Origin of the sequence: Hymenobacter actinosclerus, from assembly GCF_900111515.1 — a bacterium.
Classification (GTDB): Bacteria; Bacteroidota; Bacteroidia; order Cytophagales; family Hymenobacteraceae; genus Hymenobacter; species Hymenobacter actinosclerus.
Window position 1 is genome coordinate 1,165,651 of sequence record NZ_FOHS01000001.1, and the last position, 55,914, is coordinate 1,221,564.

A 55,914-nucleotide genomic window follows, 5' to 3' on the forward strand; every position below is an offset into this window, starting at 1 on the left:
GCGCTTCAACAGCCTGCTCGACCGGCTCGAAACGGCTTTTGTGGGCCAGCGCACTTTCGTGCGCGATGCCTCGCACGAACTGCGTACGCCGCTGGCCGCCATTATCGGGCAGCTCGAAGTGGCCCTGTTGCAGCAGGAGCGCACGCCCGCCGAGTACCGGCAGGTGCTGCGCGGCACGCTCGACGCGGCCCGGCTGCTCAAGGACCTCACCAACGGCCTGCTCCAGATTGCCCGCGCCTCCGACGACCCCAGCCAGGTGCCGCGCACCCGCCTGCGCCTCGACGAGCTGCTGCTCCAGGCCCACGAAGAGCTGCACCGCCGCCACCCCACCCGCCGCATCGACCTGGACTTCCGTGAAGCGCCCGGCCTCCCGGCCGTTGCCGCGCCGTTTGCCGTGCTCGGCAACGAGGCGCTGGTGCTGGTGGCCTTCCTCAACATCCTCGAAAACGCCTGCAAGTTCACGGCCGCCAACCCCGCCGCGCCCATTGTCGCTACGCTCACCGCTACCCGCGGCCAGGTGCAGCTGGCCGTCGTCGACCAGGGGCCGGGCATCAGCGAGGCCGACCGGCAGCAGGTGTTCGTGCCCTTTTTCCGGGCCGAAGCCGTGCGAACCGTGCCCGGCCACGGCATCGGCCTGCCGCTCACGGCCAAAATAATGGAGCTGCACGGGGGGCGCGTGGAGGTGGCCAGCACCCTGGGCCAGGGCACCCAGGTGCTGCTCGATTTCCCCGCCGCCAGCTGAAGCCGCCGCCGACGGTAGCACCGGGCCGCAAAACCCACTGGCCCACGCCTCCGCAACCGTTGGGTACGGGCCGGATGAGCCGGGCAACGCGGGCCGGGCTATAAAAATAATAGCGGTGGCTACCCAGTTTAATGAGCTGCACAATAAGCCTTTAGCTAGCTTTAATTGGGTTTTAACTTGCTTTTAACCAGAGGTTAACGGGCCCGCCGTACTGTTGTATGGTTCGGCGGGCAGCTCCTGGTTTGGGAGTGCGATGCCGGCTTTCTCTGGCTTGCTTCCCGCTTATATGTTGAAAACTGCTCCGGTCCCGCCGGCGTCGCCCCCGGCGGCGATGCCCGACCACTCTCCGTCGCCGCTTAGCTCGCTGAGCCAGGATTTGCCGGCCGGGCTGGTGGTGTTTCTGGTGGCGCTGCCGCTGTGTTTAGGTATTTCGCTGGCCTCGGGCGCGCCGCTGCTGTCGGGCGTTATTGCCGGTATTGTGGGGGGCGTGGTGGTGGCCTGGCTCAGCGGCTCGGCCCTGAGCGTGAGCGGTCCGGCCGCCGGCCTCACGGCCATTGTGGTGGCCGCCATGGCCACGCTGGGCTCGTTCGAGGCCGTGCTGGCCGCCACGGTGCTGGCGGGCCTGCTGCAAATTGGGCTGGGCCTGGCCCGGGCAGGCATAATCGGGCTATACTTTCCCACCTCCGTTATCCGCGGCATGCTGGCCGCCATTGGCCTGATTCTGATTCTCAAGCAGATTCCCCACTTTCTGGGGGTGGATGCCGACTATTTCGAAGACCTTAGCTTCAGCCAGGCCGATGGCCGCAACACGTTCAGCGAAATCGGCAATGCTTTCCAAAACCTGCGGCCCGGTCCGGCCCTGGTGGGCGTGGTGGGCCTGGGCCTGCTGCTGCTCTGGGATAAAGTGCTGAGCAAGCGCCTGAAGCTGGCCCGGCTGGTGCCCGGGGCGCTGGTAGTGGTGGTGGCGGCCATTGCCCTCAACGAAACTTTTCGGGCGCTGGCCCCGGCCCTGGCCATCGGCCCCGACCACCTGGTGCGCCTGCCGCCCATCAGCTCCTGGCGCGATGCGGCCGGCCTGATTACTACGCCCGACTGGACCGCATTCAGTCGGCCGGCCACCTACACCGTGGCCTTCACCATTGCCATTGTGGCCTCGCTCGAAACCCTGCTCAGCGTGGAGGCCGTCGATAAGCTCGACCCGCATAAGCGCACCACGCCCACCAACCGCGAAATGCTGGCCCAGGGGGCGGGCAACATGCTCAGCGGCCTGCTGGGCGGCCTGCCCATGACGGCCGTTATCGTGCGCAGCTCGGCCAACATCAACGCCGGCGGCCAGACGCGCATGGCCGCCTTTTTCCACGGCCTGCTGCTGCTCGTGAGTTTGCTGTTTCTGGGGCCGCTGCTCAACCGGATTCCGCTTTCGGCGCTGGCCGCCATTCTGCTCGTCATCGGCTACAAGCTCACCAGCCCGGCCCTTTACCGCAGCCAGTGGCAGCTGGGCTGGCAGCAGTTTCTGCCCTTCATCGTTACCATTGGCGCCATTCTGCTCACTGATTTGCTTAAGGGCGTGGTGCTGGGCCTGGTAGTGGGCGTGTTCTACATTCTGAAAGCCAACTATGACGCGGCCTATTTCCGGAGTGAGCCCCGGCGCGCTACCGATGGCCCAATTATTCTGCGGCTGGCCGAGCAGGTGTCGTTTCTCAATAAGGCCAGCATCATCCGGGCCCTGGCCGAGGTGCCGCGCGACGCCTCGGTTGTAATCGACGGTTCCGACTCGCTGTTTGTCGATTACGACGTGCTCGAAGCCATTGAGAACTTCCGGCAGGCGGCCCCCGAGCGCGGCATTAGCCTGGAAGTAAAATGGCGCGAAGGGCAGCTGGTGAGCTAGCGCGCGGCGTACTTTTAGCCCCGTATCTTCTTGCTCCCGTGCCCCCGGCGCCCGGCCGCTGTCAACCCTCTGTTTCACCATCTCACCCTTGCCCCTTTGCAACGAATCCTGGAAAATAACCGCCGCTGGGTGGCCGAACAGCGGGCCGCCGACCCCGACTTCTTCAATCGGCTGGCGCAGGGCCAGAAGCCCAAGTACCTGTTTATTGGCTGCTCCGACTCGCGGGTGCCGGCCTCGACGATTACCGGCACCGGCGCGGGCGAAATGTTCGTGCACCGCAACATTGCCAACCTGGTAGTGCCCACCGATTTCAACCTGCTCTCGGTGTTGCAGTATGCCGTGGAGGTGCTCGAAGTGCAGGTCATCATTGTGTGCGGGCACTACGGCTGCGGCGGGGTGGCGGCGGCGGCCAGCAACAAGCAATACGGCCTGCTCGACGGCTGGCTGACCAGCATCCGCGACGTTATCCGGGTGCACGAAACCGAGTTCCTACGCATCAGCGACGAGGAAGCGCGCCTGCGCCGCCTCGTGGAGCTGAACGTGATTGAGCAGGTGCGCAACCTCACCAAAACCAGCATCATCCAGAACGCCCTGCGCCGGCCCAACCCGCCCCAGCTGCACGGCCTCGTGTACGATATCCGGGAGGGTTTGCTGATTGATTTGAAGGTGGAAAACGACGGCCTGTCCGACCTCGACCACATTTACGCCACCATGGCCGCCGAGCCCCAGCCGGCCCCGAAAGCCCCGCCCACCGCCGCTGCTGCCCCCGCGCCAGCTGCCATCGATCCGCTGCAACCCGCCCGCCCGGCTATGCAGAAGGCCAGCTAACCGGCCGGCCTGTTGCCACCTTCGGAGGCGTAGGCTGAGGGGCCTGCTCTTCCGATAGCCGAAACCGCCGCATCCATTGGATGCGGCGGTTTTTTTGTGTTGGCCGGATGGGCGGCGCCGAAACTTTTGGCAACACCCGGCGGGCGGGCAGCCGTAAGGGGTAGAGCCGAAAGGCGTAAGACGGCGCGCCGGGTATTCACCCGCTCCGCGCCTGCTGCTTGTTCAACTCACCTTTTTTCTGTCGATTCCCATGAACGCCATTTACTTCAACGAATACGGTCCGGCCGATGTGCTGCGCTACGGCGAGCAGCCCACGCCCACGCCCAAGCCCACCCAGATTCTGGTGCGGGTGCGGGCCAGCAGCATCAACCCCATCGACTGGAAAGTGCGCCGGGGCGACATCAAGCTGCTGACCGGCTTCGATTTTCCGATGATTCCGGGGCGCGACGTGGCCGGCGAGGTGGCCGCCGTGGGCAGCCAAGTGGTGCGCTTTGCGGTGGGCGACCGGGTGTACGGCATGGCCGACGGCGGCACCGGCGGGGCAAACGCCGAGTATGCGCTGCTGGCCGAGCCGGCCGCGGCTTTTATTCCCGAAAAGCTGAGTTTTGAAGAGGCCGGCGCCGTCCCGCTGGCGGCCCTCACGGCCCTCCAGGCCCTGCGCGACCAGGGCCAGCTGCTCTCGGGCGACCGGGTGCTCATCAACGGGGCCTCGGGCGGGGTAGGCGCGTTTGCCGTGCAGCTGGCTAAGGCCCTGGGCGCGGGCGAGGTAACCGGCACGGCCGGCGCCGACAACCTGGAGCTGGTGCGCAGCCTCGGCGCCGACCGGGCCCTCGATTACAAGGCCCACGATTTCACGAAGGACCTGAGCCGTTACGACCTGATTTTTGACGCGGCCGGCAAGTCGAGCTTCGTGGCCAGCCAGGGGGCTTTGCGCCGCAACGGCCGCTACGTGAGCACCGACCCGCAACCGCTGACGGTGGTAACCGACAAGCTGGCGGCGCTGCTGACCACCAAATCGGCCCACGTGCTGCTGGCCGACCCCAGCGGCCCCGACCTGGCCCTGATTTCGGCCTGGCTCCAGGCCGGTACGTTGCGCGTGATGGTGGATAAAACCTTTCCGCTGGCCGAAACTGCCGCCGCCCACCGCTACAGCGAGCAGGGCGAATCAAGCGGAAAAATTGTGCTGACGGTAGGGGAGTAGGGACTGAAGAACTAAGGGCTTAGAAGAACGTCATTCAGAGCGCAGCGAAGCATCTCGCGTGCTGACGTTGCCATACTAATTCAACGTCAGCACGCGAGATTCTTCGCTGCGCTCTGAATGACGTTCTTCTAAGTTCGATTACTCTTTCCCCGCCGAAAAGGCAATGAGCACGGCCCCGCCGGCCATGAGCACGGCGCCGGCCACGAGCTGCCAGGTTACTTTCTCCTTGAGGAAAAACACGGCCAGCAGAATGGAAAAAACGAGCGAGATTTTATCGAACGACGAGGTGCGGGAGGCCAGGCCGAGCTTGAGGGCCTGAAACGAGAACAGCGACGAAACGCACGTAATCACGCCGGCCGCAATCAGAAACAGCCAGGTGCGCCGGTCGATTTGCTGCACCTGCCCCAGGTGGCCCTGCCAGGCCACCACGCCCCAGGCCACGCTCACAATCAGCACCGATTGAATGGCGAAGGCCAGGCTGGACTCAATATTCTTGACGCCGACCTTGGAGAGGGTGACGACGATGGCGGCCGACAGGGCGGCCAGCAGCGAAAAGACAATCCACATAAGCGCGGGACTGAAAAGGGTGCGACGGATGTACGGCCGCCTGGGCCCGTGGGGCTGGCGGCGGAGCTAAAAAAAGAACTCAACGGCAATTGTTTAGCAGCTAACCTTTTGGAAGTCAGTGCTTCATTGGTTGTTCATGTAACCAAAGCCTTTTAAAGGCAGTCTAGCCCTTAGCTCCGGTCCTGTTTTTTTTCCTGCTTTTCAACTTCTTCGCCATGCCCGTAACCCCTTCGGCCAACCGACTCCAGAACCAGATTGCCCTGATTACGGGCGGCAGCTCCGGCATTGGGGCGGGCGTGGCCAAGTCCATGGCCGCCGAGGGCGCCTCGGTTATCGTCAACTACGCCCACAGCGCCGATGAGGCGGCGGCCGTGGTAAAGGAGATTACCGGGGCCGGCGGCCAGGCCGTGCCGTTTCAGGCCGATGTAAGCCAGGAGGAGGACGTGCGGCGCATGTTCGATTTCATCCGCGAGCAGTTCGGCACCCTACACATTCTGGTCAACAACTCGGGCATTCAGGTGGACGCCAAGTTCGTGGACATGACGCTGGCGCAGTGGCAGAAGGTGATTGACGTGAACCTGACGGGCCAGTTTCTGTGCGCCCGCGAGGCGGCCCGCGAGTTTCTGCGCCGTGGCCCGCAGCCGGATGTTTCGGTGGCCCTGGGCAAGATCATCTGCATGAGTTCGGTACACGAGGTGATTCCGTGGGCCGGCCACGTGAACTACGCCGCCAGCAAGGGCGGCATTATGCTGCTGATGAAAAGCATGGCCCAGGAGTTGGCGCCGCACAAAATCCGCATCAACAGCATCGCGCCCGGCGCCATTGCCACGCCCATCAACCTGAGCGCCCGCGACACGCCCGAGGAGGAAAAGTCGCTGCTCACGCTCATTCCCTACGGCCGCATCGGCGAGCCCGCCGACATCGGCAAGGTAGCTGTCTGGCTGGCCTCCGACGAGTCGGACTACGTGACCGGGACCAGCATTTTCGCCGACGGCGGCATGACGCTTTATCCCGGCTTCGCCGATAATGGGTGAGGCGGCAGTATCCAGTGTCGAGTTGCCAGTATCCAGTGTCCAGCTGCCAGTGTCCGGTTGCAGAACGAACTCGCAACTGGCAACTCGACACTGGCAACTGATTAAATATCTACTAAATGAACCAGGAGCAGCAACGGCAGCAGGAACTACGCGACGGCAAGGTTGATTGGCACCGCTTCGGGCCCTATGTATCGGACCGGCAGTGGGGCACCGTGCGCGAAGACTACTCGGCCGACGGCCAGCCCTGGACCTACACCACCCACGACATGGCCCGCTCGTACGCCTACCGCTGGGGCGAGGAGGCCATCGGCGGCATCAGCGACGAAAAGCAGTTTCTGTGCCTGGCACCCGCTTTCTGGAACGGGCAGGATGCCATTCTCAAGGAGCGGCTGTTTGGCCTGGCCGGCCCCGAGGGCAACCACGGCGAGGACGTGAAGGAGCTGTATTACTACCTCGACAACACGCCCACCCACTCCTACATGCGGATGCTGTATAAGTATCCGCAGCACGCTTTTCCGTACGACTGGCTGGTGACGGAAAACGCCCGCCGCGGCCGCGACAAGCCCGAGTTCGACCTGATTGATACGCTGGTTTTCAGGCAGAACCGCTACTTCGATATCTTCCTCGAATATGCCAAAGCCGGCCCCGACGACCTGCTGTTGCAGATTACCGTGCACAACCGCGGCGACCAGCCCGCCCAGCTGCACGTGCTGCCCCAGCTGTGGCTGCGCAACACCTGGGCCTGGGGCTACGAGCAATACAAGCCCGAGCTGCGGGCCCCCGAGCCGGGTTCCATTGCCATCGACCATGCCAGCCTGCCCGCGCTGGAGCTTTACTACGAGCAGGCCGATGGGCAGCCGGCCGAGCTGCTGTTCTGCGACAACGAAACCAACACGGCGCGCCTCTTCGACACCAAAAACCCCACAACCTACTGCAAGGACGGCATCAACGACTACCTGCTGCATGGCCAAACGAAAGCGGTAAACCCGGCCCACCGCGGCACCAAGGCCGCCGTGCACTATCAGTTGCAGGTGCCCGCCGGCGAGAGCCGCACCGTGCGGCTGCGGCTGGCGGCCTGCGGGCTGGCGCAGCCCTTCGCCGACTTTGCCCAGCTAATCGAGCAGCGCCAGCAGGAAGCCGATGCCTACTACCACGACCTGCAAAAGGGCGTGGAAAGCGCCGACGCCCGCAACGTGCAGCGCCAGGCCCTGGCCGGCATGCTCTGGAGCAAGCAGTTCTACTATTACGACGTTACGGAGTGGCTGTGCGGCGACCCGGCCCAGCCTACGCCGCCCGCCAGTCGCCTGCACGGCCGCAACCACAACTGGAAGCACCTCAACAACGCCGACATCATCTCGATGCCCGACAAGTGGGAGTATCCGTGGTACGCGGCCTGGGACCTGGCTTTCCACTGCCTGCCGCTGGCCATGGTGGATGCCGACTTCGCCAAAAACCAGCTCCGGCTGCTGTGCCGCGACTGGTACATGGCCCCCAACGGCCAGCTGCCGGCCTACGAGTGGAAGTTTGACGACGTGAACCCGCCGGTGCACGCCTACGCCACCTGGCGGGTGTACAAAATCGACCAGAAGCAGCGCGGCGGCCACGGCGACACGGCGTTTCTGGAAAGCGTGTTCCACCGGCTGCTGCTCAACTTTACCTGGTGGGTGAACCGCAAAGACCGCGACAACCGCAACGTGTTCGAGGGCGGCTTCCTGGGCCTCGACAACATCGGCGTCTTCGACCGCTCGGCCCCGCTGCCCACCGGCGGCTTTATCGAGCAGGCCGACGGCACGGCCTGGATGGCCATGTTCGCGCTCAATATGATGCGCATTGCCCTGGAGCTGGCCCGCACCAACCCCGTGTACCAGGATCTGGCCAGCAAGTTCTTCGAGCACTTCCTCTACATCGCCTACGCCATGGCCAACGTGGGCGAGCAGCAGATCGACATGTGGGACGATGAGGACGGCTTTTACTACGACGTGCTCAATACGCCCGAACACGGCCGGTTCCCGCTGCGGGTGCGCTCCATGGTGGGCCTGATTCCGCTGTTTGCCGTTGAGGTACTCGACCTCGGGACTTTGCATGATGTGCCCCGGTTCGTAAGCCGGCTCAACTGGTTTCTCGACCACCGCCCCGAGCTGGCCGCCCTGGTAAGCCGCTGGCAGGAGCCGGGCAGCAGCCAGCGCCACCTGCTGAGCCTATTGCGCGGCCACCGCATGAAGCTGCTGCTGCGCCGCATGCTCGACGAGGCCGAATTTCTCTCCGAGCACGGCGTGCGCAGCCTCTCGCGCTACCACCTGCTGCACCCGTTCGTGTTCGAGCACGAGGGCGGCGTGAATGCCGAGGTGAATTACGAGCCGGCCGAGTCCACTACCTCGCTGTTCGGGGGCAACAGCAACTGGCGCGGCCCCGTCTGGATGCCCACCAACTTCATGATTGTGGAGTCGTTGCAGCGGTTTTACTACTACTACGGCCCCGAGTTCAAGGTGGAATACCCAACGGGCTCGGGCAAGTACTGCACGATTCTCGAAATTTCGGAGGCCCTGTCGGCCCGGCTCATCAAGCTGTTTCTGCGCGATGAGAACGGCCAGCGCGCCTGCTTCGGCACCAACCAGCAAATGCAGACCGACCCGCATTTCCGCGACCATCTGCTGTTCCACGAGTACTTCAACGGCGACACCGGCATGGGCCTGGGCGCCACCCACCAAACCGGCTGGACGGGCCTGATTGCCAAGCTTATCCAACCCCGCACCAATGAAGTTCCCGGTATCTGATAGCGGGTTTTCCGGATGAGGTTTTCCCGCTAACAATCAACTGCTAAACACCAGAAATATGGATTGGCTTGACTTTACTACCACCATTACCGACGGCATGGCCTACTGGCCCGACAACGCGCCGGTGCACATCAAGCGCACCCTCAGCATGGCCGATGGGGCAGCGGCCAACGTGTCGGAAATCAGCATGAGCGTGCACACGGGCACCCACGTAGATGCCCCGCTGCACTTTTTGGCCGACGGTACCGACGCCGCCCAGCTGGATTTAAGCAAGCTGATGGGCCCGGCGCTGCTGGTAGCCGTGAATTCGGAAAAGTTCATCAGCCGGGCCGATGTGGAGCACTTGCAGCTGAAACCTGGCAGCCGGGTGCTGTTCAAAACCCGCAACTCCGCCCGCGAGTGGTCGACCGAGCCCTTCAACCCCGATTTTGTGCGCGTGGGGGCCGATGCCGCCGCCTGGCTACAGGAGCAGGGCGTGGTGTGCGTGGGCGTCGATTATCTCTCCGTGGGTGATGCCCAGGCCCACAACATTCTGCTCGGCGCGGGCATCAGCGTGATTGAGGGCCTGGCCCTGCAACACGCCGAGCCCGGCGAGTACGAGTTGCTGTGTTTGCCCCTGAAAATCAAGGGTGTCGATGGGGCGCCGGCCCGGGTGCTGGCCCGGCGGCGGTAAGCGGCCGGCCGCTTTTATCTTTTCTCCAATCACCATTTCCCTATTCTCTAATTTATTTAAGCTGAACGCATGAAAAAGACACAGATAGGCGTGATTGGCCTGGGTAAGATGGGCGCGGGCTTGGCCCAGCAGGCCGCCGAGAAGGGCTACCCCGTTGTGGGTATGGATATCCGGCCCCGGCCCGACCTCGAAACCGACAACCTGCGGGTGGTGACCACCGTGGCCGAACTGGCCCAGCAGCTGGAGCGCCCGCGCAAAGTGTTTCTCTACATCCCGGCCGGCGCCGCCGTCGATGGCCTGATTGACCAGCTGGAGCCCCATTTCGAGGAGGGCGACATCATTGTAGATGGCGGCAATTCCTACTGGGGCGACTCCATCCGGCGCGCCGACCGGCTCCAGCGCAAGGGCATCTACTTCATCGACTGCGGCACCAGCGGCGGCCCCACCGGCGCCCGCAACGGCGCCTGCTACATGGTGGGCGGCGAGGAGGCGGCCGTCAGCCAGCTCAAGGATTTCTTTGTAGAAACGTCGGTGCCCGAGGGCTTCCTGCACACCGGTCCGGCCGGCACGGGCCACTACGTGAAGCTGGTACACAACGGCATCGAGTTCGGCATGCTTCAGGCCATTGGCGAGGGCATGGGCATGCTCACCCACTTCCGCGACAAGCTCGACATCAGCGCCATTCTGGGCCTGTGGAACAACGGCTCGGTGGTGCGCTCGTGGCTGGTGCAGCTCATGAAACAGATGTACGACCAGCAGGGCCAGAGCTTCGACGTGCCCAGCTACATCGAAGACACCGGCGAGGTAAACTGGCTCGTAGCCGACGCCCTGCGCATGGAAGTGCCCATTCCGGTTATCTCCCAGTCGATTATGCAGCTTTTCACCTCCCGCGACCAGGACCCCACCTGGGCCAAGGCCATTGCCATGATGCGCCACGGCTTCGGCGGCCACCCCTACGGCGAAGACGAAGGCCTCAAGCACGAGCGGCGCTTCGGCCGCGTAGGCGAGTACGAAATGCCGAAAGTGGTGAAAGGGAAGGGGAAGAAGGGGTGATGGGGTGAGGAGGTTGTCATTCTGAGCGGAGCGAAGAATCTCGCCTGCAATGGTAATTCCTGACGACAGGATTACTGTGGCACGCGAGATTCTTCGCTCCGCTCAGAATGACGTTCTTTCTTACCCCATCACCTCCTCACCCCATTACCTCATCACTCTATCACCCCAAAACCAACTATCCTTCCGATTACGCTGTTCTCCTTCCGTGACTGACCCAACCGCTACTCCTTCGCCCACCCGCCCCGACCTGCTGCGCATCCCCTACGATGATTACCGCGCCCTGCCGGCCATTGCTAACTCCGACCTCTCGCGCCTGCGCGACGCCCTTAATGGCCGTCCGCCGCGGCCCCACTCCAGCGTGGGCGGCGCGCTGGGCCTGGGCACGGCCTTCCACACGGCCCTGCTCGAACCCGACCTGTACGAAGCCGGCCAGCCCGGCATCAACGACACCCTTATCTGGTGGATGGTGGAGGGCGTGCAGCTCGACCCCGAAGTGAAGGCGCTGCTCGAGGTGGGCACGCCCGAGCCCAGTTGCATTTTCACCGAGCCCACCACCGGTACCCTCTGCAAGCTGCGCGCCGATCTGGTCGTCGACCACCCCGGCCACCCCTACACCGTCGTGGATTTCAAAACCACCATGGCCCGCGACTACAACCACTTTGTGGAGCAGTGCACCTACTACGACTACGACCGCCAGGCCGCCTTTTATGCCGATGCGCTCCAGGCCGAGCGGTTTTTGCTGGTGGGCGTGCAGAAAACCGAGCCGTTCAAAGTGTTCGTGTACGCCGTGCCGCCGCTGATGCGCTCGGAGGGCCGGGCCAAGTACCTGCGCCTGCTGCACCTGCTGCACCCCGAGGCGCCCGTGCCGTTGTCGGTGCTGCCGGCGGTGCGCGAAGTGCGCCACGCCCTGAACGGCGGCCCCGACGATGCTCAATAGCCGCAGAGGCACTATTTCAAGGTTGAATAAAAATAAATGAATAAATAGTTGCGAATATTCCGGGAGCTGACTATACTTGTGAGCTCCTGAAAAACAACGGAGTCTTCCGATGCGCCAGTTTTGCAATAACCGCCAGAATAATAACTCGAATAATAATCTTATTCGGGACTGGAAGGCTATTGCTCCCTGGGAAAAATAAAAATCAAAACTTGATTTTTTTCTCAAGCCTTCCGCTCCGGAAGGCTTTTTTTATGCCTTCGCCGCCAGTAGAGCCCGTTAGCGGGTAATTGATGGGCCGGGACCGCGCTTGAATTTCCTGAAATAAAAAGCAGAAAAAATGCTCCAGTTGGAGCAGGGGAACCTGTGTGCCCTTTCGAAAATAAAAATCCACTGAAACCATTTAAAAAACCACACTATGACCACCGCCGAAATGACCACCACCGACCTGCTTGAAACCGAAGAGGCCATTAGCCTGGTGAAAAGCGTATTTGCCCGCGAACTAGCCCGCCGCCTGCGCCTGAGCTGTGTTTCGGCCCCCATTGTCGTGCTCGACGGCACCGGCATCAACGACGACCTGAACGGGGTGGAGCGGCCGGTGGCTTTCCCGGTGAAGGCGCTGGCCGAGCGCCGGGCCGTGGTGGTGCATTCGCTGGCCAAGTGGAAGCGGCTGCGGCTGCGCGAGCTGGGCATTGCCGCCGGCCGCGGCCTGCTCACCGACATGCGCGCCCTGCGCCCCGACGAGGACTACTCGCCCATCCATTCCATCTACGTCGACCAGTGGGACTGGGAGCAGCACATAGCGGCCGAGCAGCGCACGCCGGAGTTTCTGCGCGCCACCGTTGAGCAGATTTATGAGGCGCTGCTGGCCACCGAGGCCGAAGTAGCGGCTCGCTACCCCGATATTCTGCCCGTGCTGCCCGGCCGCATCACCTTTCTGCACGCCGAAGACCTGCTGCGCCAGTACCCCGACCTCACGCCCAAGCAGCGCGAGCACGAAGCCGCCCGCCAGTACGGCGCCGTGTTTCTGATGGGCATCGGCGGCGCGCTCAGCCACGGCGAGGCCCACGACGGCCGCGCCCCCGACTACGACGACTGGAGCACCGAAACCGCCCCCGGCTACCAGGGTCTCAACGGCGACCTGCTGGTGTGGCACCCGGTGTTGCAAACCGCCCTGGAGCTGTCGTCGATGGGGATTCGGGTAGACAAGCTGGCGCTGCGGCGGCAGCTGGTGCTGCGCGGCTGCGAGCAGCGCCAGGAGCTGGATTTCCATGGCCGGCTGCTGCGCGATGAGCTGCCCGAGAGCATTGGCGGCGGCATCGGGCAGAGCCGGGTGTGCATGTTTATGCTGCGCAAGGGCCACATCGGGGAAGTGCAGGTGAGCATCTGGCCCGAAGAGGTGCGCCGCGAGCTGGCCGACACGGGCATAACGCTGCTGTAAGCGGCCGTTGCGCAGCGGCCATCCGAAGCTGAGCCATAACGGCGGCTCCTGGATTTGCGTTGAGGAAACCCGGCCGTTTCTGCGGCCGGGTTCTTCATTTTTTACCCCCTTACCCTTCGCAACTATGGCCGCCAAAGACCACAAATCCGACGACGATATCTACACCGAGTTCAAAAAAGAGGTAAACATGACGGCTTCCGAGCTGGAAAAGTGGCTGAAAACCGACGAGTCGAAGTCGGTGGGCCAGGACAGCGGCGACGGCAGCAGCATTGGCCACCACTCGGGCGAGAAAATCGTGCAGATTCTGCACAAGAAAAAGGCCGACCTCACCGAAGCCGACTATGCCCACATGCACAAGGTGCACAGCTACATCAGCCGCCACTCGGCCCAGGGCGGCCCCGACGACAAAAGCGAAACCAAAACTTCGCCCTGGCGCTACTCCTTGATGAACTGGGGCCACGACCCGCTGAAAAAGTAGCCGCTAAAAGCCCTGTCAGTCAGCCAACGGCGTACTCTGTTAATCTCTAATCACCAACCCCTAAAAAGCTGTCTGAGTTGACCCGGCACGCTGTAGAGACGCATAGTTGCGTCTCGTCGTTGAACGGCGACGCCAGACGGACAACATCAGCAACGACGAGACGCAACTATGCGTCTCTACATCGTGCCGTCGCCCTTTAAAGTCACTTCACAGCTTCTAATCCCTACACGTGCACTGTGAGGACGGGTGGGGCGGCGTGCAGGGCCACGGCCTCGGAGATGCTGCCCTGCAACAGGTGGCTGAGGGCGGAGCGGCCGTGGGTGAGCATGACTACCAGGTCGGCGTGGGCCTGCTCGGCGAAGCGCGGGATGCCGGTGCTGGCCCGGGGCGCATCGAACACGTCGGGCTCGTAGTGGCTGAACTGGTGGCGCGCGGCAAAGGCGCAAATGGCCTCCAGGGCCTGGGCGTGGTTGCCGGCGGCGGGTACTACATCGAGCAGGTGCAGCGTGGCGGCCGGGAACAGGGCCAATAGCTGGTGCAGGGTGGGAACGGCCTGGTCGGCCTCAGCCGAAAAGTCGGAGGCAAACACGAGGTGGCGCACATCGAAATGATTGACCGGGTGCTTAACGGTGAGCACCGGGCAGGGGGCCTCGCGCATAAGCTGCTCGGTGTGTGAGCTGAGGAAAAAGCGGGTCCAGGAGGTGTTTTCGTGCGTTCCCAGTACCACCAGGTCGATATCCCGCTCCCGGATTGTCTCGGTAATGGCCGTGTCAGGCTCGGCGGTAAGCACCAGCTCGTGCACCGGTACTTCGGGCGCCAGCTCGTGGGCCTGGGCCATCAGCTCGTGCATGCGGCGCTTAACTGCCTGCAAACTTTTGAGCACATACACATCGTTGAGCCCGTGGCCGCCCACCAGTCCGCCGGTGGTGGAAATGTGCGAGTCGGTAGGGGGCACGAAGCAGTGCAGCAGCAGCAGCTGCCCGCCGCCGCGCTGCGCCAGCTGTAGCGCCGCATCGAAGGCGTACCGGGATTCGGGGGAGAAATCGGTGGGGACCAGAATGTTTTTCATGGCGCGGCGGGAAAAGTTGAGCGGATACCGCGGCTAAACGGCAGCGGGCGAGTGGTTTAATATATAGATAAAAGAATCTATTTGCAAGCGCCAACGCCCCGGCAAACCGGGCAGTGCTGGCCTATGATGCGCCTGAACCAGCAAATCGGCCCGGCTGCCCGTTACTTTGCGGGCCGTAGTCTGTTAAGGAGCCTACTATGACGAATTCTTCTTTGGTGATAATACTGGGGGCCGGCCTTTCGGGCCTGGTGGCGGCGCGCCGGCTGGTAGCGGCCGGCCGGCCGGTGCGGGTGCTGGAGGCCCGCGACCGGGTAGGCGGCCGCACCCACGCCGTACCCGCGCACCCCGCGGCCGGCGCCGGGGCCCTCGCCGACCTGGGGGCTACCTGGGGCTGGCAGCACCATCCGCAGCTGCTGGCCCTGGCGCGGGAGCTGGGCTTGGCGCCGTTCGAGCAGTTCAGCGCCGGCGCCACGGCCTACGAAACCGCCGGCACCGTGCACCGGCTGCCCCACCCATCGGGCTCGAAGGGCTACTTACGGTTTGCGGGCGGCGCGGCGGCGCTGGCCCAGGCCGTGGCGGCCGCGCTGCCGGCCGGCACCGTGCAGCTCAGCACCCGCGCCACCGGGCTGCGGCAGCTGGCCGATGGGGTAGAGGTGACGACCGAGGAAAATGGCCAGCCGCGCACTTACCACGCGGCCGCCGTGGTCGTGGCCTTGCCGCCGCGCCTGGCCGCCCACGGCCTGCAATTCGCGCCCGCGCTGCCCGCCGCCGTGCAGGCTGCCCAGCACCAGTCGCCCACCTGGATGAGCCACGCCATGAAAAGCCTGATTACCTACGAAACGCCCTTCTGGCGGGGCCTGGGCTGGTCGGGTTTCGCCGTGAGCCAGGACGGGCCGCTGACGGAAATCCACGATGCCAGTCCGCCCGAGGGCGCGCCGGGCGTGCTGTTCGGGTTTTTCGCCGCGGCGCATCCGTTGCGCCACGCCCCACTTGCGGCCCGCGAGGCGGCCGTAGTGGCCCAGCTGGGGCGGCTGTTCGGACCCGCCGCCCGACCGCTGGCCTACCAGGAACTCGACTGGACCCGCGAGCCTTATACCAGCACCCCCGCCGACGAGGACCCGCCGCTATCCGTGCCTTTGCAGGGCCCGCCCGAGTTGCGCGCCCCGCTCTGGCAGGGCCGCCTGGTTTGGGCCGGGGCCGAAACCGCTACCGGTGAGTGGGGACGCCTCGACGGAGCCGTGGAAGCCGGCACCCGGGCCGCCGGGCAGGTGCTGGCCGGGCAGGCCCGGGTGTTCCAGATGCCCCAGGGCTAAAGCCCTGGGCTACGCAGCGTTTCAGCAAGGATTTCGTTTCAAGCACTAAGCACTAAGCACTAAGCACTAAGCACTAAGCACTAACCCATGCCTCAACGTCTCGAAAACGCTACGTTTACCAATTCCTTTGTCGATGAACTGGCGGGCGACCCCTCGCGCGAGAACGTGCCGCGGCAGGTACCGGGCTACCACTACTCGCCGGTGGTGCCCACGCCGGTAGCCCAGCCGCGGCTGCTGGTATGGTCGGATGAAATGGGGGCGGAGCTGGGACTGGCGCGGCCGTCGGATCAGGGCGCGGCCGTAGAGTTGCTGGCTGGCAACCGGGTGGCCGACTCGATGCGGCCCTACGCCGCCCGCTATGGTGGCCATCAGTTCGGCAACTGGGCCGGCCAGCTCGGCGACGGCCGTGCTATTTCGCTGGGCGAGCTGCCGGGCCAGCAGGGGCGGCGCTGGGAAATCCAGCTGAAGGGCGCCGGCCCTACGCCCTACTCGCGCCGCGCCGACGGCCGGGCCGTGCTGCGCTCCTCGGTGCGCGAGTTTCTGTGCTCCGAAGCCATGCACCACCTGGGTGTGCCCACCACGCGGGCGCTAAGCCTGGTAAGCACCGGCGACCAGGTGCTGCGCGACATGTTCTACGACGGCAACGCCCAGCACGAGCCCGGGGCCGTGGTGGCCCGGGTGGCGCCCTCGTTCGTGCGCTTCGGCAACTTCCAGATTCTGGCCGCCCACGAAGAAACCGACAACCTGCGCGCCCTGGCCGATTACGTCATCCGCCACCATTTCCCCGAGCTGGGCGCCCCCGAAAGCCCCGAAGTGTACGTGGCCTGGCTGACGGAAATAGCCCGCCGCACGGCCGAAATGGTGGCGCACTGGCAAACTGTAGGCTTCGTGCACGGCGTGCTCAATACCGACAACATGAGCATCCTGGGCCTGACCATCGACTACGGCCCCTACGGCTGGCTGGAACCCTACGAACCCGGCTGGACGCCCAACACCACCGACTTCACCAACTACCGCTACGCCTTCGGCCAGCAGCCCCAGGTCTGCCTCTGGAACCTCACGCAGCTGGCCCAGGCCCTCACGCCCCTGGTGCCCGACCCCGAGCTGCTGCGCCCCGCCCTCAACCAGTACGTGGCCACCTTCAACCGCAGCCACCACGTGCGCCTGCTGGCCAAGCTCGGCCTCACGGCTTCTGCTGAGGAAGAGGCCGACAAGCAGCTCGTGGGCTCCCTGCTGCCGGCTATGCAGGCCGCCCAAGTAGACATGACGCTCTTCTACCGCCACCTGTCGCACCTCACGGTGCGGCTGCTGGCCGATGAACCAGTAAAGGAGCTGGCCACGGAGCTGTTGAGCGCCGTTTCGTACGCCGCCCCAGCGGCCGAAGCTGCCGCGCCGCTACGCGCCTGGCTGATGCAATACGCCGCCCGGCTGCGGCAGGAGCCAGCCACACCCGAGGCCATCCGGGCCGGTATGCTGGCCGTGAACCCTAAATATGTACTGCGCAACTACCTGGCCCAGCAGGCCATCGAGGCCGCCGAAACTGGCGACCTGGCCCCGCTTCACACCCTGCACGAGGTGCTGAAACGCCCCTTCGACGAGCAGCCCGAACATGAAGCCCTGGCCGCCCGCCGCCCCAGCTGGGCCGCCACCAAGCCCGGCAGCGCCACCCTCTCGTGCAGCTCGTAGCGGGTGAGATATGAGTACGGAGAGGTGAGAGGTGAGCAAGGTATGGGAATCGCAGGTAAATAGAACGTCATTCTGAGCGAAGCGGAGCGAAGTCGAAGAATCTTTACCGCGTCGTTGCAGTCAGCAGGGATTACCACTGCACGCGAGATTCTTCGACTTCGCCTCCGGCTTCGCTCAGAATGACGTTCTTTCTTACCTGCGATTCCCGTACCTCATTCACTATTCACTATTCACTATTCACTATTCACTATTCACTATTCACTGCCGGACGAGCCAGGTATAGGCTGAGGCTACGTCGTCGAAGAGCAGGACAGTGGGCGCGGTTACGAAGTGCATGGCCGCCTCCATGCTTCTGCGCGCCGACCAGCTCGTGGGGCAAACCCAGGCCACGTAGCGCATTTGCAGTTCGGCCAGGCGCTGGTAGTACTCGCCTCCAACCCAGCGGGCGGCCTGCTCCCATTCGCTGGTTACCTGGGTGTTGTCGTTGAGCATTTTGTGGCAGGGCTGCCGCCGCAGGCAGGCCAGCACCTGCTCGCCGCCACTGCGGGCGCTGGCAGCCGTGTGGTTGCCGCGCCATTCCACGTAAAGGCACTGCTGAACAGGGTCGTAAGAAACAGTCAGCGGCGGCGAATCATAGAGCACTTCCATGACTGGGACGATTCGGAGGGTATTTTCAGGGGTAAATATAAGGTAATGGAAGAGCTTGACCCGCCGTTGCTGCGCTGGCGCGACGTGCTTACGTACGCCCGCTACGGCAACCCCGAGCCCCCGCGCCGGCTGGAATTGCCGGAAGCTGAGTGGGCCGCCCGGCTCACGCCGCGGCAGTTTCAGGTGCTGCGCAAGGCCGAAACCGAGCCGGCCTACCGCAACGAATTCTGCCGCTCCTACGCGCCGGGCCGCTACGGCTGCGCCGGCTGCGGGCAGCCCCTATTCGATTCGGCCACGAAGTACCACGCCATTTCCGGCTGGCCCAGCTTCACCCAGCCCGCCGCCCGCGCCGCCCTGCGGTTTCAGTTCGACGACAGCCACCACATGCAGCGCGTGGAGGTGCGCTGCAACGTGTGCGCCGGCCACCTGGGCCACGTATCGGCCGATGGGCCGGCGCCGGCCGGGCTGCGGTTCTGCATCAACTCGGCGAGTTTAGTGCTGGAGGCTGGCTAACGGTGCGGCCGGCTTTCCCGCAGAGGTTCGCGGAGGCATGCGCAGAGGAAAAGCAGAGCCGTTCTGAGGTAAAGCCGCGCTGGCTCGGCGGAAAGGGTAACTCCTGCGTACTACAGGGTTCTACTTTACGCTGAATGCATGTCGGAATCGAAAGCTGAGCAGTCAACCACGGGCTTCGTGCAAGTGCGCGGGGCCCGCGAGCATAACCTGAAAAACATCGACGTGGACGTGCCGCGCGACGCGCTGGTGGTCTTTACCGGCGTGTCGGGCTCGGGCAAGAGCAGCCTGGCCTTTGGTACCTTGTACGCCGAGGCCCAGCGCCGCTACCTCGAGTCGGTGTCGCCGTACGCGCGGCGGCTGTTTCATCAGATGGCCGTGCCCGAAGTCGACTCCATTGAGGGGCTGCCGCCGGCCGTGGCCTTGCAGCAGCAGCGCGGCACGCCCACCACCCGCTCGTCGGTGGGCTCGGTTACCACGCTGTCAAACCTGGTGCGCATGCTGTACTCGCGGGCCGGCGACTACCCCAAGGGGCAAGGCATTATCTACGCCGAAGCGTTTTCGGCCAATACGCCCGAGGGCGCCTGCCCCACCTGCCACGGGCTGGGCCGCGTGTATGAAGTCACCGAGGCCAGCATGGTGCCCGACCCCACGCTCACCATCCGGGAGCGGGCCATTGCCGCCTGGCCCCAGGCCTGGGGCGGCCAGAATCAGCGCGATATTCTGGTAACGCTGGGCTACGACGTGGACACCCCCTGGCTGGATTTGCCGCAAAAAGACCGGGACTGGATTCTGTTCACCGACGAGCAGCCGGTGGTGCCCGTGTACCCCGGCCTCTCGCCCGAGCAAACCCGGCGGGCCGTGCAACGCAAGCAGGAACCCAACTACATGGGCACCTTCAGCAGCGCCCGGCGGCACGTGCTCTACACCTTCGGCAACACCCAGAGCGCGAGCATGAAAAAGCGGGTGCAGCAGTACATGCTCAGCACCGTGTGCCCCACCTGCCACGGCAAGCGCCTGCGCCAGGCCTCGCTGAGCGTGACGTTTGCGGGCCTTGATATTGCGGATTTCTCGGCCCTGCCGCTCAAGCAGGTGGCCGCGTTGCTCCAGCCCTACGAGGCCGGCACCGAAACCGGCCACGCCCGCCACACCGCCCACGACCCGGCCCAGGTGGAGGCCGCCCGCCGCATTGCCGAAGACCTGCGGGCCCGGCTGGCGGTGCTGCTCGATCTGGGCCTGGGCTATTTATCCCTAGAAAGAAGTACGCCCAGCCTCTCGCCGGGTGAATTGCAGCGGCTGCGGCTGGCCACTCAGCTTTACTCCAACCTGTTCGGAGTCGTGTACGTGCTTGATGAGCCCTCGGCGGGCCTGCACCCGGCCGATACCGAGGCCCTGCTCACGGCCCTGGCCAGCCTGCGCAGCGCGGGCAACTCGCTGTTCGTGGTCGAGCACAACCTCGACGTAGTGCGCCGCGCCGACTGGCTCGTGGATGTGGGCCCGCAGGCCGGCGAGCAGGGCGGCCAAATCCTGTACAGCGGCCCGCCCGAAGGCCTGCGGGAAGTGCAAGCGTCTCAGACGCGGCGCTTTCTGTTCCCCGGCGAAGAAGACCAGTCCGCCGCCAAAGCCGAACCCCGTGTGCCGGCCGGCTGGCTGGAGCTGTCGGGCATCACCCGCCACAACCTGCACGACCTTACGGTGCGCTTCCCGCTGGCCGTGCTCACGACCATCACGGGCGTGTCGGGCTCGGGCAAATCGAGTCTGGTAAGCCAGCTGCTGAAGCTGGAAGTCAGAAGCGCCCGCGAAAAGGCGCCAACAGAAGACGAGCCGGAAACGGCCGACGAGCTGCTGGCGGCCGAAAACGACGACCACGACGAGGGCGGCGGAGCCTTGAGCTTCAGCTTCTCGCCCGACGCTGTCCCGCTCACCCGGCTGGTGCAGGTCGACCAGAAGCCCATTGGCCGCACGCCGCGCTCCAACATGGCCACCTATACCGGCCTGTTCGACCACGTGCGGCGGCTATTCGCGGCCACGCCCGAGGCCCGCCGACGCCGTTACGATGCCGGCCAGTTCTCCTTCAACGTGAAAAAGGGGCGCTGCCCGAACTGCCAGGGCGAGGGCTTCGTGATGGTGGAACTGCTGTTTCTGCCCAGCGTGTACGCGCCCTGCCCGGTCTGCCACGGCACCCGCTACAACGACAAAACCCTCGAAATAGAGTACCACGGCCAGAACATTGCCCAGGTGCTGAACATGACGGTGGATGCGGCCAGCGAATTTTTCGCCGACGAGCCGCCCGTGCACCGGGCCCTGACGGTGCTGCGCGAAGTGGGCCTGGGCTACCTGCGCCTGGGCCAGCCGGCCACCGAGCTGAGCGGGGGCGAGGCCCAGCGCATCAAGCTGGCCACCGAGTTGCAGCGCCCCGCCCGCGGCCACACCCTCTACGTGCTCGACGAGCCCACCACCGGCCTGCACCCCGCCGACGTGGAGCGCCTGCTGGTGCAGCTCCAGGCCCTGGTTGCGGCCGGCAACACGGTAGTGGTGGTAGAGCACGATATGCGCGTAGTAGCCGCCTCCGACTGGGTAATCGACATGGGCCCCGGCGCCGGCGACGAAGGCGGCCAAGTGGTCGCCGAAGGTTCGCCGGAAACAGTCGCCAAGTCGAAGGCCAGCAAAACGGCCCCGTACCTGCGGCGGTTTATGGAGAGGTAGCCGGGAGCTTATGAAGAGGCAATTCCGCGCATTTTACCGTATCACCTGCAGCCAACCCTTGTACGCGAGGCCGCTGGCCGCCTGCCGGAGGGTGTAGAAATACGTGCCCGGCGCGGCGGCCGGACCCCACTCGTGTCGGTAAGATTTGGTGGCGTACACCTGGCTTCCCCAGCGCGAATAAATCGTCAGCTCCCAGTCGTTGCCGCTCAGCCCCGGGATGACGAAGTACTGGTTTTGCCGGTCGCCGTTGGGGGTGATGATGTTGGGGATGGTCAGGCAGGGGGCTACGCTTACGCGGCGGCGGGCACTTACCGAGGTGCAGGCGATGCTTATCTGCACCGAATAGTCGCCGGGCTGCTGCACGAGCAGGGTGGGGCCGGTAGAGCCGTCGGACCAGCGGTAGGAGGCCGCGCCGGCCACGGGCGGGGCCTGCAGCCGCAGGGTCTGGCCCTGGCAGATGGTGGTGTCGGGACCCAGCACGAGGGGCGGCAGCGGCGGTACCGCGCGCACGGTTTGGGTGGCCGTGGCAGTGCAGCCGCCCGCGTACGTGGCCGTAACCGAATACGTACCCGGCTGGCTGACGGCCAGCGTGCTGGTAGTGGCTCCCGTGCTCCAGCGGTAGGTGAGGGCCGCCGCGTCGTGGGCCTGCAGGCTCAGGGGGGCGCTGCCGCACAGCACCGAGTCGCCGCTGATGCGCAGGGCGGAGGCGAAGGGCAGCACCTGCCGCTGGGCCGTGGCGCTGAGCCCGCCCGGGAAAGTGACCGTGACGGTATAGGTGCCGGGCTGGGTTACCGGCAGTGTGGGCGTGGCGGCGCCGGTGTTCCAGCGGTAGCTTAGCGGAGCCGTGATGGAGTTGAGGCGCGGAACCAGCGTGACCTGCCGGCCCGCACACACGGCCTCCACGGCCGGCAGGCTGACTTCGGGCGGCGCCACCCCGAGCTTGAGCAGCCAGATGTTGGGCGTGTTCATGGTGCCGATGTTGGGCTGGGTTTTGTCGCCCGAAACTCCCGAGAACGACATGCCGCCCAGGGCGTAGCCGCCGTCTTTGGTCGGGAAGGCGTCGGTGAGAACTTCTATGTCGGCGCCACCGAAGCGCTGGTCCCAGCGCAGTGTGCCCTTGTCGTCAATCTGCACCAGCCAGTAATCGGCACGCCCTAGCGAGGGCTGGGTCTGCTCGCCCGAAAGGCCCGACTCGGAGGTGCCGCCGAGCAGGTAGCCGCCATTGGCAGTAGGGGCAATAGACGTCAGCTCGTCCTTGCCGTCGCCGCCGTACGTGCGCTCCCACTGCAACACGCCTGTGGCACTAAGCTTCACCACCCAGTAGTCGCCCCCGCCGCGGTGGCCTTGCAACTTGTCGCCCGAAGCACCGGAGTAGGAGATGCCCCCGAGCAGATAGCCACCATCCGGCGTTGCGCACATAGTCTGGAGCGACTCCGACTCGGACCCGCCCACCGACCGCTCCCACTCGGGCTGGCCGGCGGCGTTCAGCTTGATGGCCCAGAAATTGGCGGCGCCGGGTCCGCCGGGGCCCGGTACGGAGATGTTGCCGCTGAGCAGGTAGCCGCCATCCGGCGTGAGCAGCAGCGCCTGCAACGAGCCCACTTTAGCGCCGGGCAGGGTAAGGTCCCATTGCGTGCGGCCGGCGGCGTCGAGCTTAACCAGCCAGGGGGCGCTGCCTGGGCCGGCGGTGGGGGCTGTTTTATCGCCCGAAACCGGAGACGAGGAGTTGCCGCCGAGCAGGTAGCCCCCGTCGGGCGTCTGGTGCAGGGTCGTGAGCTCGTCGTGGCCGCTGCCGCCCAGCGTCCGTTCCCACCGCGTGCGGCCCTGGGCATCGAGCTTGACCACCCAATAATCCGATCCGCCCTGGCTGGGCTCGGTTTTGTCGCCCGAGGCGCCGGAGCGCGACCACCCACCCACGATGTAGCCGCCGTCGGTGGTTTGCGCAATTTCGACCGGGTACTCGTCGTCGCTGCCGCCCAGCACCCGGTCCCACTGCTTGTCGCCCCGGGGGCCGAGCTTGACCACCCAGAAATCGATAACGCCGTGGTGCGGCTGGCTGATTTCGGGGCCGGGGCTGGGGTCGAGGTGGGCCCCCAGAATGTAGCCCCCATCGGCAGTGGGCCGCAGCCGGTCCAGCGCGTTGATGCCGGTGTTGCCCAGGGTGCGGTTCCACTGCCGCGGCAGCGTTTGGGCGGCGGCCGGGCGTGGGCCCGGCAGAAACAAAAGCAGCACAAGGCCCAGCAGCGGCCCAATCAGGGGTAAGGATAGACGCATAAAAAATAAAGGGGCGGCTGGCGGCCGGAGTGTAAGCGGGGTGGTCCCGCGGATTGCCGGTTCAAACTTTGCCGCAAGTAAGCGAAAGGCCCCCAATACTGCCCCCCCGGCGGCTTTGCCGAAACCCGGTAGTCATGGCGGCAAAGCTCTTGCAGCCGGCGGCCCGTACCCGGCGCTCGGCGTACTGCTGAGGCCCGTTAGAAGCAGAGCCGGCCGAAGTTGGCTGGAAAATGCCGACCTTCCGGGACTTTGGTGAACCGGGCGCAGCTGTGTAGGCTCCCCGCGCACTGCGGTAGTGGCTTAGCGCCCGGCCGTCTGGCCCCGCGTCCCGTTTCTGGGTTCTCTCTCCATGGATTCTTTTTATCAGCCCCCGGCCGAATTGCTGGCCCGGTTTGGCTTTCGCAGCAACGCCTCCCCGGCCGGGCAGGTGCGCTATAGCCGTCCCAGCGAGGTAGGCCAGGAAACGCTGGTGCTCTACACCGATGGCGAAATGACGCTGCTCGAAGCCGTAAATGGCCAGCTGCTCTACTGCTTTCAGGGCCGCGTGGCCTCCGAGGCCGAGTTGCGGGTGCTGCTGCGCCAGGTAAACTGGCCCGCCGAGGTGGCGGGCTGAAACATGCGCCCCCGCCTGTCATCCTGAGCATTCCGCGCATCAAGCGGCGACGAAGGATCTTCCTACGGTAGCACATCTGTCCCAATAGTTTATGCTGGCGGAAGCAGGTCCTTCGTCGCCGCTTGATGCGCGGAATACTCAGGATGACAGGCGGCTTCGTAGCTCCCTAATCCCTAATCCCTAATCCCTAATCCCTAATCCCTCATAAAATGACCGATTCCTACCTCCGCAGCCTGGGCTTTGCCAGCACCGACGAAACCCACGGCAGCCATCCGCCCTTCGAGCAGAACTGGCGCTACCAGCACGAAAACCAGGCCGCCGACGGCACCCGGCTCTACGCCGAACACCCCTTGGGTGTGGCCGCCTGCCGGCTGAGCGCGCTGGCGGCCCCGCTGGCCGCCGCCGACGTGTGGGCCAGCGTGGATCTGCACGACCGGCCCGCACTCGAAGCGGCCGTGGCCTCGTTTTACGCGGCGCACGGCGGCAAAGGTACTGTGGTGCCGGCGCTGGTGCCGCACGTGTTCCGGCCCTACCGCCGGCTGGAGTAGCCCGGCCGCTTTTTCTTTTATCCCTCAACCCTCGCATCCTTAATGGACCAGGACCTGCAACTCAGCTTAGCCAACAACGCCAAGGAATGGCTGGCGCTTTCGCTCTCCATCTCGTCGGCCGAAAAGCTGGCCTTCGACAAAATTCACGACGGTTTTTTTACCATGTACGGGGCCGATTTCATGACCCATGTGTACCGCATGACCTTCGAGCGGGCCCTCCAGCAGCTGCCGGAAGTGGAGCGCGACAAGCTGCTGCTGTCGTTTAAGGCCGCTATGGATAAGGCCATTGATGAGCACTATTCGCGCATGTAAACTGGCGGCAGCCGCCCGCGTAAACCAGCCGCTTCGCTCTTGAAGCAGCGTTAAATAGAAGCCGAAAAGCCCGCGTCCCTCCCTGTTCAAGGAGGGGCGCGGGCTTTTCGGTAGTTACTGTCGGTTGTTGCCGACGGCTGGGCGGGTCTTATTCGAACACGATGGTTTTGTTGCGGTGCACGCACACCTGCTCGCGGCAGACCAGCGTGAGGGCGCGGGCCAGGGTAAGCTTCTCCACGTCGCGGCCGGCCTGGGCCATGTCGCGGGCGCTCTGGGTGTGGTCGGTCGGGATGACGCTCTGGGCGATGATGGGGCCCTGGTCGAGCTGGTCGGTGACGAAGTGAGCGGTGGCCCCGATGCTTTTCACGCCCCGCTCGTAGGCCTGGGCGTAGGGGCTGGCCCCGATGAAGGCCGGCAGGAAGCTGTGGTGGATGTTAATGAGGTGGCCGCTGAAGTGGGCCACGAACTCGGGCGACAGAATGCGCATGTAGCGGGCCAGCACCACGTATTCGGGCTCGTAATGCTGAATCTGGGCCAGCACGGCGGCCTCGTGGGCCTCCCGGCTCAGGCCCTCGGCGCTGAGGTGGTGGTACGGTACATCGAGGCGCTCGGTGATGGGGCGCAGGTTGTCGTGGTTGCTGATGACGCCCAGAATTTCGGCGTGCAGCTGCCCGAAAAAGTGGCGTACCAGCAGCTCAGAGAGGCAATGATGCTCGCGGGTAGCCAGCACCACGATGCGGCGCGGCTGGTCGTTGCGCAGCCGGATAGTGGTGCCGGGCGGCAGCACGGCCTGTAAGTCGCGGGTGAGGGCGGCCGGGTCGCAGGGGCCGGTAAACTCGGTGCGCATGAAGAAGTGGGCGTCGTGGGGCTCCACGAATTCGCCGTTGCGCAGGATGTTGAGGCCGTGGCGGAACAGCACTTCGGAGGTGCGGAAAACGAGGCCGGGCTCGTCGGGACAGTCAATCAGCAGGTAGTGGGTCATGAATAAGGCAGAAGTGCGGGGCCGCAAGATTAGGCATTGCCGGGCAGATTCTGCCGGCTGCCGGAGGGGCCGGAAATCTGCCGGGCCATTCGGGGGAGAGCTGCGGCCGGCGAAACCGCCGGGCCCGGGCCGCTGAACCCGGCCCGCCGGGGGCCGTTAGCCAGGTATGGAAACTCCGTTAATCGACCCCCAATATCCCATCGGCAAGGCCGAGTTGCCCGCCCGCCCCCTCACGGCTGCCGAGCGGGCCGGCTATATTGAGCAGCTGGCGGCGCTGCCGGCCGAGCTGACGGCGGCGGCCCGGCAGGCCGGGGGCGTACGCCTGGAGCAGCCCTACCGCCCCGGCGGCTGGAGCGGCCGGCAGGTAATTCATCACGTGGCCGACGTGCACCTCAACTTCTACCTGCGCTACCGCCTGGCCCTCACCGAAGACCACCCCACCATCCGCCCCTTCGAACTGAATGCCTGGGCCACCCTGCCCGACAACGACGCCGTGCCCGTAACCGTGTCGTTGGCGCTGCTGGAGGCGCTGCACTCGCGCTGGGTAACGCTGCTCTGGCACCTGACCGACGCGCAGTGGCAGCGCACCTTCTACCACCCGCTCCAGGACCGCAGCTACTCGCTCGACCAGGCGCTGGTGCTCTACAGCTGGCACGGCCGGCACCACACGGCCCACGTGGCCCTGCTGGCCGAACCAGGGGCGCCCTGACGAAACAACCAGCCGAGTGCCCCGGCTCGCGGCAATGCCGCAGCATTAAACGCAAGCAATGAGTGGTCAGCAACGATGCGCGGAGCCAGGCGCTTCGCTATGCTGCGGGGTACGCAGCAGCCACTGTGCGTAAATCCTGTTGTTGAGGTATGCAACCATGATATGGAAAACGGTATCCAATCGAAACACAGCCTATTTGTAAATTCACTTTTACTTTCATCGCAACTATGAAAATCTCGCAGGCATTACTCGGCGCCATGTTGGTTGGCTTGGCCGCCCCAACTACCAGCTGCACCAAGAAAGGCGACCCTACGCCTAAGCAGGAAGAGGGCAAGCAGAAAAAAGGTGAGAGCACCAAGACGCCGGACTCTTGCCCGGCCTGCGGTATGGGCTAGCGCTCAATAGTTGTCAAACCACTTTCGTTGCAGCCATGAAAATCCCACAAGCAGTACTCGGCGCCCTGCTGGTTGGGCTGGCAGCGCAAACCACCGGTTGCATCCAGAAGAACGAACCCGTGGTGAAGCAGGAGCAAGCCAAACCGAAAGCCCCGGCCCCCGAGCCCTATTCGGACCCCTGCCCCGCCTGCGGGATGGGCTAAGCCACAACTTTTTCCTTACGCAACGGCCCTGGCCTCGCGGGTGCTACCCAACTGGTAGTCCGGGCCGTTGCTGCCGCTTGTTCAACCAGTGAGTCGTGGCTTCTACTCCTTCATCTGCAACCACCCCCGCAAGCCCGGTACTAGCGGCGCTGGCCTGCAACCTCGACGCCGACCTGCTGACGGCTGCTTTTCCGCTGCTGGAGCAGGGGCGGGTAGCGGCGCTGGAGTGGTCGTTTGATGCGCTGTTTGCCGTGGAGCAGGTGCCCGAGTGGTTCCAGGAGCTGCTGCGCGCCTATAGCGCCCAGGGCCGGCTGCTGGGCCACGGGGTGTACTGCTCGCTGCTCTCGGGCCGCTGGACCCACGCGCAGCAGCAGTGGCTGACGCAGCTGCGCACCCTGGCCCGGCAGCTGCCCTTCGACCACGTGACGGAGCATTTCGGCTTTTTTACCGGCGCCAACTTTCACGCCGGGGCCCCGCTGCCCATTCCGTACACCAGCGCCACGCTGCGCCTGGGCCAGGACCGCCTGCAACGCGTGCAGGCCGCCTGCGAGTGTCCGGTAGGCCTCGAAAACCTGGCCTTCGCCTACTCGCTCGATGAGGTGCGACGGCACGGCGAGTTTCTGGAAAAGCTGGTGGAGCCGGTGAATGGCTTTCTGATTCTGGACCTGCACAACGTGTACTGCCAGCTGCATAACTTCCGGCTGCCGGCCGACGAGCTGCTCGCGCTCTACCCCCTGCACCGGGTGCGGGAAATCCACCTGTCGGGCGGCAGCTGGGCGGAGTCGGGGCAGGAGCCGGGCCGCCAAATCCGGCGCGACACCCACGACGACGCCGTGCCGGCCGAAGTGTTCCAGCTGCTGAAGTGGGCCCTGCCGCGGTGCCCCAACCTGAAGTACGTGGTGCTGGAGCAGGTGGGCGGGGCCCTACGCACGGCCCGCAGCCAGGCGCAGTTCCGGGTCGATTTTGGCCGCATGGAAGCGCTGGTGCAAGAGTACCAGAAGGGTTCGGCCCGGCAGCCCGGCAACGCCTTCCGGCCCCGGCTGCCTCTGGCGCCGCCGGGTCCAGTAATCGAGGACGAGCTGCTGCACACTCAGCAGCGGCAGCTGGGGCATATTCTGGAAACGGCCGCTTCCTTCGAGCAGGCCCGGCAGCGGCTGCAAGCTTCCTCGTTGGCCCACACCGCCTGGCAAATCGAGCACTGGGAGCCGGCCATGCTGGAAACGGCCATCAGCATCGCCCAGAAGTGGCAGTAGGGTGGGGGTATTGCCAGTGACTATGAATTAGATGAACTGACAGGTTAAGTTGGTACATAGAACGTCATTCAGAGCGGAGCGAAGAATCTCGCTCGAACAGCCGTTGGACGACTTCAGGCAAGATTCTTCGCTCCGCTCTGAATGACGTTCTGCATACCAATTTAGCTTGTCAGTTCATCTAGCTTCTAATTCACCCCAAATACCCCAACCACCACGCCCCGCACCATCCCTAAGCCCGGCCGTAGCAACGCTAGGCCCAGGTTTTTGCGTAAGTGGTTGACTGTTCTTTCAACCTCATACGCACCATGACTGACAACGAAACCAACCTCAGCCGCCGCCGGGCCGTGAGCGGCCTGGGCGCCGCCGGCCTGGCCGTGGCCGCCGGGCCGCTGCTGGCCGCCGACGCCGCTACGGGCGGCAGCGGAGCCGCCGCTACGCCCGCCGCCGAGCCGCTGCAAAACCCGCTCACCAAGTACCCGCGCCCACCCTTCAAAAAGCAGGAAACGCCCTGGCCGGGGCTGGCCTCCAAAATGGACCCGCTGCCCGACCACGGCGAGCAGAGCTACAAAGGCTCGGGCCGCCTGAAAGGCCGCCGCGCCCTGATTACGGGCGGCGACTCGGGCATGGGCCGCGCCGCCGCCATTGCCTACGCCCGCGAAGGCGCCGACGTGGCCATCAACTACCTGCCCGCCGAGGAGGAAGATGCCCGCCAGGTTATCGACCTGATTAAAAAAGCCGGCCAGAAAGCAGTAGCCATTCCGGGCGACATCCGGGAGGAGGCGTTCTGCCAAAAGCTGGTGGCCGAAGCCGTGCGCCAGCTCGGCGGCCTCGACATCGTGGTGAGTAACGCCGGCCGGCAGCAGCAGCGCCAGTCGATTCTGGACCTGACGACCGAGGATTTCGACGCCACGATGAAAACCAACATCTACGCGCCGTTCTGGATTATCAAGGCTGCGCTGCCCCACCTGCAACCGGGCTCCTGCATCATCGGCACCACCTCCGAGCAGGCCAACGACCCGTCGCCCAACCTTTATGACTACGCCCAGACCAAGGCGGCCACCACCAACTACGTGCGCAGCCTGGCCAAGCAGCTGGCCCCGAAAGGCATCCGCGTGAATGGCGTGGCGCCCGGCCCCATCTGGACGCCGCTGCAAACCAGCGGCGGCGCGACCCAGGAGGACCTGGTGAAGTTCGGGGCCAAAACCCCCATGGGCCGCCCCGGCCAGCCGGTGGAGCTGGCCTCCATCTACGTGCAGCTCGCCGACCCCCAGGCCAGCTACGCCACCGGCCAAGTGTACGGGGCCATGGGCGGCAACGGCACGCCGTAGCACCTCACCCCCCGGCCCCCTCTCCCCAGGGAGAGGGGGAGCCTGATGATTGAACTTGATATGCGAAGCGCCCCGGCAACTGCCGGGGCGTTTTTGGTTGGTGTTGGCGGGGTTGACGACCTGGTTGGAATACCTGGATGGCCGGCAGGCGGCCGTATGGATTGTAAAGATGGGGGGGTACAGGAAGTAGTATGGGAGGCAACACCATGAAGTTGTATTCGTACTTTGTCGGACACTAACTTTTTCATCCTATGAATACTAAGTGCTTCTTGGTAATGCTGCTGGCCTTGGCCGGCACTGGTAGCGCCTGCTCTCCGGCCGATTCTAAACAGGAGGTGTCCTACTCGGACGTGGGAGCGGTTCAGTCGGCTGATGAAGCAGCTTCGGCCAGTACAGTTGAAGCAGGCAACTCAGGTGGCTCGATGGTTAACATACAGGATGCGGAAGACATTATCATCACCGGCAATGGGTCTACGCAAACCCGCACGGCGACGGGGCAGGACATCCAAGTGCTGGGCAACGACAACAAGACAACGTTTAAAGGGCAATGCCAAGAGTTCTACGTAGTAGGCAACGGCAACGTGATAGAGTTGGAAAACGTGGCCAGCATTCAGGTAACGGGCGACAATAACCGGGTAAAATGGTATGGCAAAGAGCCCACCGTCAACAACCTGGGTAAGGGAAACGTACTGGAATCGGCAGGCAAGTAACTAGGTGAAATCTGGCGCTACGCCCGGCAGAGCGGCTACGGTGCTGACCAAACACGAAGACTTTTTGCGGCTGGTGTTGGCCGAGGGCTTCCCGCCCCTTGTGGTAGCCGTGCAAAACGCCCAAGTACCCGTTGCCCAACTTGCGGAGTTCCTGTTGGCCCGGTTGCCGCAGCTACGCGAGTTTCTGGGGGAGCAGCGGGAGTTTGGATTTATATTTTTACGGGTTGAGTAGAACAGCCACAGCCAATTTCCAGGTGAGCAGCGGTGCCACCCAGAAGGACTTAGTGAAGTTCGGGGCCAATACCCAGCCGGTGGAGCTGGCCTCCATCTACGTGCAGTTGGCCGACTCGCAAGCCAGCTACGCCACAGGCCAGGTGTACGGGGCCATGGGCGGCAATGGCACGCCGTAGCACCTCACCCCCAGTTCCCTGTTCTCGGGGAGAGGGGGAGCGTGACGATTTTCGGTAATAAGAAAGGCCCCGGCGCGGTTGCGGCGGGGCCTTGTTTGTGGTAGGCCTTGTCTCTACTTATTCTACAATGCAATATACTCGTTAGAAATTATAAGAACTATTATTATTTGTTAGCTGCGTTAGCAGCCAATTGAGAGTCGAACTAGCACTGCTAATTACATCATTAAATGTTAATATCTTTATTTTTTCTCCAGGATCATATAATGAATCTATCTTCGATTTTCCTCCTAATACAATTATGTCAATAGCAGATCCTGTTAAAAACGGTGTTATTTCTTGTCTGTAATCTGCTGCTTGAGCAATATCTGTTCTGCTGAGACTATGAGATGGTCTTTTAAATTCAATTAATAAGTAGTGGCCAAGAACATTCTGAGTCAAAAGTAGATCTGGTCTGTTGTTAGCATATTGCCCCTCATAGTGGTTTTTTCCAGTTATTCTTTTGACCACAGTTCTCAGTGTCACATTTGATGACATTATTGAGTATTCTGGTCCAAGTATCCAAAGGTTTGTTTCAATGGCTTTGTGTATCTCCTTTTCCTCAGTTTTTGGGTCGTCTACTAGTTGTTGAAGTTTAGATAAAAAATTTAAGCGAGATGCCGTTTGTTTAGACATCATTGCTAATTCAACTAAGCCAAATAGATTTAGTGCGTCGGCAAAGCTAGAGACGTCAGAATGTTGCGCTTTATCGAGTGCTTTTATTACCTCCCAATATTCATCTTTTTCTATTGTGTCCAAAACTACACTTATAAGTGCTCTGATTTTTTGCTCTGGTAAAGAGTAAAAATTGTTTATTACTTTGTCTAGAGCCTTTTTAGCATAGTCTCTTTTGTATTCGGGTAATCTTTGTAATTCAATATGAATCTGCTTTTGCATTCTAGCTTTTGCTAGAGATATTTCATTTTTGTACGCATCTCTAATTGCGTTTTCAATCTTGTTACTTGCAAAACTGTGAAGTGCTGAGTAGGCGCGGCTATTCTCAATTACTGCTCCCCAATCTGCGGTTACATAATCTAATAATTCGTCAGCTTCAACTTCTCCATATAACTTCTTTAAGAGTTTAGAAGGTATATCAGGGTTATTCTTGTCAATATCAAAGAATGTGGGCTTACCCACTGTCTTGCCACCTACACGTATAGATATACCTGGTTGACGCAGCTTGTGGCTAGTTTCGCTAAGTACAAATCGTAAATGGATATTGCCTAGGTCGCTAATAATTTCTTCGTAATCGAATGATTTGCCTTTAACATCTGTGACATCAAGCTTTTCGTTGTTAACATATATGTTGAAATTGTCTTGACGTCCATATTCCATAATTAGTATCAATTTCAACTTGTCTGGATTTGGATATAATAAATTTTGATTTATATTATAGATTATTATAGTTGTGCCATCATCTTCATTGCAATCATATACTTCGATTGGAAAATCTATGTCTTCAATATCCTTCCTTGCCTTGGATAACTCGTCTTTTTCGATAGTTAAAACTGTTTTCTTCCCTCTGGCTATGGTTTCTAGCCGCATTGTAGACCCAACAAATAAGCCCGCAAATTTTCCTATTCCCTTTCGGCCTTTTACTAAACGTCCTATAGATGTATTGTCGCCCTTTCGCTCGCGTCTATTTCGAGCAATGGTCATGTATTCACTGCGGACTTCTTCTGTCGTCATTCCCGTCCCATCGTCCATGAAAACGACCTTAAAGTCGTCTGCATTAGGACTTGGTAGTAGCGGTAGAGATATCCAAACATTCTTAGAATCAGCATCCCAAGCATTGTCTACCAGTTCACGCAGCGCATGTTCAGATGAACGATAATTCTCGCCTAACAAACCAGCTATTTTAGCGTCAACTTTAAATCGATTTGTAGACATATTGAGACTTTTATGATCTTAGAGAGTTCAGGCTAAGCTAAACATTATTTCCCGGCCCCCGCAACGCCTCCTTAATCCCGCTCAGCCCGCCCGTAATGCCTTCCAGCTTTTCCAGTAGCTGCAGGAGCTGGCCAGCGCCGGAGTTGCGCAGGTTGGCGCGGTAGGTGGTTTTGATGTCCTCCCAGCGCTGGGCATCGGCGGGCGTGAGCCAGCCCAGCAGCTCGCGGAGCTTGAGCAGGTTGGCCTCGGTGGCGCTGGTCAGGGTTTGGGCCTCGCTGGCGTAGTGAGCGGCCAGCAGGTCGGTTATTTCCTGGTCGTTCATCACGGGGCGCACCTTTTCGGCCAGCTTGTTCATGTTGCGGTACGAGCCCTGGAGCTTGAAGGGCGGCTCGGTGCGGTAGGCGTCGGCCTGGGCGGCGCTGGCGATGTAGGCGGCGTTTACCCGGGCCACTACGTCGCGCAGGCGCAGCAGCTGGCGCAGCACGGCCACGTACTCGTTCAGTTCCTCGGGCGAGTGGTTGCCCTCGAAGCTGAGGCCCTCGGCCGAGTTGGTTTCGGCCAGGCGCAGCAGCGCGGGCACGTCCTGGGGGCTCTGGGTGGCCAGGCGGGCCAGGGTGGGGTGGCTGGTGAGGGCGTTTTCGAGGTAGGAGAGGCGGAAAGCGGCCTCGGAGCCGGCCGTAAGGATGTCGCCGAGGTTATAGATGTCGGCGCGGTTGGCCAGCATGTCTGGCAGCTGGAACACGTCGCCGCTTTCGGTGTAGGGGTTGCCGGCCATCACCACGGCCACCTTGCGGCCCCGGAAGTCGTAGGTGCGGGGGCGGCCCCGGTACACGCCCTCAATCTGGCGCTGGGCGTCGCAGAGCGAGATAAACTTCTGCAAGAACTCGGGGTGGCAGTGCTGGATGTCGTCGATGTAAATCATCACGTTGTCGCCCATCTCGAAGGCCAGGTTCAGCTTCTCCAACTCCTGCCGTGCCCCGGCGTTGGGGGCCTGGGCCGGGTCGAGGCTGGTTACCGCGTGGCCGATGGCCGGGCCGTTGATTTTCATGAAGATGAGCCCCAGGCGGTTGGCCACGTACTCCATGAGCGTGGTTTTGCCGTAGCCGGGGGGCGAAATCAGCAGCAGCAGGCCCATCAGGTCGGTGCGCTTGCCCTCGCCGGCAGTGCCGATTTGCTTGGCCAGGTTGGCCCCAATCAGCGGCAGATACACCTGGTCGATGAGCTGGTTGCGCACGAAGGACGTGAGCACCCGGGGCCGGAAACTCTCCAGCCGCAGGGCCGCCGTAGCCTCAGCCACCCGCTGCTTTTTCAGGGCCTGGAAGGCTTCGAATTGCGGCACCGTGCGCTGGTCGTAGCGGAGCAGCCGGCGGCGGAAGGCGGGAAAATCGAGGAGGTAGTCGGTACCGTTGAGGCGCGGGTGGGTGCCCTGGAAGCCGGGGAGGGTTTCGCGGGTAGGCGTGGGCACGATGCGGGCGGCGTCGAAGGAATCGGTGAGGAGTAGGAGGGCCACCTCACCCCCCGACCCCCTCTCCTCGGGGAGAGGGGGAGCCTGACGATTGGTATCGTCGGAATCGTTGGGCGACTTCTCGTCTTCGTTTTGAGAAAGAGATGTTGATTGTGTTTTTAAAGTAGAAGTAGAACTCGGTGCCGAGCCGTCTGCTAACGACTGGCTCCCCCCTCTCCCCGAGGAGAGGGGGGCCGGGGGGGTGAGGTGCGACGCCGCCACCCACTGCCGCACCAGCGCAAACTGGGCCACCGGCTGGCCGCCCAGCGCCGCTACCGACTGCTCGAACAACTCGCCCGCCCGCCGCTCCTGGAGCTGCTGCTGAAACTGCCGGTACAGCTCGGCCGCCTCCTGGGAAATAGGGAAGGGGTTGTCAGTTGTCAGTTGTTGGTTGTTAGTGGTGGGCTGGTTTTTGGCGTCTTTCTTCTTGGTTTTGACTGGCTCGGGAATATCAATCGGCTCAGTGGAAAGACCATTTTTAACTTTTAATCCTTCATTTTTAATTAAAGAGCTGAACAGGAATTCGCCCGCTTCCTGCACTTCATCCAGCGTGAACAGGCCGGTTTGCTGGGCGAAGTGCTCGACGGCGGTTTGCAGCTCGATTTTCAGCGAGTTGAATTGCTGAGAATCGGGGAAGACTTGTAGCAGCGTGCTGATGCCCTGGAGCTGGCGCTGCCAGTGGGCGCGCTGGGCGGGGTCGGCGAAGCGGAGCCAGAACAGGGCGGCGGCGGTGCGGGTGTCGGCGGGGTAGCGCAGCAGGTCGGCGGTGCGGGTGAGGCGCACCAGGGCCGCCAGCAGCTTGGCCGCGTCGTGGTCGTGGACGCCCTTGAGGTAGCCCTCGGCGTAGCGCGGGGCCATAAACTGTTGCACGTAGGCGAGCAACTCGGCTTCGCTCAGGTGCGAGAGGTCGGTTACTGATAGCACGGCCGCGTGGCCGGCTTCGGGGTTGGCGGGGCGGGGGTGGTGGGCGGCTTGCAGAATGCGCCAGGCCAGGAACTCGGCCCGGTACACGTCGGGGCTTTCCGATACCACCGTCTGGTCCCACACCGGGCGGGCGGCCAGCAAGGCCTCATCTTCAATTCGCTGGAAAAAGTTGGTGCCGGTGAGGTGGTAGAATAGGGCGTCGTCGCGCTGCACCACGGTCAGCTCCAGCGGCTGGGTGTTCACGGTGAAGGCGTAGGGGCCTAATTTGATGGTCTGGCCGCCGTCGGCGTAGAGGTCGGCCCGGTCGCGGAGCTGGCGCACGGCGTTTTCGCGCAGGGTTTTCAGGCGGCTCTGCACGTCGTCGGCCTTCACCGGGTCGCCTAGCTCCAGCAGCTCGCGGGCGGTCTGGCGCACCTTCTCCACCATTAAATCCGCCGCGAAGTAGCCCCCGATATCGGCCACCGACTCTAGGCGGGCCAGGCGGCTCTGCACGGCTTTCAGCAGCCGCTCGGCCGATTGCAGCAGGGCCGAGGCCCGCTGGTTGCGGGCGGCCACCAGGGCCACTTTCTTGGCCTCAAAGGCCTCCACCACCTGCTCGCGCCGGGTGGTGAGCTGCTCGATGAACTGGTCGAAATCGGGGTAGCGGCCCTCCAGCTCTTCGAGCTGCACCATGAGCTTGGTTTGGTACTCGTCGCACTTGGCGGGCGTGTCGGCCAGGTCGAGGTAGTTGGTGAGGGCCTGCTCCAGCAGCTTGAGCTGGGCCGTGAACTGGGCCTGGGCCTCGGTGCCAGCCAGCGCCTGCCGCCGCCGCTTCAGGCTGGCCCGAATCTGGTTGAAGCGGGCGTACACCGTCGAAATCCGGTCGATGATGGCCGTGGTCTGGGTGGGGTCGGGGATGGGCAGATTGCTCACCACCTCAATCAGCAGCTCCAGCTCCTGGGCCAGGGCCGTGGTTTCGCGCTCCCGCTCGTCGGCCTCCACGGTTTTGCTCACCTGCTCGGCCGCGTCGGCAATGGTTTGCACGCGCTGCTCGTAGGGGGCCAGCGCGTCGTCGCGGAGCAAAAATTCCACCGTCTGCTGGGCCACCTCCTGGCTCAGCGTTTCAAGGGCGGCGGCCTGCTCCTCCACGGCCGGCAAATCGGCGTAGCGCAGCTCTTTTAGCCCCACTACGGCCCCGCGCACCGTGCGCAATTCGCCCAGCAGTTGCACGAAGCCCGTTACGTCGTCGGGGGCGGTGCGGCGGATGCGGTCGGTCAGCTCGGCGGCCTGGCCCAGCACCTGCTGGGTTTGCTCGGCGGTGCTTTTGCGGATGGCCCGCACCTTCTCGAACTCCTCGACGGCGGCCGTGGCCGCTTGACGGATGGCGTCGAGCGGCTCGGCCAGGTTCTGGGCGGCGGGTTCGCGCAGCCAATGGTAGGCGTCGGTCAGGGCAGTGGTCTGGCGGATAAGGTCGAGATAGAGGCCGGCGTACGAATCGTCCTTGCCCGTGAGCGTGAGCACCTCCTGCACCTCGCTCATGGCCCGCACGATTTCCTTGTTGCCCAGCTTGTAGAGGTAGGAATCGGAGGTAACCGGCAGCTCAAAATCCGGCCCCGTGAAGGGCGTCTGCCAGATTTGCACCGCGTGGTGCTTCTTGGGCTCCTCGTCGGTGCGGAAGTAGCACAGCTCCCCGTTCTCAAACACCGCGTAGCCGTGGCACACGATGGGGTTATCCACGCGCTGGGCGATGCGGTTGTAGCTCAGCAGCAGGTACAGGCCGCTGTCCTTGTTGTAGAAAACGTACAGGAAATCCTCGCCGTTGGGCGAGGTCAGGCGCTTTTCGAACAGCATGTCGCGCAGACCGTTGTCGAAGAGCTTGTTGTCGCCGGTCTGCAGGTAGAAGCCGTGCGGGAAAATCAGGCCCTGGCCATCGGGCAGTAGCACGCAGGCATCGGCCAGCGCATCGAGCCGCTGGGCCTTTTTAAGCTTGTAGTTGAAGATGAAGTAGCGGTACTGTTGCTCCTGGTAGGGCCGGATTTTGAGCAGTACCAGGTTGCCCACCACCGCGTAGTAGATTTCCGAGTCGTCCAGGGTCTGGTCCTTGTCATCAACCGGCTCGCTCAGAATGCCCTGGCCGGTGGCGGTGTTGTCCTCGACTTTGATGGTGAGGTCGCCGCCCACGGTTTCCACGAACACCTTGTCTTCGATGCTGATGTGCGGGTGCCGGCCGCCGCGCTGCATGTCGCGGGTGGCGCGCTGCCAGGCAAACTCGTGCTGGGGCGGAAACGTGTACTCGTGGTCGGAGCGGTTGTCGAGGTACGTCAGCGTCTCGCCCCGCATCAGCCACTTAAACGTCTTCACATCCGAGGCGCCCTTGCCGATACGGAACACCATGAACAGGTGAGCCCCCAGCACCGCGAACTTCACGAACTGGGTGTTCTTGTAGTAGCGGTACAGGTTGCGGAACTCCTCCAGAAACGTGGGGTGCGCCAGCAGCTCCAGCCCCAGCGGCCGGAAGTCGTGGTCCTGGTACTGGTACACGCCGAACACATCGGCCAAATCGGGCTCGGTTTTAAGCCCCAGCACCACGTTGTAGCCGAAAATGAACTGCTGGCCCACCGGCACCAAGTCCCAGGCCACGCAGTTGTGCTCGGTCGTAATGCGGCCGGTGCCAATGAGCCGCGTGTCCACGGCCCCGAACACCTGCTTGCGCTCGGCGTTGAGGGCGTTCAGGCGCTGGCGCAGCTCGTCGCCGCTGCTTTGCAGCCGGTTGCGCAGGATTTCGTAGGTGCCGGTTTCGAGTTGGGTGGTTTGTTCCATCGGTGCGCCTCACCCCCTAGCCCCCTCTCCAGGGGGAGAGGGGGGACTAGCTTTAGTTTTATAAACTAGAAACCAGCCGGTGACAGTTAGAAATTAAAAGCTAAAAACTAGTTCCCCTCCTCAGCTGAGGAGGGGCTAGGGGTGGTTGAAAATGGCAGAACGACCCGTTGAAAAGCCGCCTGAACAGCTGCCAACACGCTTTCCAGATGATTCAAAACCAGCTTATTCTCGAATCTTAAAACCCGGAAACCCAGCGAAGTCAGATTGGAGTCCCGCTCCGCATCCTGGCTTTCGCCGCTGGCCGTAAAATGCCGCGCTCCGTCCAGTTCCACTATCAGCTGTTCCGCCGCACAGTAGAAATCCACAATGTACGGCCCGATGCTGTGTTGCCGCCGGAATTTGCGGCCGGCCAGCTGACTGCGTTGCAGCGCCTTCCACAACACCGTTTCCGCCTGGGTCAGGTTGCCGCGTAGTATCCGGCGGTTGGCTTTCTGGTACCCCAGGCTGTGAACGTGGTTGGTTGGGGGCTTGCCATCCATTGCGCTAGAAAGCTAGAAGCTGGTTCCCCTCCTCAGATGAGGAGGGGCTAGGGGTGGTTGATGATGCGTGAAGGATGCTGGAACTGGCGGTTGGTTGACGTGCAACACTAATCAACCACCCCCAACCCCTCCTCATCTGAGGAGGGGAGCTAGTTTCTAGCACTAGCTCTAAAAAACCAGAAACTAGTCCAGGGGGCTAGGGGGTGAGGCGCACCGCTAGGGCCTTACATCAACCCCCGCACCATGGTATCGCCAATGCCCAGCGCCTTGGCCGTGCCCGTGAGCTGCTTGATCGTGTTGCGGGTGGCGTCGTCGTTGGCCTGGCTCATGAGCTTCAGCAGCAGCGCCGAGACGCTCAGGTTCTTCAGCTCGTCGGAGCTGAGGCCGAACTGGTCGATGAAGCGGCGCAGGTTGGCTTTGAAGTCGCCGCCGCCGTTGCCATCCTCGCCGAAGAAGGTGTGCTGCACGGTGCTCAGCACCTCGGAGTTGTGCACGGCGCGGTCGACCATTTTGCCTTTCGTAATCGAGCCGATAATCTGGTCGAAGAACATGGTTTCGCCGCCCACGATATCGATTTTGGCCGCCTTGAGGGCCGCGCCGATAACCTCGGCCTGGCTGGCGGCAATGTCCTTCTGGATGCTGATCTGGGCCAGCTCGATGGATTTCTCCTTGTCGAGGCGCAGCTTGAATTCCTCGTGGTCCTTGCCTACGCCGTCGAGCTTGCGCATGGCGTCGGCTTTGGCTTCTATGCCCTTGGCTTCCACGGCGTACTTCTGCTCCGATACCGCGGCTTCGGCCAGGCCCTTTTTCTGGTCGGCATCGGCGCGGGCCTGGATGATGTCGGCGTCGGCGAGGCCTTTTTCGCGGTTTACTTTGGCGGCTACCAGCCCGATTTTCTCGTCGGCTTCGGCCTGGGCTCCGGCTTTCACCTGGATGCCCTGGGCCTCGGCCTGGGCCTTGGCCTGCATCACCTGGGCTTCCATCTCGCCTTCCTTCTGGCGAGCTACCGCCTTCGACTGCATTACCTGGGCCTCGGCCTCGCCTTCCTTCTGGCGGGCCGTGGCCTTGGCCTGCATCACCTGGGCCTCGGCCAGACCGATGGCGGCTTCCTTGCTGGCTTCGGCTTCGGCCAGCGTGCGGATGGCCGAGGCCTTGAACTCAGCCGCGGCCTTTTCGGCCTCGGCGTCGATGAGGGCCTGCCGGGCGCGGAATTCGGCGGCCTGCTTTTCCATGTCGGCGCTGCTCACCATGCTCACCGTGGCGGCTTCGGCCTGCTGCTTGGCGGCCGTCACGGCTACCAGCTTCTCGCGCTCGGAGAGGGCTTGGGCGCGGGTGTCCTTGATTTTCTCTTCCTCGATTACGGTGGCTTTCTCCACCGTGATTCGCTCGCGGATAATAGTCTGGATGTTCTTCTTCTCTTCTTCCAGCGCCTTTTCCTTTTCAATCTGGGCCAGAGCTACAATCCGCTCCCGCTCGTTTACTTCGAGGGCCTTGGCCTGGGCCACGCGCTCGGTTTCCACGGCGTCGGTGCGCTCCTTGTTGCGCTCGGCCACCAGCACCTGCCGGTCGCGGTTCTGCTCGGCAATGCCCACTTCCTCCTCGGTGGCAATGCGGGCCTTCTCCGACTTCAGCGTTTCCTCCTGCTGTACCTTGGTCGACTCGGCATTCTCGCGGGCCCGGATGTTGGCCACCTCGCGCTTCTGCTTTTCCTGGTTTTCAATCAGCTGCTTTTCCAGCTCCAGAATGGTTTCCTGGGCCTCTACGTCCTGCTTTTTAATGGTTTTCTGCTTCTCGCGCTCAATCGAGTTGGCCTGGATTTTCTGCTCCGAGGTCAGGGCGATAATCTTCTTGATGCCCTCGGCGTCGAGAATATTGTCCTGGTTGAGGGCCGTCAGCGGCGTCTGCTCCAGGTAGTCGATGGCGCAATCGTCGAGCACGTAGCCGTTGAGGTCGGTGCCGATGATGCGCAGGATTTCCTGCTTGAACTGCTCCCGGGAGTTGTAGAGCTCAATGAAATCGAAGTGCTTGCCCACGGTTTTCAGCGCCTCCGAGAACTTGGCGTCGAACAGGTTTTCCAGCGCCAGCGGGTCGGAGGCGCGGTGCGCGCCGATGCTCTGGGCCACGTTTATCACGTCGTCGTGGGTTTTGTTGACCCGCACGAAGAAGTTCACCTTCACGTCGGCCCGCAGGTTGTCTTTGCATACCAGCCCTTCGGAGCCGGCGCGCTGGATGATGATGGTTTTGAGCTTGATGTCCATCACCTCCAGCTTGTGCAGCACGGGCACCACGAGAATGCCGCTGAACGACACCTTGGTGTCGCCCATGCCGGTGCGTACCAGGGCCTCGCCCTGCACGGCTTTTTTGTACATCCGGGCCACAATGGCAATAAAGCCCAGCACGAAAACGGCGATGATGACGAGCACCACCAGGGAAAGTTGGTCTAACATGAAAGTAGGGAGTAGGAGTGTTTCAGAGAGTTGGGATTTTAGGGTCTGGGAGCTTGGGGACCGGGTAACTGGGAGAAAAACAGCGTCATGCTGAGCGAAGTCGAAGCATCTCTACTGCAATGCTAATCCTGTCGGCTGGCTCCCCCTCTCCTTTTTCGGAGAGGGGCCCGTGCCCCGTAGGGGTCTCGTGAGGCGCGACGCGAGAACGAAGCGGTAGAGATGCTTCGTTGCCTCAGCATGACAGCCTGCTACCCCTGCCCCGCCCCTACGTCAGCAGCCAGTCGGCGAGCCAGTTGAAGAAGTCGGCCAGCAGGCCGTCGAGCAGCACCTCGCCGAGCCAGCGGAGCGCGTTTTGCAGCAGATGGAGCAACTCAGTCATGGCGGATGGCGGGGTTGAGGGTTAGTAGGGCCGCCAGGAAACCGGCCCGGTCGGCGGGCGAAATCAGCACGAAATCATATTTACCGTAATAAATTTTGAGCCGGTCGAGCGAGAGGGCCGGGGAGCTGAGCAGGTTATGCGATTTTTCAACCTGCGTGATATCTGCCACCCGCACCCGCCAAACCAGCGGCCCCGACACAATGCGCAACAGCTGCTGCGCGGGCTGCACCTCGTAGTAGGTGGAGCGAATCAGCCAGATCGTAAATCCCAGCGCCGCCAGCATCGTCAGCCCGCTCAGCCACGACTGTTCCAGACCCGCGAAGACGGTGGAGCCCAGCAGCAGGACCAGCAGCGGCGCGAACAGCCACCAGCTGACTGCGGACGGAAAAATCTGTTTCATACTATAAGTAGTAGGCGTTAAGTACCAAATAGCGGGATGACGTTCGGATAAGTAATAAGAGGCTCAGGAAGTCAGCTCAAACGGCTCAATCAGGTAGCAGCGGTGCAGCTGGTCGTAGTCGATGATGAGGGCCGTGTCGCCCTTGCGCAGCTCGGCCGACTGCGAGGCGGCCCGCACGTTGAGCATGAGCGGGGCGCCCTTGCGCAGCCGTACGCTGGCCTGGCCCAGCTGCTCGTGGGTGGCGGGCAGCAGCAGGGTGCACACCTTGCCCACCGGCGAGTTGGCGCCTTCCGAATCGGCTTCCATGGCCGCAAACAAACTCACGAAGGGCGTGGTAAGCACTTTCGATACCAGCATAGCGCCCAGCAACAGCGGTACAAGCAGCACCGCGCCCACCAGCAGGCCCTCGTTGCCGAGGTAGTAGTTGGCCAGAATGCTGCCCACCCACCACGGCAGCACCACGAAGCTCACAAACACCATCAGCGGCACGCGGCCCAGGTTGAAAAACCCCAGTACGCCGTTCATAAACGAGGTGCCCGACTCGCCCGCGTGGCCGTGGGCCCCGGCGTGGGCATCAAAATCGGCGTCGGTATCAGCGTGCACGTCCAGGTCCAGCGACTTGAAATCGAGCACACCCAGCACGACCGTCAGCCAGTACAGCAGCACGAATACCAGCACGCCCGTGGGCAGCAGATTGGCCGGCGCAACGGCCGCGTGGAGCAGTTCTTTCATCAGGACAGGATTAGCGACGGGAAGGTACGGGAATTGCCGAGGCGGCCCAAAAACGGCCGCAGTCTGGCGAGTCAGGCGTGCCGCTTAGCGCCGGCCCGACTCGTTTTGCTGCTGGTTGCGGCGGTAGAGCGCGAAGGCCGATGCCAGGAAGCAGAACCCGCAAATCAGCAGCAGCGGAGCCCAGCGCATATTTGCTCCCTCTATAAAGCGCAGGCTGGTACTGGCCACCAACAACAGGGCCGCCAGTACAAAGAATACGTTGGAAGAGCGTCTCATCGGAAGAATGAAGATTAGCAGCCGTTAGCAGCGCGGCTCAGCTTCCAGTTCCTCGATGCGCTGCCGCAGCCGGCGGTTGTAGCGGCTCTGCGCGTTAAATTGAAGCGCCGCACCTATCAGTATCAGGAAATGGGACTGTTCCGACTCGATGGCGTGGGAAACCCGCGCCAACGCCGAGCCCAAAATGAGCGCAACACCAAAGTAGAATAAGAACTTTTCGAGGGTCGTCATGGCTCTGTTGAAAACGGGCTTTATAATTCGGAACTGCCCAGCTGCTTCTGCATGCCCAGCCGGGCCTTGAGGGCCAGCAAATCGGCCGAGGCCTGGCTGCTGCCGTCGGCGCCCAGGGCCTTGTCGATTTCCTGATCGACTGACTTGCTTTCCTGGGCTAGCTGGCCGTACGATTCGGCCAGCGCCTCCTCGGTGGCAATCTTTTCCTTCATGCGCTCCAGCAGGCTCACCGTGCCCGACGAGTCGAGCTGGGCCATTTGCTTATTGATGGTTATGGTGGCCGTGCTCACCGTGACGCGGGCTTTCAGCGTCCGCAGCTCGTTGTCCCACTGCGAAATGGTTTGCTTGAGCTGCTGCACATTCTGGTTGAGCGTGGCGGCCGAGGCCTCAAACTTTTCCTGGTCGTGGCCGGCGCGGGTGGCCTGGGCCTCGTGCTGGGTTTTCTTGGTCAGCGCCTCGGTGGCCAGGCGGTCGGCCTCGGTGGCCTCCAGCTCCTGGCGGCTGGCCTTCTGGAGCAGCAGCACGGCCTTGTTCTCGTAATCGAGGGCTTTGCTGCGGGCGGCTTCGGCGTCGTTGCGGCTCCTGATGGCCAGGGCCTTCACTTCGGCCAGCGCGTGCAGGGCCTTGTCGAGGTCCTCGCGCAGGTCGCGCAGGCCCTGCTCGGTCATCTTGATGGGGTCTTCGAGTTGATTGACGGCGGAATGGGCTTCGGCCTGCCCGATTTTGAAGAGACGGTTGAGAAAGTTCATGGTAGCAGGGTTTTGAGGGGGAACAGGGATTTGGGAGGATGACAGTTCTTTTCCAATTCCCTAAGTGCCCGATTTAGAAAATTCAATCAGCTCGTCGCCAAACTCGCTGAGGACTAAGGCCAGGGAATTGAGCACGGCTTCGAGGGCGGCGCGGTCGAGGAAATCGAGTTGGAGCGTGTCGCGGTAGATAACCTTGCGGCCCGATTCGTCGAGCACGAAGGCGCCGTGGATGATGTCGCGGTTTTTCTGGAGCAGGCGCTGGTAAATGTCGCAGTTGGGAGCGGGCAGCTCCAGCAGGTACTGTTCCATAATCAGCAGCGGTTCGCCGCAGCCCAGCACCAGCTGATGAATGCCCAGCTCCGGCCGGCTCACTACCAGCAGGCCGCTGGCCTCATCCTGATGGTTGATGTCGAAGCCCAGCTCCAGCAGGTAGGTTTGCAGCAGGGCGAAATAAGGAGTAGACATAGCAGGGCAGGAAAAGGGAAGGTGTTAGCGTCGACAACTTAGGTAAATCAGCCGGATAAGCAGGCCAGTGGTGCGGGATAAGGCCGGTGGCTCAAAAAAGTAGCTGCCCGATTGAATGACTAGCCGGATTGTGGTAGCTTTACGATGCAATGGTAAGCAAAGTTTGCTATGTGCTCAAGTTTTGAGCTAAAAATATTTTCAGCCATGTCGAACGTTGGTAAGAACATCCGCAAGATAAGAACTGTTAAAAAGCTTAGCCAGGCAGCATTTGCCGAGCTTTTTGGGCTGGCCCGGCCCAGTGTGGGCGCTTACGAAGAGGGCCGCTCGGAGCCCAAAATGGAAACGCTGATGCAGATTGCTCAGTATTTTGGCTTATCAGTCGACCTGCTACTTACGAAAGAGCTGACCGTAAATGAGCTCTACCGGTTCGATATCTTTCAGTCGCAGGCTGCCGCCGCGGTGGGCACGCCGGCCGCCGCCGAGGCCGCCGCGCTGGCCGACCAGCGGCCCCAGCTCACGCCCTACGTGCCCCAGGCCCGGCTGCTCGAATACATCGTGCGCCACCACGATTCGGCCTTTATCGACGCGCTGCCCCCGCTCACCTTCCCGCACCAGCTGGGCCCCGCCACCCGCGCCTTCGAGCTCAACGGCCCCGATATGGCGCCCACCCTGCGGCACCAGGACGTACTGCTCTGCTGCCGCGTCGATAAGGCCCTGCCCCGCCTGCACAGTGGCCGGGTGTACGCCCTGCTCACCCAAAGCCGCCTGCTGGTGCGCCGCCTCCAGGAGCAGCTGCCCGGCCAGCTGCTACGCCTGCGCGCCGACAACCCCGACTATCCGGCCCAGGATTTTCACCTGCCCGAGGCCCTCGAAATCTGGGAAGTCCATGGCAGCTTCAGCACCCACCTGCGCCGCCCGGCCCTGCTCGAAGAGCGCGTGGGCCTGCTCGAACAGCAGCTGGCGCAGTTGCAGATTCGGCTGGATGAAAATCCGCCAACCGGCCGTAACTAAAGAACGATGCAGAAGCGTGGGTTTGCGCATCTGCATCGTTCCGGACCACTTTTGCCAGTAAGTCGGGCTGCCCTACATGAGAACCGACGCGGTGCTGGGGCGCCGCGTCGGTTCTCATGTAGGATCAGGAAGAATGCCCGCCCGGGATAATCGGGGAGTCAGCAAAAACCCGGCTCTGTTGGGCCGGGCTGGAATAATGGGGCGGTTAGGTTTACGTGCGGGGGATAGTAGTGGTGCGAAACAGGGCTAACACTTCGTCGGTCAGGGAGACGCGGGGAGTGGACTGCGGCCGGTTGGCGGCGCCAACCAATAATAACGCGAAGAGGAGGAAGAATCGAAGGAAGGTAGTAAAACGTTGCATGTTATGGTAAAGTGCGAATCGGGGCAGTAGGCCCAACGCAGGGCCGTGCCGCTGCATACGGCAAAGGTACAGCTTCGGGTGCCGCCCCGCTGCTGTTAATTGGTGAGCAGCCCCTGATTCTCTGCCAGCGACAAAAAAAAGTCGCCAGTCGCCACTATGTTCCGTGCGCGGCCAACAGGCCGGCTTGGTCCGGTCGGGGTAAAACCAATATCTTGTCGGCGCGGTCCGCCTTTCCCGTCCGCCTTCCCACTATGCCTCATTCCGCCCTGCAAACTCCCGAACTCAACCTCGAAGCCACCTCCAAATCGGCGCCCGCAGCGGCCGGTAGTCGGCCCATGTATTACGAGTACCAGCCCGAGGAAACGGTGAAGGCCCAGCACGGCAGCACGCTGCGCTGCAAAACCTGGGAGGCCGAGGCGGCGCTGCGCATGCTGGAAAACAACCTCGACCCGGCCGTGAGCCTCGTGTACGACGAGCTGATTGTATACGGTGGAGCCGGCCGCGCCGCCCGCAACTGGAAGGAGTACCAGACCATCGTGCGTGCGCTCAAAAACCTGGAGCCCGACGAAACCATGCTCGTGCAGAGCGGCAAGGCCGTGGGCGTGCTGCGCACCTGGGCCCACGCCCCGCGGGTGCTCATCGCCAACTCCAACCTGGTGCCCGCCTGGAGCACCCAGGAGTATTTCGACGAGCTCGACAAGCTGGGCCTGATGATGTACGGGCAGATGACGGCCGGCTCCTGGATTTACATTGCTACCCAGGGTATTTTACAGGGCACCTACGAAACCTTCGCCGCTGTGGCCGCGCGCCACTTCGGCGGTACGCTGGCCGGTACGGTAACCGTAACGGCCGGTCTGGGCGGCATGAGCGGCGCCCAGCCGCTGGCCGTCACCATGAACGACGGCGTGTGCCTGGTGATTGAGCCGATTGAGGAGCGCGTGCGGCAGAAGGTGCGCGAAGGCTACCTCGACGAGCAGGCCCGCGACCTGGACCATGCCCTGGAGCTGTGCGAGCAGTACCGGCAGCAGCGCCGGGGCTGGAGCATCGGCCTCACCGGCAACGCCGCCACGGTGCTGCCCGAGCTGCTGGCCCGCGGCTACAAGGCCGATATCGTAACCGACCAGACCTCCGCCCACGACCTGCTCGACTACATTCCCGAAGGCGACATTGCCACCGTGCTACAGCTGCGCCAGAACGACCCCGACGAGTTTCGGCGCCAGGCCCTGGCTTCCATTATGAAGCACTGCCAGGCTATTATTGACATGCAGACGGCCGGCGCCGTGGCCCTCGACTACGGCAACAACTTGCGCGGGCAGGCCGAAAAAGGCGGGATGAAAGTGCGCGACGAGCACGGCCAGTTTCTGTATCCCGGCTTCGTGCCCGCTTACATCCGGCCGCTGTTCTGCGAGGGTAAGGGCCCGTTCCGCTGGGCGGCCCTTTCCGGCGACCCCCAGGACATCCTGCGCATCGACCGCGCCCTTCTCGAAACCTTCCCCGACGATAAGCTGCTGGCCCGCTGGATTGAAAAGGCCCAGGCCAAGGTGCCCTTCATCGGACTGCCGGCCCGCGTGTGCTGGCTGGGCTACGGCGAGCGGGAGAAGTTCGGCCTGGTCATCAACGACCTCGTGGCCCGCGGCGAGGTGTCGGCCCCCATCGTCATCGGCCGCGACCACCTCGACTGTGGCTCGGTGGCCTCGCCCAACCGCGAAACCGAAGGCATGAAGGACGGCTCCGACGCCGTGGCCGACTGGCCCCTGCTCAACGCGCTGGCCAACTGCGCTTCGGGTGCCGACTGGGTGAGCCTGCACAACGGCGGCGGCGTGGGCATCGGCAACTCCACCCACTCGGGCATGGTGATAGTGGCCACCGGAACCCCCGAAAAAGCCGAACGCCTCAAACGCGTTTTGACAACCGACCCCGGCATGGGCGTGCTGCGCCACGCCGACGCCGGCTACGAGCTGGCCCAGGACGTGGCCCGGGAGCGGGGTGTGCAGATTCCGGGAATGGAATAGACCACTTGCTGCTGCGCGAGGCTAAGGATTTATCAGTAGTATTGGCACCTCGTTAGCGCCCGTTGCGCCGGCCACTCTATTCTTACGCCATGCGTTTACTTCTCCATCTGAGCGTACTCATCGGCTTGCTGGGCGCGGCCCCGCGCCCGGCCCGCGCCCAGCAACCCCTGGAAGTGGTGATTCTGGCCGCTTCCCACTACAATGGCAGTCTGGCCGCTACCTATCAGCCCATCATCAAAAAGCTGCGAGCCTACCAGCCCGACATGGTGTTTGGCGAATACCTCACGGCCGCCGATGCCCAGGCGCTGCCCGCTACCAATCAGTACCAGCAAGCGCACCAGCGCCGCGTAAGCTACCTGCGGCGGCGCGCCCTCACCACCGACCCGCTCACCAGCCGGGCTGCCGCGGCCGCCAACCGGCAGCTGCGCCGCCAGCCGCAACTCGTGCGCCCGCGCATCGACTTGGCCCGCTACTACACCTTTGCCAACGACCGGGGCAACGCCGAGTACCAGCTGTACCTGCTGGAAGAACCGCTGAAAAAGAACCTGACTGCCGCCGACCAAGCCTATTACACCCAAGCAATGGGGCCGGTCGATTCCCTGCGCAAAGTACGGCTGGTACGGCCCCTGACCGAATACCACAAAATCATCTTCCCCCTGCTGACGGAGATGGGTCAGGCGCAGCTCTACGGCATGGACTGCCAGCGCTACGATGAGCCCTGGAACGAGGCATATGGCCAGGCCATAACCCAAAACAACGCGCTGAAAGCCGCCTTTCTAATCGATTCTTCCACTGCCCAGGCCGATACCTACCGGCGCATGGTCGCGACCCGTACGGCCTACTTCGCCTACCTCAACCAGTCTGATGACGATGTGGAGGTGTACCGCCTGCTCAACTCGCCGGCCTACGAAAAAATCGACGAGGCCCTCAATTTCTTCGGCGGCGAGGCGCTGTACGGCGCGCCGGGTTTTCCCACGGAAGCGGTGCAGGAAATGCGGCGGCAATGGGTATTGCGCAACCAGGGCATGTGCGACAACGTGGTGCGCCAGGCCCGGCAGCAGGGCGCCCGCCGCGTGCTGGTCGCCGTAGGCGCCTCGCACGGCCAGACAATGCGTTTGCTGCTGCAAAAGATGCCCAACGTACAGGTTCGCACTTTCAACGACCTGCCATAAAACGTCAGCTGACTGGAACTCCTACGCCGCTTTTCTGCCCCCGCCCTCGTTGTGCGGCTATGCACTGGCCTGGCAGATAGGCTGGATATGGAGGCCAGTTTTTGTGGTCGTTTTGGTTCAAGAATAAGTTTTGCTCCAGACATATTGATTGGCTTATGGATATCGAGATAAAGGTCTTCCTAGGGGCCTTTGGCCTGGTGGTGATGGCCGTAATAATATTCGCCTATCTGAAAGCAAAGCGGCATTATGACCGAATGCAGCAGCATGGCCTTCGCGCAAATGGTGTGGTTGTTCGTAATAAGATTAGCTGGGGGCAGAATACCACTGTTCGACCCATCGTGCGATTCGTGACGCAAGACGGGCAGCCTATCGAGGGCTTGTCCACTGCCGGGGTTGCTTTTGCCATGCCGCGTTACCCGCAAGGAGCCAAAGTCGCGCTTCTGTATGACCCAGAAAACCCGCACGACTTCACGATAGAATCTGCTGACCGAAGCTACATCTGACGGATCCTACCATTACACCGGGCCGCCGCAGTTCCAGCAGAAGCCGGCGTCGGGGCGGTGGCCGGCGGACTGGCAGCGGGGGCAGCGGGCCTGCTTGTAGGCGGGCGCGGCCGGAGCTGCGGTGGCCTCGGCCACTGCCGCGGCGGCGCCGGCAGCCGCAGTGGCCGAGGCGGCGGCGTTGCGCGACATCTGGGCCGAGACGATGCCGGTGGGTACGGCAATAATGGCGTAGCCCATAATCATGAGCAGCGTGGCCAGCGTCTGGCCCAGTATGGTGGTGGGCGAAATATCGCCGTAGCCCACCGTGGTCAGGGTTACTACGGCCCAGTACACGCTTTTGGGGATGCTGGTAAATCCGTTTTCGCCGCCTTCGAGCACGTACATAAACGTGCCCATCAGAATGGCCAGCGTGAAGAGCGACGACAGAAATACCAGAATTTTAAAGCGGCTGGCCTTCAGGGCGCTCAGAATAAACTCGCCCTCGCCAATAAACTGCCCCAGCTTGAAAATGCGGAACACCCGCAGCAGCCGCACGGTACGCACCACCAGCAGGTAGCGGCTGCCCACCATCACCAGCGCCAGCAGCGAAGGCACCACGGCCAGCAAATCAACCAGGCCCAGCCAGCTCAGGGCGTAGTGCAGCGGCCGCCGCACCACCAGCAGGCGCATGAGGTATTCGACCAGAAACACGCCCGTAAATACCCACTCCACCACCCGCAGCGCCGGCCCGTATTGCGCGTTGATGCTGCTCACGCTTTCCAGCATCACGGCCAGCACGCTCAGGACAATGGCCAGCAGGAGCAGAATGTCGAACAGCTGACCGGCCCGCGTGTCGGCTTCGAAAACGACGCGGTAAATATTCCGCTTCCAGAAGGGAGCAGTAGGAGAGGGGCGGTTGTCCATGAGCGCAGCTGATGAACCCGCAAAGCTACGGCCATCAACCCAATGCCGCGGCCAGGCGGGCCGCTTTACCGGTTCGCAGCCAGCATTTCCTGCACCGTCGTCCATTTCAGGTCGGGGTAGCGGTGGTTGTCGAGCGGGCCTGGCAGCTTGGCGTCACCGCTGAGCATGTTGTGCAGGTACTGCATGCCCTGCCAGGGCGGAAACACGTCGTTAGAGGCCGGGGCCAGGGTTTTGGTGAGCTTGATGAGCGTGCTCAGCAGTCCCAGGCTGCCGGGGCGCAGCAGCCGGAAGCGGTGCCCGGTGGCGGCGGTGGCGGCCTCGCGCAGCTGCCGGGGGCTGGCCACGTCGCCGGCCACGCGCAGGTAGCGGGGCGTGCTGGGGTCGAGGGCGGCGGCGGCCGTAAAGTCGGCCGTGTCCTGCATGGTGGTGAAGTCGAGCGGCTGGTCGGCGTGGCCCCAGTAGAGCACCAGCCGCGGGCCGGCCAGCACCACCGGCGCCGTGCCGCGCAGCAAATCCATGAACATGCCGTTGAGCACCGAGGTAGCCCGGATGGGCGCTTTATCGAGGTGGCGGGCAAACTCGCGGCGTAAATCGAAGTTGCGGTTCGAGCCCTCGGGCACCCGGGTGAAATCGGCCGCGAAGTCGGACGGAATAAAGCGCGGCACCCCGGCCGCCACGGCCGCGTCGAGCAGCCGGCCCTGGGTTTCCACCATAACGTCGCGCAGCCCGTTCAGGGCCGACACCACGCAGCCGGCCCCCTGGCAGGCGCGGGTTAGGTCGGCGGTGCTGGCGTAATCCACGCCCACTACCTCCACGCCCTGGCGGCGCAACGATTCGGCCTCGGCGCCGGCTAGGCTGGCCGGGCGCACCAACGCCCGCACGGAAGCCCCGCGGCGGCGCAGCTGGTGGGCAATGAGCAGGCCCAGGGCCCCGGTGGCGCCGGCCAGCACAATCAGCGGAGTATTTGGGGCAGGAGTGGTTGGCTCAGTCATGGAATAAAAAGGAAAATCAGAAGCGAGGTTGTGGCGCAGCCAGGGCCGGGCGCAACGGCGGCGGCATTCGGGCGAACAGCTGCTTTACCCGGCCGGCTCTTATAAAGTTGTAGCCCCGGCCGCGGCGGCCGCAAAATAACTACCGCCGCAGGCCGCCGGGCCCGGTACATTTGCGGCCGTATGCAAACCCTGCTTAAGCTGCTGGTCGGCCTGTTCGACGCCCTCGTGGTGTTATTTATGAGCGTCAGCCGCGGGCTGGGGCTGAGCTACGCCGAGCTCAATATTCTGGTGTACTGCGGGCTGGTACCGCTGGGTTGGCTGGGACTGGTGGTATTGCGGCAGCGCCGCTACAAGTGGTTGCTGCTGGCCGGCACGCTGGCGCTGGTCGGGTTTGCGTGGCTGCTGCGGCAGCCCGGCAGCACCGGCCAGGGCTTTTACAACTACAATATCCGGCTGCTGGAGCAGCTGGGCCGCACCACCGGCCTGGGCTACGTGCTGGTTTCGCTGCTCATGGGCGTGCTTATTCCGGCGGTGGCGGCGGGGCTGCTGCTGCTGGTGCCGCGGCGCCGGGCACTGTTGCTGTGGGCGGGGCTGCTGGCGTTGCTGCTGGCCTATTTCTGGCTGGGCACGCGCCTGGCCTGAAAATGCTGATGGCCTCTGGAGGCTCTGGCCGCCGCTTTGCAGGGGTTGGTGAAAGCCTGGCCGGCTACTTCCAAAAATAAAGTCTATCTTTAGCACGTTAAAAGGCAACTTGTCAACGAGTCATCAACTTGGTTTAGCCCCGCTGAACTGAGCCACCCGGTTCCGCTGCTGCTTGCTTTATCATCTTCACCTCCTACCAAGCATCATGCAGACGGGAACCGTAAAATTTTTCAATGAGACCAAAGGGTTTGGTTTCATCAACAACGCCGAAACCGGCGAAGACATCTTCGTACACGTAACCGGCCTCATTGACGAAATCCGCGACAATGACAAGGTAGAATTCGAAGTAGAGCAGGGCCGTAAGGGCCTGAACGCCGTTAAAGTGCGTCGCGCTTAGCCCTACCTGCTTCTGTAGCTACAAAAGGCACGCTCCCAACTGGGAGCGTGCCTTTTTTTGGTCCCGAAAGTGGCTACGAGCCTTGCTAACGCAGGCAGATTAGGCGTAGTTTGGGGCCATGAAACAAGCAGCTTCCACCATTTTTGTTGTGCGGCCTACCCACTTCGGGTTCAATGCCGAAACGGCCGCCTCCAACCACTTCCAGCAGGCCCTGGCCGACCAGCCGGCCGACCAGACGACGGCCCGCGTCGCGGCCGAGTTTACCAATCTGGTCGAAACGCTCCGGGGCCGGGGCATGCAGGTGCTCGTATTCGATGATACGCCGGTGCCGGTGAAGCCCGATGCCGTTTTTCCGAACAATTGGCTCAGCCTGCACGCCGATGGCCGGGTGCTTCTCTACCCCATGTGCGCGCCCAACCGCCGCACCGAGCGCCGTGCCGATATCGTGGAGTCCCTGGCCCGGCAATTTCAGGTGACGGAAGTAGTGGATGTGTCGGGAACGGAGGCGGAAAACCGCTTTCTGGAAGGCACGGGCAGTATTATTTTCGACCATGAGCACCGCCGCGCCTACGCTGGCCTCTCGCCCCGTACCGAGCCGCAGCTGCTGGCCGACGTTTGCGCCCGGCTGGGATACGAGCCGGTTGCGTTCCGTTCCGTGGATGGCCGGGGACAGGAAATTTACCATACCAACGTAATGCTGAGCATTGGCCCCGGTTTCGCCGTCGTATGCCTGGAAAGCATCATCGACCCGGCTGAGCGCAGCGCCGTCGTGCATTCGCTTACCGAAACCGGGCACGAAATCGTAGCTATTTCCCTTGAGCAGGTAACCCATTTCGCCGGCAACATGCTGGCCTTGCAACCCGAGGGCGGTCCGGTGCTGCTGGCCATGTCGCAAAGTGCCCACGATGCCCTCACGGCCGGGCAGCGGCAGCAGCTGGGCCGCCACGCCGAGCTGCTGCCGCTGCCCATCCCCACCATCGAAACTATCGGCGGGGGCAGTGTGCGGTGCATGCTGGCCGAGGTGTTTCTGCCCGAAGCAGCGGCGCGGTAAATCCGCTAGGCCGGCCCTTTTTCCGGAGCGTATGCGTCTGGAAAGAAGGGCCGGCCTTTTGGCCGATTCGGGTTTGAATTTGCCCGTTTATTCAGGCCAAAAGGGCTTTTTGCGGAGTTTTTCAGGGGTGGTTTGTGTTATCTATCCGATGACGCAAACCACCCTTTTTCCTTCGCTCGACATCCTGCCCGAACCCGCCGCCGCCCCGCGCCAGCACGCCGCCAGGCTGTGGCTGCCCAAGCGCGTAGCCTTCACCCCGGCGGCCCTCGACGAACCCTTTGGTCAGCAAATCCTGGCCCGCGCCAAAAGCCACCACCTGGAAATTGAGCTGCTCAAGAGCAACCGCCTCACCGGCCTGCGCGGCGACGATGCGCGCGACACCTACCGCCGGGCCAAAAGCACGCTGGCGGTAGTGTGCGCCCCGCCTGGGGCCCTGCGGCTCCAGCCCACGCCCCCCTCGGCCGACTGGCAGATGAACCTGGCCGAGGGCTGCCCCGCGCATTGCCAGTACTGCTACCTGGCTGGCAGCCTCAGCGGTCCGCCGGTGGTCAAGGCCTTCGCCAATCTGCCTCAGCTGCTGGCCAACACCCAAAATTACGAACGGCCCGGTCGCACTACCAGCTTCGAGGTAAGCTGCTACACCGATGTGCTGGGCATCGAGCACCTCACCGGCTCGCTGGCCGAGTGCATCCGCTACTTTGGCCAGCGCGAAGGCACCCACCTGCGCTTCGTGAGCAAATACGACCACGTTGACTCGCTGCTGGCGCTGCCCCACCACGGCCGCACCCGGGCCCGCTTCAGTTTGAATGCCGAGCAGCTGGTGCGCCAGTTGGAGGGCGGCACGGCCTCGGTGGAAGCCCGAATCCGGGCGTTGCGCAAGCTGGCGCTGCCCCGCGCGCAGGGTGGGGGCGGCTACCCGGTGGGCGTGGTGCTGGCCCCCATTATGCCGCTGCCCAACTGGCAGCACGAGTACCGCCTGCTACTCGACCGGCTGGCAGCGGCCCTCGATTTCGACTGCGACCTGACGGTGGAATTCATCACCCACCGCTTCACGCCCGGCTCCAAAAACGTGCTGCTCGACTGGTACCCCAACACCAGCCTCGACCTCGACGAAGCCACCCGCGCCGTGAAGCGCAACAAGTTCGGCGGCACCAAATTCGTGTACCAGCCCACCGATATGCGCCAGCTCAAGGAGTTCTTCTACGCCCAATGGCAGGCCCGTTTCCCCAACGCACCATTGCTGTACTGGACGTAGGTCTGCTTGAGAAGTTAGGACTTAAGCAGCTAAGAGCTAAGCCAGAATCGAACTGTCATCCTGAGCTTGCGAAGGACCTATCCAGAAGCTAAGATCAATCATTAGCTTCTGGATAGGTCCTTCGCAAGCTCAGGATGACAGCTAATTTCTTCTAGCTCCTTACGAAACCCCTAATTCTGCCGGCGTTACCAGCCCCAGGATGGTGCTGGTGCGGGTGCGCGTCTTATTGACCAGCTCCGGCTCATCGGCCAGCGTGTGGCCCAGCGTGGGCACCATCTCGTGGAATTTGGCCTGCCATTCGGGGGTAGCCGACTGCTGAGGGAAGCACTTCTGTACCAGGTGCAGCATGATGCTGACGGCGGTGGAGGCCCCGGGCGAGGCGCCGAGCAGCGCGGCAATGGTGCCGTCGGCGGCCGTAACCACTTCGGTGCCGAATTCAAGTACGCCGCCCTGCTTTTTGTCCTTCTTGATAACCTGCACGCGCTGGCCGGCAATGGCCAGCTCCCAGTCCTGGGCCTGGGCCTCGGGCATATACTCGCGCAGGGCCGCCAGCCGGTCGTCGGGCGACTGGCGCACCTGCTGGATGAGGTACTTGGTGAGCGACAGGTTTTTGAGGCCGGCCATAATCATGGGCTTCACGTTGCCGAACTGAATGGACGCCGGCAAATCGAAGTAGGAGCCCGTTTTCAGAAACTTGGTGCTGAAACCGGCGTAGGGGCCGAACAGCAGCTGCTTTTCGCCGTCAATCACGCGCGTATCGAGGTGGGGCACCGACATGGGCGGCGAGCCCACCGAGGCCTTGCCGTACACTTTGGCCGCGTGGCGCTCAATTACGGCCGGGTTCACGCAGCGCAGCCACTGCCCGCTCACCGGGAAGCCCCCGTAACCGTCGGCCTCCGGAATGTGCGACTTTTCGAGCAGCGGCAGCGAGCCGCCCCCGGCCCCGATAAACACGAACCGGG

Annotated in this window: 52 protein-coding genes (2 of these 52 cut by a window edge); 34 read left to right on the plus strand and 18 right to left on the minus strand. The window is 62.9% G+C overall.

The annotated features are described in order from the left end of the window. The 4 genes from BMY67_RS04985 to BMY67_RS05000 all read left to right on the plus strand — a co-directional run. On the plus strand, positions 1-742 hold the 3' portion of the coding sequence (locus tag BMY67_RS04985; protein ID WP_092768983.1) for a HAMP domain-containing sensor histidine kinase. The gene continues 665 nt to the left of window position 1, outside the view; only the last 742 of its 1,407 coding nucleotides appear in the window; its start codon lies off the left edge, out of view; the stop codon is at positions 740-742. A gap of 331 nt (positions 743-1,073) precedes the next feature. Then, on the plus strand, positions 1,074-2,630 hold the full coding sequence (locus BMY67_RS04990) for a SulP family inorganic anion transporter (protein WP_092768986.1): 1,557 nt from the start codon (positions 1,074-1,076) through the stop codon (positions 2,628-2,630). Positions 2,631-2,726: 96 nt separating this feature from the next. Beyond that, on the plus strand, positions 2,727-3,458 hold the full coding sequence (locus BMY67_RS04995) for a carbonic anhydrase (protein ID WP_092768989.1): 732 nt from the start codon (positions 2,727-2,729) through the stop codon (positions 3,456-3,458). A gap of 250 nt (positions 3,459-3,708) precedes the next feature. Then, positions 3,709-4,659 carry an NAD(P)-dependent alcohol dehydrogenase gene (locus tag BMY67_RS05000; RefSeq protein WP_092768992.1) on the plus strand — a complete coding sequence of 317 codons (951 nt, stop codon included), beginning with the start codon at positions 3,709-3,711 and terminating at the stop codon, positions 4,657-4,659. Between the two features lie 138 nt (positions 4,660-4,797). Here the strand turns inward: BMY67_RS05000 and BMY67_RS05005 are convergent, their stop codons facing one another. Beyond that, positions 4,798-5,226 carry an EamA family transporter gene (locus tag BMY67_RS05005; protein WP_092768995.1) on the minus strand — a complete coding sequence of 143 codons (429 nt, stop codon included), beginning with the start codon at positions 5,224-5,226 and terminating at the stop codon, positions 4,798-4,800. A gap of 215 nt (positions 5,227-5,441) precedes the next feature. On the opposite strand from BMY67_RS05005, the gene BMY67_RS05010 reads away from it, so the two are divergent. The 7 genes from BMY67_RS05010 to BMY67_RS05045 all read left to right on the plus strand — a co-directional run bounded on the left by BMY67_RS05010 (position 5,442) and on the right by BMY67_RS05045 (position 13,613). Continuing rightward, complete coding sequence (locus BMY67_RS05010) at positions 5,442-6,260, plus strand: SDR family oxidoreductase (protein WP_092768998.1); 819 nt, start codon at positions 5,442-5,444, stop codon at positions 6,258-6,260. Between the two features lie 116 nt (positions 6,261-6,376). Then, entirely contained in the window at positions 6,377-9,034 is a 2,658-nt protein-coding gene (locus BMY67_RS05015) for an MGH1-like glycoside hydrolase domain-containing protein (protein WP_092769001.1), read from the plus strand. A 58-nt stretch (positions 9,035-9,092) separates the two neighbouring features. Further along, positions 9,093-9,707: a cyclase family protein gene (locus BMY67_RS05020; protein WP_092769004.1), complete on the plus strand. Its 615-nt coding sequence runs from the start codon at positions 9,093-9,095 to the stop codon at positions 9,705-9,707. 69 nt (positions 9,708-9,776) lie between these two features. Further along, complete coding sequence (locus tag BMY67_RS05025) at positions 9,777-10,760, plus strand: NADP(+)-dependent, decarboxylating phosphogluconate dehydrogenase (protein WP_092769007.1); 984 nt, start codon at positions 9,777-9,779, stop codon at positions 10,758-10,760. A 205-nt stretch (positions 10,761-10,965) separates the two neighbouring features. Continuing rightward, positions 10,966-11,697, plus strand: coding sequence for a PD-(D/E)XK nuclease-like domain-containing protein (locus BMY67_RS05030; RefSeq protein WP_177189692.1), 732 nt, complete (start codon positions 10,966-10,968; stop codon positions 11,695-11,697). Positions 11,698-12,112: 415 nt separating this feature from the next. Further along, the gene (gene asnA / locus BMY67_RS05040) at positions 12,113-13,135 is read left to right on the plus strand and encodes an aspartate--ammonia ligase (protein ID WP_177189693.1); all 1,023 of its coding nucleotides are present in this window, start codon (positions 12,113-12,115) and stop codon (positions 13,133-13,135) included. Positions 13,136-13,259: 124 nt separating this feature from the next. Further along, positions 13,260-13,613, plus strand: a complete 354-nt coding sequence (locus tag BMY67_RS05045) for a DUF3140 domain-containing protein (protein WP_092769014.1) — start codon at positions 13,260-13,262, stop codon at positions 13,611-13,613. A 223-nt stretch (positions 13,614-13,836) separates the two neighbouring features. On the opposite strand, the gene BMY67_RS05050 is transcribed toward BMY67_RS05045, so the two are convergent. Further along, positions 13,837-14,682: a universal stress protein gene (locus tag BMY67_RS05050; protein WP_092769016.1), complete on the minus strand. Its 846-nt coding sequence runs from the start codon at positions 14,680-14,682 to the stop codon at positions 13,837-13,839. A 197-nt stretch (positions 14,683-14,879) separates the two neighbouring features. On the opposite strand from BMY67_RS05050, the gene BMY67_RS05055 reads away from it, so the two are divergent. Both BMY67_RS05055 and BMY67_RS05060 read left to right on the plus strand, forming a co-directional pair. Then, entirely contained in the window at positions 14,880-15,995 is a 1,116-nt protein-coding gene (locus BMY67_RS05055) for a flavin monoamine oxidase family protein (protein ID WP_092769018.1), read from the plus strand. A gap of 87 nt (positions 15,996-16,082) precedes the next feature. Then, positions 16,083-17,681, plus strand: a complete 1,599-nt coding sequence (locus tag BMY67_RS05060) for a protein adenylyltransferase SelO (RefSeq protein WP_092769020.1) — start codon at positions 16,083-16,085, stop codon at positions 17,679-17,681. Between the two features lie 258 nt (positions 17,682-17,939). On the opposite strand, the gene BMY67_RS05065 is transcribed toward BMY67_RS05060, so the two are convergent. Then, a complete protein-coding gene (locus BMY67_RS05065) occupies positions 17,940-18,329 on the minus strand; it encodes a SpoIIAA family protein (RefSeq protein WP_092769022.1) in 390 nt (129 codons plus the stop codon). Positions 18,330-18,374: 45 nt separating this feature from the next. Between BMY67_RS05065 and msrB the strand changes: the two genes are divergently transcribed. Further along, on the plus strand, positions 18,375-18,842 hold the full coding sequence (gene msrB, locus BMY67_RS05070) for a peptide-methionine (R)-S-oxide reductase MsrB (protein ID WP_092769024.1): 468 nt from the start codon (positions 18,375-18,377) through the stop codon (positions 18,840-18,842). Between the two features lie 138 nt (positions 18,843-18,980). Continuing rightward, positions 18,981-21,545 carry an excinuclease ABC subunit UvrA gene (locus BMY67_RS05075; RefSeq protein WP_092769026.1) on the plus strand — a complete coding sequence of 855 codons (2,565 nt, stop codon included), beginning with the start codon at positions 18,981-18,983 and terminating at the stop codon, positions 21,543-21,545. Positions 21,546-21,578: 33 nt separating this feature from the next. Here the strand turns inward: BMY67_RS05075 and BMY67_RS05080 are convergent, their stop codons facing one another. Next, complete coding sequence (locus BMY67_RS05080; RefSeq protein WP_092769028.1) at positions 21,579-23,819, minus strand: T9SS type B sorting domain-containing protein; 2,241 nt, start codon at positions 23,817-23,819, stop codon at positions 21,579-21,581. Between the two features lie 349 nt (positions 23,820-24,168). On the opposite strand from BMY67_RS05080, the gene BMY67_RS05085 reads away from it, so the two are divergent. From BMY67_RS05085 to BMY67_RS05095, 3 genes are all read left to right on the plus strand, one after another. After that, positions 24,169-24,432 (plus strand): hypothetical protein, encoded by a 264-nt coding sequence (locus BMY67_RS05085; protein WP_092769030.1) that lies wholly within the window; start codon positions 24,169-24,171, stop codon positions 24,430-24,432. Positions 24,433-24,641: 209 nt separating this feature from the next. Beyond that, complete coding sequence (locus BMY67_RS05090; protein WP_092769033.1) at positions 24,642-24,980, plus strand: hypothetical protein; 339 nt, start codon at positions 24,642-24,644, stop codon at positions 24,978-24,980. Between the two features lie 42 nt (positions 24,981-25,022). Next, positions 25,023-25,292, plus strand: a complete 270-nt coding sequence (locus BMY67_RS05095; RefSeq protein ID WP_092769035.1) for a hypothetical protein — start codon at positions 25,023-25,025, stop codon at positions 25,290-25,292. Positions 25,293-25,440: 148 nt separating this feature from the next. Here BMY67_RS05095 and purU read toward each other — a convergent pair whose 3' ends face one another. After that, positions 25,441-26,274 carry a formyltetrahydrofolate deformylase gene (purU, locus tag BMY67_RS05100; RefSeq protein WP_092769037.1) on the minus strand — a complete coding sequence of 278 codons (834 nt, stop codon included), beginning with the start codon at positions 26,272-26,274 and terminating at the stop codon, positions 25,441-25,443. A gap of 166 nt (positions 26,275-26,440) precedes the next feature. Here purU and BMY67_RS05105 point away from each other — a divergent pair, with 166 nt between their 5' ends. From BMY67_RS05105 to BMY67_RS05130, 8 genes are all read left to right on the plus strand, one after another. Further along, the gene (locus tag BMY67_RS05105) at positions 26,441-26,983 is read left to right on the plus strand and encodes a YfiT family bacillithiol transferase (protein ID WP_092769039.1); all 543 of its coding nucleotides are present in this window, start codon (positions 26,441-26,443) and stop codon (positions 26,981-26,983) included. A gap of 227 nt (positions 26,984-27,210) precedes the next feature. Then, entirely contained in the window at positions 27,211-27,378 is a 168-nt protein-coding gene (locus BMY67_RS19285; RefSeq protein WP_177189694.1) for a chryseobasin-related MNIO class RiPP peptide, read from the plus strand. A 35-nt stretch (positions 27,379-27,413) separates the two neighbouring features. After that, positions 27,414-27,581, plus strand: a complete 168-nt coding sequence (locus tag BMY67_RS19290) for a chryseobasin-related MNIO class RiPP peptide (protein WP_177189695.1) — start codon at positions 27,414-27,416, stop codon at positions 27,579-27,581. A gap of 95 nt (positions 27,582-27,676) precedes the next feature. Further along, a complete protein-coding gene (locus BMY67_RS05110) occupies positions 27,677-28,834 on the plus strand; it encodes a multinuclear nonheme iron-dependent oxidase (RefSeq protein ID WP_218144591.1) in 1,158 nt (385 codons plus the stop codon). A 305-nt stretch (positions 28,835-29,139) separates the two neighbouring features. Then, the gene (locus BMY67_RS05115) at positions 29,140-30,162 is read left to right on the plus strand and encodes an SDR family oxidoreductase (protein WP_092769041.1); all 1,023 of its coding nucleotides are present in this window, start codon (positions 29,140-29,142) and stop codon (positions 30,160-30,162) included. Between the two features lie 251 nt (positions 30,163-30,413). After that, the gene (locus BMY67_RS05120; RefSeq protein ID WP_092769043.1) at positions 30,414-30,872 is read left to right on the plus strand and encodes a DUF3060 domain-containing protein; all 459 of its coding nucleotides are present in this window, start codon (positions 30,414-30,416) and stop codon (positions 30,870-30,872) included. 73 nt (positions 30,873-30,945) lie between these two features. After that, positions 30,946-31,104, plus strand: coding sequence for a hypothetical protein (locus BMY67_RS19800; RefSeq protein ID WP_394333351.1), 159 nt, complete (start codon positions 30,946-30,948; stop codon positions 31,102-31,104). Positions 31,105-31,126: 22 nt separating this feature from the next. Next, complete coding sequence (locus BMY67_RS05130; RefSeq protein WP_245744892.1) at positions 31,127-31,282, plus strand: hypothetical protein; 156 nt, start codon at positions 31,127-31,129, stop codon at positions 31,280-31,282. A 141-nt stretch (positions 31,283-31,423) separates the two neighbouring features. Here the strand turns inward: BMY67_RS05130 and BMY67_RS05135 are convergent, their stop codons facing one another. From BMY67_RS05135 to BMY67_RS05180, 10 genes are all read right to left on the minus strand, one after another. Continuing rightward, positions 31,424-33,208 carry a Shedu anti-phage system protein SduA domain-containing protein gene (locus BMY67_RS05135; RefSeq protein ID WP_092769046.1) on the minus strand — a complete coding sequence of 595 codons (1,785 nt, stop codon included), beginning with the start codon at positions 33,206-33,208 and terminating at the stop codon, positions 31,424-31,426. 37 nt (positions 33,209-33,245) lie between these two features. Next, positions 33,246-38,435 carry a DNA repair ATPase gene (locus BMY67_RS05140; protein WP_092769048.1) on the minus strand — a complete coding sequence of 1,730 codons (5,190 nt, stop codon included), beginning with the start codon at positions 38,433-38,435 and terminating at the stop codon, positions 33,246-33,248. Positions 38,436-38,542: 107 nt separating this feature from the next. Beyond that, positions 38,543-38,974 (minus strand): endonuclease domain-containing protein, encoded by a 432-nt coding sequence (locus tag BMY67_RS05145; RefSeq protein WP_092769050.1) that lies wholly within the window; start codon positions 38,972-38,974, stop codon positions 38,543-38,545. Positions 38,975-39,198: 224 nt separating this feature from the next. Further along, a complete protein-coding gene (locus BMY67_RS05150; protein ID WP_092769052.1) occupies positions 39,199-41,421 on the minus strand; it encodes a flotillin family protein in 2,223 nt (740 codons plus the stop codon). A 371-nt stretch (positions 41,422-41,792) separates the two neighbouring features. Then, on the minus strand, positions 41,793-42,200 hold the full coding sequence (locus BMY67_RS05155) for a PH domain-containing protein (RefSeq protein ID WP_092769054.1): 408 nt from the start codon (positions 42,198-42,200) through the stop codon (positions 41,793-41,795). Positions 42,201-42,263: 63 nt separating this feature from the next. Then, positions 42,264-42,932 carry an OB-fold-containig protein gene (locus BMY67_RS05160; RefSeq protein ID WP_092769056.1) on the minus strand — a complete coding sequence of 223 codons (669 nt, stop codon included), beginning with the start codon at positions 42,930-42,932 and terminating at the stop codon, positions 42,264-42,266. 84 nt (positions 42,933-43,016) lie between these two features. Continuing rightward, the gene (locus tag BMY67_RS05165; protein ID WP_092769058.1) at positions 43,017-43,208 is read right to left on the minus strand and encodes a hypothetical protein; all 192 of its coding nucleotides are present in this window, start codon (positions 43,206-43,208) and stop codon (positions 43,017-43,019) included. A 24-nt stretch (positions 43,209-43,232) separates the two neighbouring features. Beyond that, positions 43,233-43,439, minus strand: coding sequence for a hypothetical protein (locus BMY67_RS05170; RefSeq protein WP_092769060.1), 207 nt, complete (start codon positions 43,437-43,439; stop codon positions 43,233-43,235). A gap of 20 nt (positions 43,440-43,459) precedes the next feature. Continuing rightward, on the minus strand, positions 43,460-44,188 hold the full coding sequence (locus tag BMY67_RS05175; RefSeq protein WP_092769063.1) for a PspA/IM30 family protein: 729 nt from the start codon (positions 44,186-44,188) through the stop codon (positions 43,460-43,462). A 60-nt stretch (positions 44,189-44,248) separates the two neighbouring features. Then, a complete protein-coding gene (locus tag BMY67_RS05180; protein ID WP_092769065.1) occupies positions 44,249-44,653 on the minus strand; it encodes a YbjN domain-containing protein in 405 nt (134 codons plus the stop codon). Positions 44,654-44,857: 204 nt separating this feature from the next. On the opposite strand from BMY67_RS05180, the gene BMY67_RS19460 reads away from it, so the two are divergent. The 4 genes from BMY67_RS19460 (at position 44,858) to BMY67_RS05205 (ending at position 49,712) form a co-directional block, all read left to right on the plus strand. Beyond that, positions 44,858-45,664: an XRE family transcriptional regulator gene (locus tag BMY67_RS19460; protein ID WP_218144592.1), complete on the plus strand. Its 807-nt coding sequence runs from the start codon at positions 44,858-44,860 to the stop codon at positions 45,662-45,664. A 612-nt stretch (positions 45,665-46,276) separates the two neighbouring features. After that, positions 46,277-48,037 carry a urocanate hydratase gene (gene hutU / locus BMY67_RS05195; protein ID WP_218144593.1) on the plus strand — a complete coding sequence of 587 codons (1,761 nt, stop codon included), beginning with the start codon at positions 46,277-46,279 and terminating at the stop codon, positions 48,035-48,037. An 89-nt stretch (positions 48,038-48,126) separates the two neighbouring features. Continuing rightward, entirely contained in the window at positions 48,127-49,209 is a 1,083-nt protein-coding gene (locus tag BMY67_RS05200) for a DUF5694 domain-containing protein (protein WP_143069701.1), read from the plus strand. Between the two features lie 155 nt (positions 49,210-49,364). Beyond that, positions 49,365-49,712 carry a DUF3592 domain-containing protein gene (locus tag BMY67_RS05205; protein ID WP_092769073.1) on the plus strand — a complete coding sequence of 116 codons (348 nt, stop codon included), beginning with the start codon at positions 49,365-49,367 and terminating at the stop codon, positions 49,710-49,712. Positions 49,713-49,724: 12 nt separating this feature from the next. Here the strand turns inward: BMY67_RS05205 and BMY67_RS05210 are convergent, their stop codons facing one another. Beyond that, a complete protein-coding gene (locus BMY67_RS05210; protein WP_092769075.1) occupies positions 49,725-50,615 on the minus strand; it encodes an ion transporter in 891 nt (296 codons plus the stop codon). A 65-nt stretch (positions 50,616-50,680) separates the two neighbouring features. Further along, entirely contained in the window at positions 50,681-51,607 is a 927-nt protein-coding gene (locus BMY67_RS05215) for an NmrA family NAD(P)-binding protein (protein ID WP_092769077.1), read from the minus strand. 180 nt (positions 51,608-51,787) lie between these two features. On the opposite strand from BMY67_RS05215, the gene BMY67_RS05220 reads away from it, so the two are divergent. From BMY67_RS05220 to BMY67_RS05235, 4 genes are all read left to right on the plus strand, one after another. After that, a complete protein-coding gene (locus BMY67_RS05220; RefSeq protein ID WP_092769079.1) occupies positions 51,788-52,249 on the plus strand; it encodes a hypothetical protein in 462 nt (153 codons plus the stop codon). Between the two features lie 205 nt (positions 52,250-52,454). Next, a complete protein-coding gene (locus BMY67_RS05225) occupies positions 52,455-52,646 on the plus strand; it encodes a cold-shock protein (protein ID WP_019949498.1) in 192 nt (63 codons plus the stop codon). A 118-nt stretch (positions 52,647-52,764) separates the two neighbouring features. Further along, complete coding sequence (gene ctlX, locus BMY67_RS05230; RefSeq protein WP_092769081.1) at positions 52,765-53,697, plus strand: citrulline utilization hydrolase CtlX; 933 nt, start codon at positions 52,765-52,767, stop codon at positions 53,695-53,697. A gap of 148 nt (positions 53,698-53,845) precedes the next feature. Next, complete coding sequence (locus BMY67_RS05235) at positions 53,846-54,952, plus strand: SPL family radical SAM protein (protein WP_092769083.1); 1,107 nt, start codon at positions 53,846-53,848, stop codon at positions 54,950-54,952. A 159-nt stretch (positions 54,953-55,111) separates the two neighbouring features. Here the strand turns inward: BMY67_RS05235 and BMY67_RS05240 are convergent, their stop codons facing one another. Next, a protein-coding gene (locus BMY67_RS05240) for a malate:quinone oxidoreductase (protein ID WP_092769085.1) crosses the window boundary here: on the minus strand, positions 55,112-55,914 show its 3' portion. It continues 718 nt past the right edge of the window; the window shows 803 of its 1,521 coding nt (coding positions 719-1,521); the start codon falls outside the window, past its right edge; its stop codon occupies positions 55,112-55,114.

Excerpts from the sequence above, each read along its gene's own strand:
- BMY67_RS04990 (WP_092768986.1), top strand. The coding sequence starts at position 1,074 with ATGCCCGACCACTCTCCGTCGCCGCTTAGCTCGCTGAGCCAGGATTTG.
- BMY67_RS05000 (WP_092768992.1), top strand. The coding sequence starts at position 3,709 with ATGAACGCCATTTACTTCAACGAATACGGTCCGGCCGATGTGCTGCGC.
- BMY67_RS05005 (WP_092768995.1), bottom strand. The coding sequence starts at position 5,226 with ATGTGGATTGTCTTTTCGCTGCTGGCCGCCCTGTCGGCCGCCATCGTC.
- BMY67_RS05010 (WP_092768998.1), top strand. The coding sequence starts at position 5,442 with ATGCCCGTAACCCCTTCGGCCAACCGACTCCAGAACCAGATTGCCCTG.
- BMY67_RS05015 (WP_092769001.1), top strand. The coding sequence starts at position 6,377 with ATGAACCAGGAGCAGCAACGGCAGCAGGAACTACGCGACGGCAAGGTT.
- BMY67_RS05020 (WP_092769004.1), top strand. The coding sequence starts at position 9,093 with ATGGATTGGCTTGACTTTACTACCACCATTACCGACGGCATGGCCTAC.
- BMY67_RS05025 (WP_092769007.1), top strand. The coding sequence starts at position 9,777 with ATGAAAAAGACACAGATAGGCGTGATTGGCCTGGGTAAGATGGGCGCG.
- asnA (WP_177189693.1), top strand. The coding sequence starts at position 12,113 with ATGACCACCGCCGAAATGACCACCACCGACCTGCTTGAAACCGAAGAG.
- BMY67_RS05045 (WP_092769014.1), top strand. The coding sequence starts at position 13,260 with ATGGCCGCCAAAGACCACAAATCCGACGACGATATCTACACCGAGTTC.
- BMY67_RS05050 (WP_092769016.1), bottom strand. The coding sequence starts at position 14,682 with ATGAAAAACATTCTGGTCCCCACCGATTTCTCCCCCGAATCCCGGTAC.
- BMY67_RS05055 (WP_092769018.1), top strand. The coding sequence starts at position 14,880 with ATGACGAATTCTTCTTTGGTGATAATACTGGGGGCCGGCCTTTCGGGC.
- BMY67_RS05060 (WP_092769020.1), top strand. The coding sequence starts at position 16,083 with ATGCCTCAACGTCTCGAAAACGCTACGTTTACCAATTCCTTTGTCGAT.
- BMY67_RS05065 (WP_092769022.1), bottom strand. The coding sequence starts at position 18,329 with ATGGAAGTGCTCTATGATTCGCCGCCGCTGACTGTTTCTTACGACCCT.
- msrB (WP_092769024.1), top strand. The coding sequence starts at position 18,375 with ATGGAAGAGCTTGACCCGCCGTTGCTGCGCTGGCGCGACGTGCTTACG.
- BMY67_RS05075 (WP_092769026.1), top strand. The coding sequence starts at position 18,981 with ATGTCGGAATCGAAAGCTGAGCAGTCAACCACGGGCTTCGTGCAAGTG.
- BMY67_RS05080 (WP_092769028.1), bottom strand. The coding sequence starts at position 23,819 with ATGCGTCTATCCTTACCCCTGATTGGGCCGCTGCTGGGCCTTGTGCTG.
- BMY67_RS05085 (WP_092769030.1), top strand. The coding sequence starts at position 24,169 with ATGGATTCTTTTTATCAGCCCCCGGCCGAATTGCTGGCCCGGTTTGGC.
- BMY67_RS05090 (WP_092769033.1), top strand. The coding sequence starts at position 24,642 with ATGACCGATTCCTACCTCCGCAGCCTGGGCTTTGCCAGCACCGACGAA.
- BMY67_RS05095 (WP_092769035.1), top strand. The coding sequence starts at position 25,023 with ATGGACCAGGACCTGCAACTCAGCTTAGCCAACAACGCCAAGGAATGG.
- purU (WP_092769037.1), bottom strand. The coding sequence starts at position 26,274 with ATGACCCACTACCTGCTGATTGACTGTCCCGACGAGCCCGGCCTCGTT.
- BMY67_RS05105 (WP_092769039.1), top strand. The coding sequence starts at position 26,441 with ATGGAAACTCCGTTAATCGACCCCCAATATCCCATCGGCAAGGCCGAG.
- BMY67_RS19285 (WP_177189694.1), top strand. The coding sequence starts at position 27,211 with ATGAAAATCTCGCAGGCATTACTCGGCGCCATGTTGGTTGGCTTGGCC.
- BMY67_RS19290 (WP_177189695.1), top strand. The coding sequence starts at position 27,414 with ATGAAAATCCCACAAGCAGTACTCGGCGCCCTGCTGGTTGGGCTGGCA.
- BMY67_RS05115 (WP_092769041.1), top strand. The coding sequence starts at position 29,140 with ATGACTGACAACGAAACCAACCTCAGCCGCCGCCGGGCCGTGAGCGGC.
- BMY67_RS05120 (WP_092769043.1), top strand. The coding sequence starts at position 30,414 with ATGAATACTAAGTGCTTCTTGGTAATGCTGCTGGCCTTGGCCGGCACT.
- BMY67_RS05135 (WP_092769046.1), bottom strand. The coding sequence starts at position 33,208 with ATGTCTACAAATCGATTTAAAGTTGACGCTAAAATAGCTGGTTTGTTA.
- BMY67_RS05140 (WP_092769048.1), bottom strand. The coding sequence starts at position 38,435 with ATGGAACAAACCACCCAACTCGAAACCGGCACCTACGAAATCCTGCGC.
- BMY67_RS05145 (WP_092769050.1), bottom strand. The coding sequence starts at position 38,974 with ATGGATGGCAAGCCCCCAACCAACCACGTTCACAGCCTGGGGTACCAG.
- BMY67_RS05150 (WP_092769052.1), bottom strand. The coding sequence starts at position 41,421 with ATGTTAGACCAACTTTCCCTGGTGGTGCTCGTCATCATCGCCGTTTTC.
- BMY67_RS05155 (WP_092769054.1), bottom strand. The coding sequence starts at position 42,200 with ATGAAACAGATTTTTCCGTCCGCAGTCAGCTGGTGGCTGTTCGCGCCG.
- BMY67_RS05160 (WP_092769056.1), bottom strand. The coding sequence starts at position 42,932 with ATGAAAGAACTGCTCCACGCGGCCGTTGCGCCGGCCAATCTGCTGCCC.
- BMY67_RS05165 (WP_092769058.1), bottom strand. The coding sequence starts at position 43,208 with ATGAGACGCTCTTCCAACGTATTCTTTGTACTGGCGGCCCTGTTGTTG.
- BMY67_RS05170 (WP_092769060.1), bottom strand. The coding sequence starts at position 43,439 with ATGACGACCCTCGAAAAGTTCTTATTCTACTTTGGTGTTGCGCTCATT.
- BMY67_RS05175 (WP_092769063.1), bottom strand. The coding sequence starts at position 44,188 with ATGAACTTTCTCAACCGTCTCTTCAAAATCGGGCAGGCCGAAGCCCAT.
- BMY67_RS05180 (WP_092769065.1), bottom strand. The coding sequence starts at position 44,653 with ATGTCTACTCCTTATTTCGCCCTGCTGCAAACCTACCTGCTGGAGCTG.
- BMY67_RS19460 (WP_218144592.1), top strand. The coding sequence starts at position 44,858 with ATGTCGAACGTTGGTAAGAACATCCGCAAGATAAGAACTGTTAAAAAG.
- hutU (WP_218144593.1), top strand. The coding sequence starts at position 46,277 with ATGCCTCATTCCGCCCTGCAAACTCCCGAACTCAACCTCGAAGCCACC.
- BMY67_RS05200 (WP_143069701.1), top strand. The coding sequence starts at position 48,127 with ATGCGTTTACTTCTCCATCTGAGCGTACTCATCGGCTTGCTGGGCGCG.
- BMY67_RS05205 (WP_092769073.1), top strand. The coding sequence starts at position 49,365 with ATGGATATCGAGATAAAGGTCTTCCTAGGGGCCTTTGGCCTGGTGGTG.
- BMY67_RS05210 (WP_092769075.1), bottom strand. The coding sequence starts at position 50,615 with ATGGACAACCGCCCCTCTCCTACTGCTCCCTTCTGGAAGCGGAATATT.
- BMY67_RS05215 (WP_092769077.1), bottom strand. The coding sequence starts at position 51,607 with ATGACTGAGCCAACCACTCCTGCCCCAAATACTCCGCTGATTGTGCTG.
- BMY67_RS05220 (WP_092769079.1), top strand. The coding sequence starts at position 51,788 with ATGCAAACCCTGCTTAAGCTGCTGGTCGGCCTGTTCGACGCCCTCGTG.
- BMY67_RS05225 (WP_019949498.1), top strand. The coding sequence starts at position 52,455 with ATGCAGACGGGAACCGTAAAATTTTTCAATGAGACCAAAGGGTTTGGT.
- ctlX (WP_092769081.1), top strand. The coding sequence starts at position 52,765 with ATGAAACAAGCAGCTTCCACCATTTTTGTTGTGCGGCCTACCCACTTC.
- BMY67_RS05235 (WP_092769083.1), top strand. The coding sequence starts at position 53,846 with ATGACGCAAACCACCCTTTTTCCTTCGCTCGACATCCTGCCCGAACCC.